This window comes from Kitasatospora sp. NPDC001159, assembly GCF_053598235.1.
Genome location: NZ_JBSFJV010000022.1, coordinates 57,672 through 100,214, shown reverse-complemented (window position 1 = coordinate 100,214; position 42,543 = coordinate 57,672). Strand labels below are relative to the sequence as shown.

The window sequence follows — 42,543 nt, the reverse complement described above, 5'->3', positions numbered from 1 at the left end:
CGCGGTACGGCCGTCAACCAGGACGGTGCCTCCAACGGGCTCACCGCGCCGAACGGGCCGTCGCAGGAGCGGGCCTGCCGACGACCGGGGAGTCGGCCCAGGGGTGCCGACCACGGGGGAGGAGCAGCCGCCGACCGCTGTCCGCATCGTGCCGCGCCGACGCCTTCGCCAGAGCGTCCCGCGTACCAACCGCATCTGCCCGCGCTTCAGCGATGCCGAGTGGACCCTCCTCCAGCGCGCCGCCGACCGGGCCGAACTCGCCCCCGGCGGCTACACCGCTGCCGCCGCCGTGGCCGCCGCCGCGAGCACCGACCCCAGCGCCGCGGTCGCCGACTACCGGCGCGGCATTCAGGAGCTCATGGAGTCCAACCGCCAGCTCGGCGCCGTCGGCAACAACCTCAACCAGCTCACCCACTACGTCAATGCCGGTGGCCAGCCGGGCGCCGAGCTTCGGCAGCTCCTGGCCCGCGTCGAAGCCTCCATTGACGCGGTCGACGAGGCCGTCGACTGGCTGGTCCGCCGGTGATCCCCAAGATCCGCACCGGCACCGACCGCAGCTTCCCCCTCATCGACTACCTCTTCGGCCCCGGCAAGCACGAGGAACACACCGACCAGCACCTGGTCGCCTCCTGGAACGGCTTCGCGCCCGACCCGGGCCCCAACCCGGAGCGGCACCAGGTCGCCAAGCTCGCCAACCAGCTCGACCAGCCGGTCAAAGCCCTCGGCAAGCAGGCACCGGCCACCAGGATCTGGCACTGCTCGGTCCGCACCGCCCCCGGCGACCGCCACCTCGACGACGCCGAGTGGGCCGCCATCGCCCGCCGCATCGTCCACGCCACCGGCATCGCCCCCGACGGCGACACCGCCGCCTGCCGCTGGGTCGCCGTCCGCCACGCCCCCGACCACATTCACATCGCCGCCACCCTGGTCCGCCAGGACGGCCGTCTGGCCGGCCTCAGCTACGACAAGCGCAAGGCCCAGGCCGAGGCCCGCCTCATAGAGAAGGAGTACGGCCTGCGCCAACTCACCCCCGGCGACGGCACCGCCGCCAAGACCCCCACCAGCCAGGAGCACTTCAAGGCCGAGCGCACCGGCCGCATCGAGCCCCCGCGCAACACCCTGCACCAGGCCGTCCGGCAAGCCCTCGCCGGAGCCGCCACCGAGCAGGAGTTCTTCACCCGCCTGCGCGACGAGGGCCTGCGGGTGAAGCTGCGGCACGCCCCCTCCGGCGACGTGCTCGGCTACAGCGTCGCCCTGCCCGGCGACCGAAACCGCGACAGCGAGCCCATCTGGTTCGCCGGGAACACTCTTGCCCCCGACCTCTCCCTCCCACGGATCCGCCGCCGCCTCGAAGCCGGACCCGCAACCGACACCCCGCAACCCAGCGCCACGTCGACCCGCGCCGACCGGTCCGCACCCGCATACCGCCGACGCGAGGCCGCTGGAACCGCCGAGCGCGCTGCCGCCCTCCTCGACCATGACGACGACCAGGCCGCCGCCCAGCTCGTCGGTGCCGGGGAGATCCTCGACGCCATCGCCCAGACCTCCCCGGCCGCCACCCGCGCCGAACTCCGAGAAGCAGCACGCTCCTTCGAACGTGCCACCCGCAGCCACGTCCGCGCCGAGAACGCCGACGTCCGCGCCCTGCGCTCGGCCGCCCGCGGAATCGTCCACGCCGGCAGCGCGCTCGGCCGAGGGGAGGACGGCGGCGCCACCGCCTTGGTCCTGTCCACCCTCGTCCTCGTCGCCCTGGCCGCCGCCCGCTGGCACTCCGCCCGGGGCCACGCCCAGCAGGCCGCAGCCTCCCGCCAGGCCGCCGAGCACCTGCGTGCCGCCTACCAGCAGGCCGGCGCCACCCCGATGCGGACGATGCGCGAGATCGGCCGTACGCTGCCCGAGCCCGAGCGCCGCCGCCACCAGGCCACCATCCGCGCCGCCCTCGGCGAGACGGACACCCCGGCAGGCCCGGTCCGCGAGTACGATGCCCTGGCCGCCGTGCTCGCCGAAGCCGAGCAGGCCGGCCACGACCCGCAGGCGCTGCTCGCGCAGGCCACCTCCCGTCGGGAACTCGAAACCGCCCGCGACACCACCGACGTCCTCGTCTGGCGCATCCGCCGCATCGCAGACCTGCCCGCCAACCCCCAACGGCCGGGCACCGGAACGACCACCGGCACCCGGACCGCGACCGAGCTGGCGCAGACCCGCACCGCAAAGCCGGCACCGGCCCGGCCCGCGACCGACCCGCGCCGCCCGGCACCCCGCCGCTGACGGGTGGTCCGGCGGACATACCACCGTCCGTCGGACCACCCCGAAATCCTCTCGACACCCGGTCCCACCAGGTGTTACGCAAGAACCCGAGCACCGCGAACGGAGAGCCTGTGCCCAGAACCACCGAGCAGACCACCACTCCAGCCCCGATCACCGCTCCGACCCCGGCTGGCACCGACCCGCTCCTGCAACTGGAGTACGAGACCCAGCCTCCGAGCGGCCCGGAGGCCGTCCGCCTCGTGCAGTGCCCCACCGAACTGGCCCTGCGCGGAATCCCAGTGACCTGCTCCGGCTGCCGGGCCCGGCGCGACTGGCTGCTGATCAACCATCGCCGCCACGTCTGGATCCGCTGTCGCTGCGGAGCGGAATGGCTGGAGCCGGAGATCACCCGCCGGGACTTCGACGCCATGCTCGCCGACAACCCGAGCTGGACGAACTACCGCACCCTCGACGAGGCCCGAATCGCTCTGGGGTTCGACGGGGTCTTCGCCGGGCTGTACCTGCAGTAGTGCCAGCAACAGAAAGGACCGCCACCGGTGTCGGTGGCGGTCCGTTTCGTTCTGTCAGCGGGCTGGGTCTGGCGGAGTGGCTGGTGAGGGGAGTCGGCCGGAGGCGGTGAGCCGATGGAGGCTGAGCTTGACGGCCACGGGACGGGAGGCCAAGGTCGGCGGCCAGTGCAGCGGGTTCGGGCACGGCGGAGTGCTGCAGCCGTTCGAGGACGGTTCGGTCGGTCCGCTCTTCGGTTGCTTTCACGGTGCGGTAGGCACCGAGAGCTCCGCCCCCCGATGGCCAACAGGCCCACGGTGCACAACGTGTGCGTCGTTCAGAGCGGCGGAGATCGCGGTAGCCGCCCCGAGCGCTGCGGTGGTGACCCAGGCGATCAGCACGCCGGTGCGAAGGATCGGGTGGTCAGGCATCGGACAGTCCTTCCTGCGGCTGTCCGGGCCGCTGGTGGTGCTACTTGGCGCCGCGGAAGTCGCAGCCGGGGCAGGCGTCTTCGCCTTCGAAGTGCCCTTCGTACCAGCCGTGGACGGCGGTGTGCAGGATCTCCTGCTCGACGGTGGCCTCGCCGGTGCGCACGGAGTTGACGGCGTTGGCGACGATCAGCTGGAGCGCGGCGGAGTCCGGGGCGGGGAACGGCGGCGAGGGCATGGGGGAGTTGGTCACGGCAGAAGGGCCCCTGTCTGGTCAGTCGTCGGCTGGAGGGCTGGTGCGCAGGTCGCTGCGGTAGCCCTGGCCGAGGGGTTTCCAGTTGCGGAGGGTTGCGGGTTTCCAGCGTGGGCGGTCCGGGATGCTCTCGTCGTCGGGGGCGGGCAGGGCACCCCGGCTCTTGCGGCTGCGGGCGGCGCCGACGCTGATGCCCAGGTGCGCGGCGACCTCGGCGTAGCCCCAGAGCTGCTGGTCGTCGGCCATGTGCTGTCCTTCCTCGGTCCTTCGGTGACGAGCGTACGCGGCGCCGGGTGGGTGGGCGTACGGCAAGGCCGCCCCTGCCGGGAGCGGCGTGGGGCGGCCTTCTTGCGGTGGTGGTCAGGATTCGGCGAGCTGGTTGGCGAGTTCGAGCGCGGCGATGGCCACACGGAGGGAGGAACACAGGCCGGTGACCTCGTGGAGGGTGGGGCGGACCTGCCGAGGCCAGTCGTCGCTGGCGGCGGGCCAGCTGGCGAGGAGGACGTCGGTGGTTGCGAGGCCGAGGCGGGCGGTGACGTCCCAGCCGGAGCCGGTGGCGTTCTCCCACCGCAGGAGGATGCGGCCGAAGGGGATTCTGGGGGCGGTGTTCGGGACCCAGAGGACCGTGATCGGGCGCTCGGGGGCGGCGGGCGCGGTGTGGACGAGCGCTCCGCTGGCCCAGGCCGGAATCGGCCGCAGGGCGATCCGGTCGAGCGGGCGGGGCGTGCTGGGCCGATAGCGGGTCGGGATGGGTGGCTCCTTCGGTTCAGGTCCAGGCGAGTTCGTCGCTGACGGCGGGCGGCAGGTAGCCCTCCTGGCCGTCCTCGGCGAGGTAGGCGTGGCCGTCGTGGACGACGACGTTCGTGGCGAGCAGATGGGTGAACGGCCAGTCGGGGTTCACGGCGAGGCGGACCCGGAGGTTCGGGTCGAGGTTCTGGAGCTGGGTGAGCAGATGGCCGACGGTCAGGTACTGGGGCATGGCGGAGCCTCCTGGGGGTTGGGCACGGTGGGCGGTTGAGGGCGGGGCGGTCAGGGGAGGTCGAGCAGGGTGTGACCCGCTCGGCTTCGGCGGGGCAGGACGAGGACGAGCTCGTCGGCTGGCCAGGGGTCGCAGCTCTCCCAGGGGTAGCCCGTGGTGAGGACGACGGTGCTGTGGGGGCCCTGGACATCGGGCAGGCCGTAGACGCCGCAGCCGCAATCCGGGTTGTAGGGCCCGGGGTTGGCCGGGTAGGGGCCGGAGGCGAAGTAGTCGGTGGTGCGCAGGCGGCCGGGGGCTGCGGGTTGGAAGCCGGAGACGATCAGGTCGCCGGAGAGGACCTCGTCGGCCCGGACGATCCGAAGGGCGGGGCTGGTGAGGAAACGGCGGGAAGCGCGGTGTTCGGTGACGGCGGTGACGATGACCGGGCTGAAGTCGACGCGATGGGCGTTCGTGGCGGTGTCCCTCTTGGTGGACGGGCGCCCCGGGTCGGACCGGGGCAGCTGGCGGTGGTTCAGTCGGCGAGGCGGTACGAGCGCAGGGGCAGGGATTCGCCTTCGGTGTCGAGGATCACCAGGCCGTCGTCGGCCAGACGGTCGAGGGATCTGGCGACGGCGCGGTCGCGCAGGCTGAGAGCGGTGCCGATCTGGCGAACGCGTGCGCCATTGGGCGACTTGGCGAGCTGGGCGACGATGCGGGCGTCCCGGCGCAGGCCGCTCTCGTGGACGTCGTCGAAGGCCAGCAGCAGGCCGCTGGCGCTGAGGGCGAGGCCGAGGACGAACGCGGCGGACTCCGGCGGGACGGAGAAGGCGTTGGCCAGGCCGAGCGCGGCGATGGCCGGGCCGGGGATACGGGTGAGGTCGATGGTGATCGTCAGTGCGGTCTCCTTTGTCGAAGTCGGTTGCGGCGATGGGTCGTCAGGAGCGCTGGCGCGGAATGGGCGGGGCTTCGCCACCGTGGGACTCGATCAGGTCCCGCACCAGGGCGACGGGGACGTGCAGGTAGATGCCTTCGGTGGGGGCATCCTCGTCCGAGCCGGGTTCGAGGTAGTCGCGCCAGTCGGCCCAGGGTTCTGGGCGCCGGGTGGGGAAGCCGACCTCCAGCGTTCGGGCGGGCAGCAGGACCACCTCGGTGGGGTCGGGGGCCAGCACCGAGAGGCAGAAGCCGTCGGCACACGCGATGTGCGTGTCCCGTACGGCGAGGCCGAGGGCGTTGCGCGGTGTGCCGTTGGTGATCGCGTGATCGAGTCGGGGGGTGGTCAACCGGTCCTCCAGGTAGGGGTGTCGGGGTCAGCGGGTGGGGTTGGCGATGAGCGCGGCGAGGAATCCGGCGACCGCCTCGGAGGGGGTGTGGATGCCGAACTCCTGGGTCCACGCCTCGGCGTCGGCGGGCTGGACCCGGACGCGCCAGACGATGCCGCGCTGCCAGGCGCCGGGGTCCTCGGGCAGCCAGCCGACGTAGACGCGCCCGTCCGGGCTGGTGCAGTGCACGTTGGCCTCGGGGGTGTCGACCATCGGCCAGCCGAGGGCGTCGAGCAGGGCGAGGACCGGCTCCGCGCTGTGGTCGGACGCGAGCCAGGTGTGCTCCTCGGCGGCGGGGCGGATGGGGGCGGGCAGAAGGCTGTTGGGCGTGTTCATTCGGTCGGTCCCTTCGTTGACCTGCGGTTTTCCCGACACGAGAACTTTGACATGCGCCATGCCGAAGTACGTAGTCGTTTCCAGTGGCCGACGGTCTGCCGTGGGCGAACTGGGCGGGGAATGGATCGGGCCCCCCGGGTGCTGAACCAGGGTTACGGCGTGGGGCCGTGCAAAAGCTGAAGGGGGACGAAGGGTTTGGTGCCGAGCAGAGGCCGGGACATGGCGGCGCTGGAGCGCAAGGTCAGGGCGGCGGGGCGGCCGTGGACGATGGGCGACGTCGTGATGATCGCCGAGGGGCAGTGGGCCGTCGCCACGACGAGCCGTGCCGAGCGGGAGCAGATCGAGGTGGTGGAGGCACGGCTGGCGGACGGTCAGCGGATGGAGCTGACCGTCGAGGAGCTGGCGCGTGTGGTGGGCGCCGTAGACCCGGGCGCCCACCACGACCAGGCCGCGGACTGACCAGGGGCTACCGCCGGTTCGCCACAGGCTGGGCCGCAGCGGCAGTGGCCGGTAGGGCGGGCTGGCCGGCGGGCAGCCCCAGGGGGCGGGGAGCCTGCGAGGTGCGGGCGGTGGCGGCCCGGACGCGTTCAGCGCCCGGGCCGTCTTCGGCCTTGAGCGCGTGCTCTCGGGCGTCGATGACGTTGCGGATCGCGTGCAGCGCGGTGTTGCTCTCGGCGTAGGCGGTCCGCAGCGCGCTCGCCGATTCGGTGATCCGGTCGAGGTCGTAGAAGGCGGGGACCTGGCCGGGCCGGGTGAGGGCGTGCAGGCGGTCCTGGTGCACGGCGGCGGAGTTGGACACGACCACGAGGTGGGACCGGGTGTGCATCGCCGCGCGCAGCATGGGGTCCTCGACGGGCAGGCGGGGCGCGGCTTTCTCCAGTTCGGCGATGGGCTGGCCCCAGGCGCGTTCGATCATCGCGTCCGCGTGGTCGAGGGCGGTGGCGTCGGGCACGGCGTTCTCCAGGGTGCTGGTGGGGGGCGGTCAGTGGGAGCGCCCGGCGAGGGCGGGCTGCCGGGGTGCCGCCGGCGGGGTCGCGGTGGTGTACGCCAGGGCGGAAGCGGGCCAGCGAGACCCTGCGGGCGAGCGGGCGGTTGCGGCCTGGATGCGGGAGACCTCCAGCGGGGTCGGCGCTGCCGGGACGGCGATGGCTTGCCTCGGTAGGCGGTTGAGGGCCGAGGGCCGCAGGTAGCGCTCGACCGGTGCGGGGTTGGCGACGGCCGTGGCGAGCGCGCCGAGCACCTCGTCGGGGACGCCTGAGGAGGCGGTGGCGTACCAGCGGTGCTCGGGTGGGCCGACTTCGAACAGCCACCGTTCCGTGTCGCCGGCCATCTCGGCCTCGTGGCGCAGGTGGCCGCGCCGCCGGTGCAGCGTGACGAGCTGATCGGGCGTCCGGAGGGCGGTGGCGGGGGATTGGGGGTCGATACGCCAGCCGCTGCGCAGGAGGTCGTTGGTGGTGTCGAGCCCGATCCTGGCGCTGCCGCCCAGGACGGTGCCGGGGTCGTTGGCGTGGACGGTGGCGAGAGCGGTGGTGAACTCGCCGACGATCTCCGGCGGGGCCTGAAGGTCGAAGGTGACCAGCCACTGCGGCGGCGCGAACGCGTGGGTGTGGGCGCTGATCACCCACAGCTCACCGTAACTCGCCCTCGGGCAGGAAACCGCAGCGGACGGTGTGATCAGGGGTGGTCACGAAGACGTTGCCCAGGTCGTCCCGGCTGAAGTTCCAGCCCGCGTTGATCAGCGGCTTGAGTCCGGGGTCGCCGGTGTGGGTGAGGCCAGCGAGGAAGCGGGGCGAGATGCGGTACTCGCGCGGACGCTCGAGCCAGGGGAAGTCCGGCATGGGGGGCTCTCCTTCGGTCAGCGGCGGCGCGGGCCGACGGCCCCGGTCGAGTTCGGTGCGCTGGCAGGTGCGGGTGGTTCCTCGGGGCTCAGGGAGAAGGCAGCCGGTGCTGCGCGTCCGGTGGTCACGTGGGGGCGGTTCGCGCGCGGGATGTCTGTCCGGAGCCGCCTGGCCGGATGCACGGCGAGGGCGATGGCGGCGTTACAGAGGAGGTAGAAGGGGACGCCGATGGTGAAGTCCGCCTGCCAGAGGGGACGGTGGGGACTGCCGGCGATCCTGCTCCAGGACGCCGGGACCTGGCCCTCCAGCTCGGCCTCCGGCGGCTGGTAGCCCACGCGGTGGCGGTAGTAGGCGCGGCCGTCCGGGGCTATCTGGTCGTGGAAGCCCTTCGGGCTGTTCGGGTTCGGCCACCAGCCACGCTCGGCCAGCAGGGAGGCCGGGCTGCCCGGTCGATACTGCGGACCGCCTTCGAGGTAGTCGCGGTGGTTGCTGCGCAGGCCGTCGATGAGGGGGGTGGTGAACGCGGCGGTGAGCTCGGCCGGGGTGCCGGGGCCGAACCTGGCGCCCCAGAGCGGCTCACCGCCGGGGGCAAGATAGCCCTGGACTGTCCAGGATCCCTGCCCGGCCGCCGGCTCATGGGAGACGGTGGCGCGCTGGCAAGGGCTGGTGTAGCGGAGCAGGTCGGCGGTTTCGGTCCTGGACCAGCCGGGGGCGGTGTCCAGCGGGAAGGTGACCGTGAAGGGGTCGCCGGGGCCGACGAGGTAGAGCGGGGTGACGAGCAGAAGGGGGGAGGCGGAGGGCACGGAATGCTCCTGGTGGCGGGGAGCGGGCCCGTGCGCCGTCGGTGGTGACCTGACGACGCACGAGCCCGTAGGGACGGCAACGGTCGGGTCTGGCTGGGGTGTTCATGGCGGTCACCTGCTGCGGGAGGGAGTGGAGGCGGCGGTGACGGCAGCCGGAATGCGCGGCTGCGGCAGCGGTGCGTGGCTGAACAGCGTGGAGGGGGCGGAGCTTCGCCGCAGGGCCGCCGCGGTTCGGGCAGCGTTCGCTCCGGTGACCGGGGCGCCGAGGGTGCGGGTCGCGGTCGGCACCTGGACCTTGGGCACGGACGAGTGCCGGTCCTCCCACTGCTGCACCGCTGCGAAGACGGAGCCCAAGGCCCGTCCGGCGTCGGTCAGGGTGTAGGGGTCGCCGTGCCGGTGGCCGGTCCGGGTGACCAGCCCGTCCGCCTGCATACGGTTGAGGCGGGTGGCGATGAGCTGCTCGTAGACGCCGACCTGCTCGGCGAGATGGCTGACACGCATGCTGCCGCTTGCCGAGAGCAGCCGGACCACCTCGGTGGTGTCCACCAACTGCAGGCGGTGCAGCGCGTCCTCGATCCGGCCGGACCGTCCCTGGGGAGTGTGGTCAAGATGGTCCGAGGACCACTGGGCGAGGGCCCGGTAGACCGGGCCGAGCGTGCGCGCCCGGTCGGTGAGCCGGTAGGGAGCCGTTCGGTCGAACTGTGCATTGCGGGTCACCAGACCGGCGGTGGACATCGTGGTCAGCCGCTTGCTGGTGTACGTCTGGCTGAGCGTCGGGAAGTACTGGCCGAAGTCGCGAACGCGTAGCTCCGGTCCGTACTTGGCGATCGTGTGGACGAAGGCGGTGGTCCACTTCGGGGCGAGCTGGCGCAGGGTCGTCTGGACGGTCTGCGCGTCGGCGCGGGTGAACTCGGTGGTGAGGGTCTGGGACATGGCGGTGGTTCCTGGTCAGCGTGAGTGGGTCGGCTGGGCGGATACGGAGGGTGCCGAGGGCGCAGGCCCGGTGGCAGGTGGTGCAGTGGCGCCGGTGGCACTGCGGGAAAGTGCGGCGGATACGCGCTGGTCTGCGGCGCGTGAGGCGTCGAGGAGGGCCTGGCCGGCGGGCGTCAGTGAGAGCAGGTGGCCGGGCCGGTAGGACGAGGTGCTGGTGTCGGCGACGACGAGGTCTTCGGCCATCAGCGCCTCGACGGTGTGCGGCCAGACCGATGGGCGCTCGCCACTGCCGTCGGACATGAACTTGTAGCCGTAGACGGCGCTTTCGCACAGCCGTAGATCACCGCGGTCGATCGCCGCCAGGGCCTCGAACTCCCGGATGTGGGGGTCGTACCTGGACGGCGTGCTGGGCAGGTTGGGCTCGGCGGGCGGCGCCTGCGAGGCGGTGGCGGTTGCGTGCTTGAGAGCGAGTGGACTCTCGGGGGCCGGCAGGCCGGCCTCGGTGCACCGCTCGTAGGCGCTGACGGCGCCGGTGAGCTGCTCGAAGGCCGCGCCCCGGCGAGCGCTGAGCAGTTCGACCTGGAGGCCGGCGGATTGCATGATGCCGTTGACGCCGCGCATCGAGGCGTGGTCTCCCCGGGCGATCGGTGCCAGGCGTTCGATCACCTGCTGCGCCTTGGCGGTGAGGTCCTGGTGGAGCCGGTCGACCTCGCGGGCGGAGGTGGCGACCATGAAGGCGAGGCGCGTGAGGGGGCTTTCGCCGGGGTGGCGCGCGTACAGCTCCCAGGGGTTCTCGGCGCCGAGCTGGTCGAACACCAGGTGGGCGCCGGGGTTCGTCAGTGGGTCGTGGGGGTTCACTCGGCCGTTTCCATCCGGGCCAGGAGGGAGCGGACCAGGGTGGGCAGGCTGCCGGGGCCCTCCCCGCCGAGCGGGACGGCGCTGACCGATTCGTCCATGAGTTCACGGGCGTCCTCGAACAGGCCGCCCGTGATCTCCGTGCACGCCTCCGCGAAGGCGGCGCAGGCGATCAGGGCCCGGCCGAGAATCCGGAGGTAGAGGCCGGGCGGCAGGCCGGCCTCGGCGGCGAGGGCGGTGACGGCCTCCCGGTCCTGCGGGGAGTAGGCGGACAGGTCGAAGCCCTTTACCTCATCGGGGGTGGTAGCTGCAGTGCCGGTGGCGGGGATGCCGGCGTGGGTGCACAGGAGGTCGACGATCTGGGTGAGTTCGGAGAGGGACTCGGTCAGCCAGCCCAGGGCGGAGGCGTAGGAGGCGACGGTGAACAGGACGGCGGGGGTGGCCGGGTACTCCTCGGCCAGCAGGTCCTCCAGGCGGAAGGCCAGCTCACCGACCACATCGGGCCCGGCGGCCAGCGGACCGAGGACCGGCTGGAGGTAGGAGCGCGACGGGGTGGAGTGCTGGGCGGTGACGATGCCGGCGACGGCCTCGGCCGCCTCGACGAGCCACGTGGCGAGGTCGGCGTGGGTGGGAGCGGTGGTCATCAGCGGGCCTTTCGGGCAGCGGCGGTGGCGGCGTAGCCGGGAGAGGCGGTGGTGTAGGCAGCGCCGGTGCCGCGGTCGGGTGCCGGGGCGGTGGAGCGGGCGCGGGCGGCGCGGACGCGGGCCTCCTCGGCGGGGCCGAGGCCGGAGGGGAGGTTGAGTCCGGTGCGGCCCAGGCGGTTCTGGGCGGAGCGGTAGACCTGGTAGTCGAGCCGGGGACCGGCGGCGACGAGGTACACCTCGCGTCGGTGCCGGGAGCCGGTGGGGGCGTCGCGGAACTGGACGACCAGGCGGTGGCTGGCCCACTGCTCGCCGACGCCGAGGTAGATCTTGTGGCAGCCCTCCAGCCGGCCTTCGAGGCGCTTGGCGACGCGCTCGCCGTGCACGAGGTCCTGCAGGTGCAGTAGGGCCTGGTCGCGGACGGCGTCGGGGAGTTGGCGCAGATCGGCGATGGCGTCGGGGTGGGCGGCGAATCCGTACTTGGCGCGGCTCACAGGGACCGCCCCCGATCCGGCTGCGCGACGGCGGCTGCCGCGGGTGCGGACGCCACGACGGCGGCGGTGATCGGGGCGGTGCTGCGGGCGAGTGCGGCGCGGGTGCGCAGGGCGTCGGCGTCGCGGCGGTACTCGGGCGGCTGCGGGAGCGGAATGCTCTGTGCGTCCAGCCAGTTCTCGGCGGCGGCGTAGTCGGGGAACGCGCCTTCGCGGACCGTGTAGGTGCCCTGGTCCGGCTGGGACTGTTCGATGAAGACCCGGACCGGCAGCTCGGTGGCGTTCTTGTCCATGGCCATGGTCCACGCCTGGGTCGGGTCCTCATCGGCGGCCTTGACCTCGAGGAGGTCGTAGCGCTCGCCGGAACGGTGGATCTGGTCCTCGATCCGGGTGGTGAGTTCATCGGCCGGGGCGAAGGGGGTGCGCAGTTCAATCGCCTCGGGCGGACAGCCGCGATCGGCGAGCCACTTGCGCGCGAACGCCACGTTGGCGTGCGTGAAGCTGTCCATCGCGAACGTGCCCTGGGCCCGGTCGCGTTGGACATCGAAGGTGGCGATGTTCGGCAGGTTCCGCTCGACGTCCCACGTGGCGGCAGTGTCGAAGGTGAGGAAGAAGCTGCGCTCGCCGATGTCGTGCCGGGCCAGGAGGTCGTAGTCGCTCTCCCAGGTGTACCGCCACAGGTGGTCGGAGTGGTCGTCGGCGGGGGACAGGCCGTCGAGGCCGAAGTCGAGATCGGTGCTCATGCGGCGCGTCCCAGCTGGTCGGGGGTGGACAGGAGGCGATGGGCAGGCCGGGAGGGGCTGACGGTGCACGCGGCGAACGGTCCGTCGGGGGAGCGGAGTTGGAGGAGGGCGTGGTCGAGGTGGTCGCGGTGCCACGTGGAGGGCCCGGTACGGCCGGCCTCGGCGGCGGTCAGCTGCTGCCACGCGAGCCACAGGGCGTGCAGGCGGGCGACAGCCTCGGGGTGCTCGTACCAGTGCGCGCACCAGGGGCGGGTGGAACTGATCTCCCGGCCGTAGGCAGGCAGCAGGAGGTGGGTGACCCAGTTCGCCAGCCCGGCCAGCTCGGCGGCGTACTGCGCGCCGCCCATCGCCAGGATGAACAGCGGAGCAGGCGTGTCGGGTTCGCCCTCGGTAGCGGGGCCCGGCTGCTCGGAGCCGGGCCCCGCGTCGGGCTCGGTGTCGGCTTCGGAGCCGAGGCGGTCCAGGAGCACGCCGTGCTGGCGGACCTCGGCCATGGTGCGGTTGAGCGCGCTGACGAGGTCGTCGAGGTCCTCGTCGGGGATGCGGATCGGCTCGGGCTCGGAGGCGCCCGGCAGCGGGTCGGACATGGCACATCCAGGGGGTTCGGACGGACGGGGGACGGGGCGATGGGTCTTCTTCGGCGGGTCATGGCAGGGCTCCGGTGGTGCGGGTGAGGAAGAGGATCCGCAGGATCAGCGGTTTGGTACGGCCGCCAACTCGTGCTAGACGCAAGCGGGGTGAACGCGCCGGGCGCTGGCCAGACGAAGGCCGAGGACGACGGCGTCGGCGAGGGTGTCGGTGAGCGGGTGGCCGGCGGCGACGAGCTTGGCAGGGTGGTGGAGACCGCCGGTGTGCAGCACTGCGAGCGCGCCGTTGGCGTGGGCGGCGTCCGCGTCGTCGATGGCGTCGCCGACCAGCAGCACCCGGTGTGCCTGGTCGTCGAGGCCGAGCGCGGTGAGGTGGGCGGTCAGCGGTGCGGCCTTGGTGCCGCCGGAGGGGCCGGTTCGGCCGTCGATCCGCTGGAAGAAGTGCCCGATGCCGGCCTGTTCGACCTCGCGCTCCAGGGTGTCGTGCGGGCACAGCGACAGCAGCGACTGGGTGTGCCCGGCCTCGCGCAGTGCGGCCATCAGCTCGACGGCGCCCTCGCGCACGCGCACCGGCTGGGCGCGCAGATAGGCCAGGAAGGCGTTGTCGCTGGAGATCCACTCCTGCTCGGTGATCTCGCGGCCGAGCAGGCGGGCATAGAAGTTCGGGATCGGCACGGTGTGCTTGGCCCGGTGTGCGCCGTGAGGCCCTTGTTGTTCGAGTGGAGGTGAAAGACCATCACCGCCGTCCTGTCGCAGCAGGGCGGTTGAAGCTGGGGGCAGCCTGAACCGGGAGGTGCCGGGGAGGGCGAGAGCGGCCCCGACAAAGCCGGGACGTGCCAGCACTGCCAGATGGTGCGGGTCCGGCGAGCGAGACGGAGAGGAGTACGCGAGGAACCGGCGTCTACGCCTCCTTAAGGCACGCCAGCTCGAACCTGGTGGATACGGGCTGGATGCGGTGCGTCCCTGCTGGATATTGGGCTGGCGGGGAACTTCCTGCGCGGTCTACTTCGGCTGCGTGGGGAGGCCACGGTGAAGTGCTGCGGGGTAGCCGTGGCGATGCCGCGGGGGCATAGTCGGGCTCCTCCTTCGTCGATCGAACAGCGAGTGAACACGGGAACCGTTCCGGTCCCGCCCTCGCCCGCGCTTCCAGTGCGGATCGGGGGCTGGGTCCACCGTCGGCCGACCGGGCCGGAACGGGGCGGAGCCGCCGTAGTACTCCGAGCCGGGGAGAGCCCGGCACATGGGGAAGGGCGGCAGCGGTATCGAGAAGGGAAGGAGACTGCAATGCCGAAAGACGCGCTGCTGAACAGCAGTGCCCCGCTGGCCGAAGCTCAACTCGGGCCCCGGCAGCGGGTATCGGGGATGCAGGCCAAGCTTCACCGTTGGGCGGCGGCCGATGGTGGCCGCAGGTTCGACGATCTGTTCAACCTCGTGTGCGACCCGGCGACGCTGCTTGCGGCGTTCGAACGGGTCGCGGGCAACAAGGGGGCCCAGACCCCTGGCGTCGACGGCCTGACCGTCGTCAACGTCGAGCGGGAACTCGGCCTCCCGGGCTACCTGGAGGAGCTTCGCCGCGTACTGAAAACGGGTGAATTCCGCCCGCTGCCAGTGCGCGAACGCAAGATCCCCAAGCCCGGCGGGAGCGGGAGGGTGCGCAAGCTCGGCATCCCGACCGTGACCGACCGGGTGGTCCAGGCCGCGCTCAAACTGGTGCTGGAGCCGATCTTCGAGGCCGACTTCAAGCCGGTCTCCTACGGTTTCCGGCCCCTGCGGCGGGCACACGACGCGATCGCTGAGATCCACTTCTACGGCACCAACGGCTACCGCTGGGTGCTGGACGCGGATATCGAGGCATGCTTCGACTCGATCGACCACACGGTCCTGATGGACCGGGTGAGACGACGGGTGAAGGACAAGCGCGTGCTGCTGCTGATCAAGGCGTTCCTCAAGGCCGGCGTCCTCACCGAGGCCGGCACCAACGAGGAAACCCTGACCGGCACCCCGCAGGGCGGCATTCTCTCCCCGCTGCTGGCGAACATTGCCCTGACGGCGCTCGACGAGCACCTGATGGGACCGTGGGAGCCGGGCGGGACGATGTCGACCAGGGGCAGGCGGGCGCATCGCCGCCACTGCGGTCGGCCGAACTGGCGCATCGTCCGCTACGCGGACGATTTCGTCGTTCTGACCGACGGCACGCGCGATGACGTTGCCCACCTCCACGAGGAAATCACCGACGCGCTGCACCCGATGGGCCTGCGGCTCTCGCCGTCCAAGACCCGGATCGTGCACATGTCGGAAGGGTTCGACTTCCTGGGGTTCCGCATCCAGTGGCGCCGCAAGCGAGGCTCGAACCGGTGGTACGTCTACACCTTCATCGCCGAGAGGCCTCTCCGGCAGCTGAAGGACAAGATCCGTGCCCTGACGAACAGAACGTCGCAGCAGGACCCGGGGACCGTGCTGAGAAGGATCAATCAGATCCTTCGAGGCTGGGTCAACTACTTCAAGCACGCGGTATGCAAGACCACGCTCAAGGTCCTGGACCACTTCGTGTGGCACCGGGTGACGAGCTGGTGGATGGTGCTGCACCGCTGGAGGTGGAAGGACATCCGCCGACGCTTCACCGACCATAACGGCCGGTGGAAGCCGCTTTCGGCGGACGGGATCGAGCTGTTCGCCCCGCAGTCGGCAGCGGTCACCCGCTATCGCTACCGGGGCAACACGATCCCCAATCCCTGGGCCCTTAACCACGCTTGACGGCAGAGACCGTGGAGAGCCCGGTGCGGTGAGAGTCGCACGCCGGGTTCGGCGAGCGGCACGGAGAAACGGGCCAGTGGCAACACCGGCACCGCGCTCCGTGCCGACTCAACAGGTCTCCCGGTCGACCGCTTTGCCGCCGAGAGCGGGCAGGGTCGCGTTCAGCGCGGAGACGTGGTCGTCGAGGTCGTCCTTGACCGTCCCGTTCCAGTCCCAGACAACATGCATGCGGGTGGCGGGAGTTGCGGCGGCGAAGAAGACGGTGTTCACGGTGGGGTCCTTCGGAATGAGCTTGGTGATCAGGCGGACAGGCGGTCGTTGAAGCGGTGCAGCAGCCACAGCGCGGTGGCGGCCCCGGCGAGCGGGACGGCGGCGACGAGCAGCGGGCCGGCAGCGTCGGCGAAGGAGGCGAGGGCGGTGCCGGCGGCCTGGCCGACGCCAATGCAGGCGATGAGCCACGCGAACGCCTCGGTCGCTTCGCCTTCGGGGGCGAGACGGTCGACGGTGAGGAAGGCGGCGGTCAGCAGCGGCGCGAGGAAGGTGCCGGGCAGGACGGCGCCGAGGACGGCGACGGCGGGCGCGGGGTCGGGCAGCAGGGGCAGCCATCCGGCCGCGAAGCCTATGGACGCGGCGACCAGGTGCTTGGCGGGGGCGCCGGGCCAGGCTCGGCGGCCGTAGACCAGCCCGCCGAGCATGCTCCCCAGGGACAGCGCCGCCGGCATCACCCCGGCCAGCCAACCCGCGTGGTGGCGCTCGGCCGTGCTGATCGCCAAGACGTTGACCGCGCCGAGCGCAACACCGGTGCCGATCAGCGCGACGAACAGAACCCGAAGTCCCGGCACCCGCAGCGGACCCGTCCAGTGCACCGCTTCGGTGAACTCGGCCGGCGTCCAGGCCCGGGAGGGTCCAGCGGTGACGACCAGGCCGGTGCCGAACAGGCCGAGCGCCGCGGTCGCCACCAGCGCGGTGGTCGCTCCCGCGCCGACGGCGAAGCCGGAGACCAGCAGGGGACCGGCGACGAACACCAGGCCCTGGGTGCTGCTGTCCAAGGAGAGAACGGCGCGCTGATGTTCGGGATCGGGCAGAAGGTGCGGCCACAGCGCCCGAAGCCCCGCCTCAAGCGGCGGCGTCGCCAGCCCCGCGACCAGGACGGTCAGCGCGGCGAGTACCGGGTGGCGCCCCAGGGCGGTGCACGGCAGCAGCAGGAACGCCGTGCTGGCTGCGATCGTGGCGGGGATGAGGACCTGGGTCTGGCCGTGGCGGTCGACCAGGCGCCCGAGCAGAGGCTGCCCGACGGCGGCGGCGAGGCCGTAGAGGGCGCCGAGCAGTCCGGCCAGCGCGAGTGGGCCGTGCTCGGCGCGCACCAGCAGCAGGATCGCGATCGGCGCCATGCCGGTGGGAAGGCGGCCGATCAGGGTGCCGCCCAGCAGCCGGGCGACGTGCGGCGAGCCCAGGACGGCGCGGTAGCCGCTGCCCTGGGCTGGGCCGGTGGCGGTGGTGGTGCTCAAGGAGGATGTCCTTCGGTTCTACGGTCGGCGGCGCGCGGGCGCGCCGGGCCGGGGCATGCGCAGGCATGACAGCCCCCTCGGTTGGTGCGGCTGCGGAGAGAAGAGTCCGCGGATTCCGGGATTTGGTACGGCCGGGAAAAAGAGGTAGAAGCCCCTCACCCGGCATGGCAGCTCGGGCGGCGCGAGAACGGAAGCGCCAGCAACTTCAAGGCTCGGGAGGCCTGTTGGTCCCGATCAGCGGGGCGGGTCGGAGCAGGTTCTCGTTCACCTCACCGGCTCCGGCTAGACCGCGGGTGAGTGGAGACCGGCGCCAGCGCGGGTGCGGGCAGCTTCGACTCGTACGCTTCCAGCCGGATGCCGGATGCCGGATGCCGGATGCCGGATGCCGGATGCCAGATGCCGGAGGACTGCAGGGCGAGGGGTTCGCTGGCGGGGGCGTGCACGGCGGCTCCGTTCGTGGAGGCTCGCGTGGTGGGTGGTTCAGCGGAAGCGCGCGGCGGAGAGCGCGGGCGACGCAGGGGGCGGCGCCGGGTTCGGTGCGGGCCCTGCCGCCACGGCGGCGGCCGAGCGGCTGCGGGCGGCCTGCACCCGGTTGTCGTCCGGCGCGATGACAGATGCCGCCTGTCGGAGGGTTCGGGCGGCCTGCTGGAGCTCGCCGCGGGCACCCTCCGAGGCGAAGCCGATGACCTGCCTGGCATTCTGGCGAAGCCCCTGGGCCCTTAGATCGTGGCGCTTCTCGTCCGTGCGTCGCAGGTAGGTGAGTTGTTCGGCAGCCTCCCCGAGGTCGGAGACGGCCCGACCGAGATGCCCGATCGCTTCGGCGTACGCCCCGGCGGCACGGAGCGCATGGTCGGGTGCGGACTGATCGGTGATGCGGGTGGTGAACTCGGTGCCCATGGCCGTGATGAGGGAGCCGAGTTGGGCGATCTGTCGGCTCAGGGCGACAGGGTCCGACACCTGGACGGGGAAGCCGGCAGCGGGCAGCAGGTCCCTCTGCTGCTCCAGGGCGGTCGCATGCTCGTGGAGGGCGAGGGACTCGCCGTCGGGGGTGTTCACAAGAGGCTCCGGGAGGGCTGGTGCGGGGTGGCGCGGTCGTGACCCCGGCTCGGTGCCGGGCCGACGGGATGGACACGATCCGGTGCTGGGGTGTTGCGGGCGGGCGACGGTGTGGGGCTGCGGGCGAGCGCCGCCTGGACGCGGGCCGCTTCGCCGACATCGGGTCGTTGCTGCGGATCGGACGGGGACGTCGCTGTGCGCCACCGGGCTCGCACCTCGTCGAGCGGGCCGAGGGCGTGCAGCGCATGGCCGATCAGCTGCCCGGGAGCGAGGCGCCGGTTGTCGGCGTGGGCGGCGATCTGCAGCGCGGCGCCGGCAGCGGCGCGGGTGACGGAGGAGCGCAGGAGCTGCTCGCCCAGCCACTCGGCCGAACCCGCCGCTCCGTCGCGCAGCACGGGCCCGAGCCGCTCCTCGGTGAGCGTGCCGTCCGCCAGCAGGCCGCGCCGCTGCACCTCCCACAGGGCGGTGACCGGGTCGATCGGCTCACCCCGGTGGTGGAGCGCGCCCAGGCAGCGGTAGAGCTGGCCGTGGCCGGGATCGGCGAAGTCCTGGGGACGCAGCCAGTCGAAGACCTCCTCGATCGCTCCGTCCTGGTTCACGAGCAGCGCCAGCAGGAACTGCTCGTCTTCCAGCTGGGCCGCCCGCGGTTCGGCACCGGCAGCGGTGATCGGCAGTACCCCGGGAGCGACGGCGCGGGGCTGGCTCCCCCACCGTGTGGCGAGTTCCTCCAGCACGCCCACGAGGACGTCGGCCTGGGCGACGGCGCCCTGGACCTCGGCTTGGCCTGCGTCCTCCTGGGCGACGGCGAGCAGGCGGGCAGCATGCTCGGCGACGGTGCGGTGGATCGAGCCCTCCAGCACCATGCGCCCGTAGACCGGAGCATGGGCCGGACGGGGACAGGCGGCGATCAAGGTGTGCGGGTACGAGGCGGTGAGCCCGCGCACGTGCTTGCCGGCCTGGGCGAGCGTGTCGGTCAACCACGCCAGCGGCACCCCGCCCTCGGCGGTGAGCGCCGGGTGGCCGTCGGAGCGGAGCCGGCGCAGCGCCGTGAACAGCGCCTGATGCGCGGGCCGGTAGAAGTCGCGGGCCTCCAGCCAGTCGAGGTTGCCGAGCTGGCGCGGGTCGAGCAGGACCGCGCCGAGCACGGCCTGCTCTCCCCGAAGCAGCGGGTCCATCTACCGCTCCCGCTGCTGGGCGCGGAGCTGTTCGACCGCGCGGTCGGCGGCGGCTTTCGCGGCGGCGAAGCGGTCCAGCTCACCGGTGAACGTGGGGTCGGTGGCCAGGATCGAGCCGTCGCCAGCAATCAGCCACCACTGGTTGCCCCGGCGGACGACCGGCGCACCGGTGAGCGGCTGCGGACGGCCACGTCGGGTAGGCGAGTTGTTGTCGGACATAAAGAGCTCCTCGGGGAGTTGGGCGGATTCAGCGGCGAGGACGGGCCGGGGTCGTAGCGGCTGGCGCGGTGACCGGCGTCTCGGCCGGGAGGCCCCTGGGCAGGGCAGACGAGGCGGCGGTGGCCGCGCGGACCCTGGCCTCGTCCGGTACGCGGCGGCCGCGGGCGCGTACGGCCTCGGCGGCTGCGGTGAAGCGGCGCCGGGAGGCATCAAGGCCGGACGGCGGTGCCCACCAGGCGGCGCTGGCGGTGAGCACCGGGGCGAGGGCGGCGACCTCGCTGGCAGGAGCCGAACCGCAGGCGAGCAGCCGGGACTGCGCCGACCACAAGTCCAGGAACCAGTTCCCGTCATCCAGCAGGACCGCCTGCACGTGGGCGGCTCCCGGGGCGTCCTGGTAGACCCATGTGCCGCTGCGCGGTTGACGCCAGCCTGGCCCGGTGAACGGCGGATCGGGCACTGCGACTTGGGAGCCGAACCCCGCGCGCTTGAGGGCGGAGGCGTTCGAGATGGTCATGCCGCCAGCCCGAAGCCGTCGTGGTCACGGGACTTGGCGAGGGCCCGTTGGGTGATGGCCTTGGTGGCGCGGGCGGAGGCCGGGCCGATCTCCTTGGCGGAGCGCTCCTTGTACCAGGGCTTGAGGTCGAGCATCGCGACCCGCATGCCGGTGGCGAACAGCAGCACCTTGCCCTTGGGGAGCGCGCGGATCTCGTCCGGCGGCAGAATCCGCTCGGTGCGCATCGACACCGAAGTCGACTTGCCGCCATCGGAGTTCGAGACGGACGCGGTCTGCACGTCGTGCTCGCCGATCTGCCGGGACAGGCGGTCCGCGAAGTCCGCGTCGTCGATACCCGAGCCGATGACCTTCGTGGTGGCGGCGCTCCAGAGGGCGTCCATGCCGGCCTCGCCCCAGCAGCGCTGCCCCTGCCGGTAGGACTGCAGGATGGTGATCGGGATGACGCCCCGACTGCCCAAGTGGGAGTACAGGTCCGGCAAGTCCGAGATCTTGCAGACGTTCGCTGCCTCGTCGAGGACGCACAGCGCGGGCGGGTCGAGCCGGCCGCCGTTGCGCTCGGCGACGATGACGGCCGCGCGCATCACCGCGTCCGCAGCAGCGGCGATGATCGCCGAGGCGGAGCCGCCGCCGTCCTTGCTGAGCAGGAACAACGTGTCCCGGGAGGAGGCGAAGCCGAACGGCTTGAACTCGGGCAGGCCGGGCGCGGGGGTGACCCACGCGGCGATCTCCGGGTCCAGCAGACAGCTCGCGTACTGGCGCGCCGTCTCGTAGATGCCGTCGCGCGTCTCCGTGGCACCCGTGACGGTGCCCTGGAGCTGGGCGGCGACGGCATGGTGGCCGGCGTCGCCGAGCAGGTCGACGGGGGTGCGGTCGGCCGGGGAGGCGAGCCAGGCCAGCACGTCGGTGATCGGACGGCGGTGGCTCGCGGCGGCCAAGAACAGCGCGCCCAGCGTGTTGGCGGCGGCGGTGGACCAGAAGTCGGAGCCACTGGACTCGTCCACGCTCGCGGTCACGAAGTGCCCGGCGAGCCGCTTGGCACCGGCGAGGTCGCGGGCGTCGGCGAGGATGTCCCACCACATCTCGCGCGGGTGGTACGCGATCTGCTGCGGGTCCAGCGTCCAGACCTTCCCGACCTTCGCACGGGCGTCGACGCACGCCGTGTACGCGTCGTTCGCGGCCTTGTTCGAGGTCAGCAGGACGGGCCCGGGGGCAGCGAGGATCGCGGGGATCGCGATCCCGGACGTCTTGCCGGAGCGGGGCGCCATGATGGCGACCATCACGTCCTCCCACGAGGCCCGGACCTCGGCCCGGCCGGGGGAGAGCGTGCCGACCAGGACGCCGCGGTCGGCCGGGGCGATCTCCTTCTGGTCCTTCAGGCTCGGGCGAAGGCTCCTGGCCTTCTGCGTGATCTCCTTGTCGAGCAGCGGCGCGATGTCCGTCTTGCGAGCCAGGCCGCTCTTCGCCCCGGCGCGCCGGCGCAGCACGATGACGAGCGCAGTGCCGCCGAGGAGAGCGGTGACCAGACCGGGGACGATGCGCGCCCCGACCAGTACTGCGGTCGGGGTGAGGTGCGGCCACAGCCGTTCGGGGTGGAGCAGCGCGTCGGTGACGCGGAACGGAGTCCAACCGCCGCCGACGACGAGGTAGTTGGTGAGGTTGCCGGTCAGCCAGGCGAGGCTGCCGAAGGCGAGGGCGGCGCCGAGGACGCCGAACAGGAGGTAGAGGAGCGCGTCGGTGCCGGTACTGGTCGACGGCGCGTTGGTGCGCGGGGCAGGCAAGGGAGGTTCCAGGTGGGTGCGAGCGGGCGGTGGGCGGGGCGCGCTCGGCTCTGGTACGGCTCACGGAACTTGCTCTCCTTCGGGGGGGGAGGTGGAGGAACGTTTCAGCGGGTGCGGCTGGCGCCGGAGACCGCTGCGGCCGACACCGGCACCGGTGCGGCAGGGCCAGCGGTTGTCCGCAGGCTGGCTGCGGCGGCGGCAGGGGAGACGGCGAGCGCCGCGCTGGTGACGGCGGGCGAGGGGTAGACGGCCGCGGTCGGCTCTTGGCGGGCGAGTTCGCGCGCGTCGGGCGGAGCGCCGAGGGAGCGCAGATCGCCGACGGCGTCCACGAGTTCTGCCTCCGCGGTGCCGACCCGCTCGGCAGCGGTGGAGAAGCGGTCGGACAGCTCGTACTCGTTGGGGTCCAGGTTGGTGACCTGCTCCGCCGCAGCCTCCAGCGCTTCCCGGACTCGGGCGAGGATGCCGTCGTCGGGGTCGAGGAGCTGGTCGATCACCTCGGCCGCCTGGGCGGGTGTGGCGGCGCCGCGGATGCGGTCGCTGAGTTGGAGGACCTGCTGGCCGGTGACCTTGAGACCGTTTGGGTCGGTGGGCGTGGTCAGCCGGTTGAGGTCGAGCTTCGGGTCGAGGTCGACGCTGTAGCGGGCGGCGCGCAGCATCTCGGTGGCGTGGGTGGCGATGGCGGCCCGGTCGGCGGGGGCGGTGGTGGTGGGCAGCCGGTGTCGGCGGCCGTACCAGTCCTCGGTCTGCCGGAATCCGGCTGTTCGGAGCAGGGTGGCGGAGAGGTCGTCGCTGGAGCCCTTGGCGGTGACGCTGCCGCTTGGCTCGATGCTGATGGTGATGAGGGGGCGGGCATCCGGTAGTCCTTGGCGGTGGTGATGGAGGGGGCGGACCGGGTGAGGCCGAGTTCGGTGGCGATGCGGTTGCACTCGGCCTGCACGTGGAAGGCGTCCCGGTACGTGCTGTGGATGCGGCCGTCTTCTCGGACGACGGTGGCGACGATGTGCACTGAGCGGTCGAGGTTGCGGATCGCGGCCCACCGGCAGCCGTCCGGGTCGCCGTCGGGGGCGAGACCGGCTGCGGTAACCAGGCGGCGGGCGACGTCGGCCCACTGGGCGTCGGTCAGGTCCGGCTGACGGGGGTCGGAGCGCACCGAGCACAGCCAGACCGGCCGTTCGGGCGCGCGGGCGCCGATCCGCGTGGCCGGGGCGTCCAGCACGCCGCCGCCCAGGACTTCCTGCGGGTCGCCGAAGAGGGGCAGCTGCTTGTCGGCACCGCGGTAGTCGGCGGCGATCAGCCGGGGCCGCAGCCGGTGGCGAGGATCCCCCGGCCCGTAGAGGGCGGGAATCAGCGCGGCCGTGGTGGCGGCGCGTTGAAGGTGGGCGATCACGGCGTCCCCTCTCGGACGATCGGTCGGCGGCGCCCGACGGCGAGGGCTGACGGGGACGAGAATCCACAGGATTCGCGGTTTGGTCCGGCCGCCGACCGGTGATAGAAGTCCGCCGCCGGGCACCGCCCGAAGGTCACACGAAGGGGTTCTCCGTTGGCCGGTCGGCGTCGGTGGCGGCGTCCAGCAGCTCGGGCAGGTCACCGGGTTCGGATCCGCGCTGGTCGATCCACCAGCCGGCACGGGTGATGGTGCGGGCCTGGTCCTCGATCCGCTCCCACGCGGACTCTGGCATCCCGCTGTCCAGGACCAGCGCGGCGTAGGCGGTGGCGAGGACCTGGTGGCGGCAGCGGGTGCCCCAGGCCGTGCCCTTCTGGGTGCCCTCCAGCGGCGGCATCCGGTACTGCTCGGACCAGGCTTCCGATTCGGCCTGCTCGGCCGCCCGCTTGGCCTCCAGCCACGCCGCCCTCTCCGCCTCGTCGCCGGCCTTCGCCGAGCGCCAGCAGTCCGTGCACTCCTGCTTGGCCAGCCACTCGGCGAACCCGGCCCGCCGGTCGGCCGGGCGGTCGCCGAGGTTCCGTTCCACCTCGTGCCCGCACGAGTGGGTGATCTGCCAGACCTTCTTCACCATGTCTGCTCTGCTCCTTGGGTATCGGGGTGGTGGTCAGCGAGCACGCGCAAAGGCGATGCGCGGATCGACGGCCGCCGGCGGCGGGACGGCAGGCGCCGCGGCGGCGCGCGGCCGGGAGGGCGCGGCGGCGAGGACGGCCTCGTCGACGCGGAACTTGCGCGTGGTGAACGCCTGGTGGATCGTGGCGCGGTGGGCGGCGACGTCTGCGGCGAGCTGCGGTTGCACGGCCACGCGCAGGTTGCCGGCCCGGTGCATGGCCGTGGTTGCGGAAGCCAGACGTTCCAGTGAGTCGCCCCGTCCGACGGTGGAAGGGAGGGTGTAGACGTCGAGAGGGTGGTTGAAGTGCCAGCCGTGGGCTTCGAGGATCTCTCCGCCGCGCTCGACCGCGTTGACCGTGTCGGCGGTGGCGGCGACGATCCCGAGCCGGGGGTGTTCGGCGAAGGCGATGTCCGGCTCCGGAGCGGGCTGTCGGTTGCTCTCGGGCTCGTCAACGCCAGGGTGTGCAAAGACCCGTGGCGCCTCGATGGTGTTCGCAGGGACCAGGGACATGTCGGTGTCGACGCGGTAGCCGGCGCCGGTGAGGAGCTTGGCGGCCCAAGCGGCGCGCTCATCAGCCTCGCGCTGCTGGTTGGTGAGCGTGAAGAGATTCGGGTGGCCGGGAATCCGCTGGAAGTCGAGGCGTTCCAGCATCCACTCGGCGGCGGCCGATTGGGTGGGGAGAGCGGCGACGATGCCGTGTTCGGGGTGGCGCCCGATGGCAACTTCGGGCAGCTGGCTGGGATCGGGGGAAGACACGGTGGATCTCCGCTTCGCGGGTATGGACGGTAAGGGGCGCGGGGACGGAGGGGTCTGGTTGGGCGAGACATGGCGGGCGCCTTTCTCAGGCGGCGAGGCGGAAGTCGGTGTCGTAGAGCTGGCGTTCGCGCGGGTGGAGGAGGTGCTGCACGATGAAGCTCAGGCCGGCGACCTTCCACAGGCCTCGGCCGCGGGTGAGTGCGGCGATGGCCTGGGCTTCGACGCCGGTGAGGCCGAGCAGGCTCATGGCAGCGGGGATCTGGTCAGGCTCCTGCCGGTAGATGATTCGGGTGGAGCAGTCGGCGAGCAGACCCTCGGCGAGGACGCGCCCGCGCGATCCGGCGTCGCCTGCGGACAGCAGGTCGGAAAGCCGGTGCAGGATCAGGAGGTTGGCGATACCGAGGCCGCGGCTGAGCTTCCACTGCTGCTGCATGCGCTCCAGGAGGCCGAGATGGCGCATGATTCGCCACGCCTCGTCGTAAATCACCCATCGCCTGCCGCCGGCGGGGTCGGCGAGCGCTGCCTCCATCCACGCCGAGGCGCAGGTCATCGCGAGGACGAGGGCGGTGTCGTCGCCGCTGCTGCCCAGGCGGGACAGGTCGATGGAGAGCATCGGGGCGTCCGCGTCGAAGGTCACCGTGGACGGCGCGTCGAACATCCCGGACAGGTCACCGCTGACCAGGCGGCGCAGGGCGTGGGCGAGGTCGTCGGCGGCGTGGCCGATCCGCCCCTCGTTGCCGAGGGTGGCGTCCAGGCGCTCGCGGGTACCGAGGAGGCGGGCGATGTCACCGAGCAGCGGCACGGTGCCGTTCGCGGTGGCGTCGGTGACGGCCAGGTCCAGGGCGGCGGACAGCCCGGTGTGCTCCATGGGCAGCAGATCGCGCTTGAGCACGGTGGCCGCGAGGCTCGCCAGGAGGAGCAGGCGGCGCTTGCGGACCTCGCCGGTCCAGTCTTCCTCGCTCACTCCGTCCGGTCGCTGCGGCGTGTCCAGCGGGTTCAGCCGTCCCGGCAGGCCAGGGCCGAGCGCGATGGTCTGACCGCCGAGTGCCTCGGCCAGGCCGGACCACTCACCCTTCGGATCCGATGGCACGTAGATCTTGTATCCGTGGGCGATGGCGCGGGTCGCGATCGACTTGGCGAGCGCGCTCTTGCCCATGCCGATGACGCCGCACAGGATCGCGTTCGGGTTCGTGAACCCCTCTATTCGGCCGGAGTTGTAGAGGGCGAAGGGGTCGTAGCAGAACGAGCCTTCGGCGTGGAGGTCGCGGCCGACGAAGATGCCCTCGGCGCCGAGGCCGGCCTCGGCGAGGAAGGGGTAGGCGCCGCCTGCGACGGCGGTGGTCATGCGGTGTTTGGGCAGGCTGAACTTGGAGCCGCGGGCGGAGGCGGGGCCCGGCCGGCCAGAGACCGGGTAGGTGGGCTGGAGTTCGGGGTCGGCTCCCTCGTGCTCGCGGCGCTTGGCCGGGGCCTGGGCGGAGCGGGCCTTGGTGCGGGCTGCGGCGAACTCGGCGCGGGCGGCGCGCTGCTGGGCGCGGGTGGTTTTGCGCGGGACGAAGAGGTGGGAGGCGGTGGCGCGGTTCCTGGGCATGATCACGAATCCGGGGTGGTCGGGGTTCAGTGGCGGACGAGGCCGGTGAACGGGGAGTGCAGGTCGGCGGGGGTGGTGCGGCGGCGGACCAGCTGGGCTGTCTCCTGGTGGCGGTGGCAGATGGTCAGCTCGGGTGCGCCTTCGGGCAGACGGGCGCGGCACGCGTCCGGGCTGGGAACTTCGCCGGTGCCGGGCCGGGGAGCTGCGTGGTAGGCGGCGTGGAGGTGGTCGGCGGCCTGCCACAGGCGGGTGCGGGCGGCCTTGAGGTGGCTGCCCTCCCCGGGCAGCAGCGGGGAGGTGCGCTGGGCGTGGGCGTCAAGCAGGCCGTGCAGCGAGACCAAGTGCTCGTGGAGCGCGTCGAGTTCGGCGCGGGAGGCGACCAGGGGGCCGGTGGGGATGTTGAGCGCGCGGTGGAAGTCGATCGCGGCGGTCGCGTAGGGGACGAAGTCCTGCGCGGTGGCGGTGGTGGCCGGCATCAGGGGTGCTCTTTCGGATTCGGGACGGGCTGGCATCAGGCGGCGAGGGCGAAGGGCAGGGCGGAGGCGGTGAACGCCTCGGCCTGCTGCCAGGTGAGCGGGCGCAGGTCGAGCTGGGCGCCGACGGCCGCGGTCTCCACGACGGCGCAGGCGGAGCGCAGTTCGTCTTCGGTGTCGGCTGAGACGGTCAGCAGGCCGGTGAGGGCGACGTCGGCGTGTCCGGCGATTAGCTGGCGCTCGCGGTCCTGGATGTCCTGGTACTCCACCGAGTCGGCCTCGGATGCGACTTGGCCCTTGCGGGCGCGCTCGGCGGAGTCGGCGATCACGCTGGCCTTCTTGCGACGTACGTCGCGCATCGCGGAGTCGATGTCCTTGGGCTCGTAGGCCAGGGAGATGGTGCGGCGCACGCCGGAGGCGAAGAGCACCTGGTGCAGGAAGCCCGGGTTGACCTGGGTGCGGGGCCAGTTCTCCACCCAGTAGGTGGTGTGGTGGGCGGAGTCGGTTGAGATGTGGTCGGCCTTCTCCAGGACGACCACGGGGCCGACGGCGGCCGGGTCGGCGGCCGGGCGCCCGTCCTTCGACCAGCGGTCCAGTGCGGCACGGGACTTGGGGTCGTAGGCGGTGCGGGCGACGGCGGCGATCTCGCCGGAGTTCAGCCAGCCGGTCGGGTTGAGGCCGGCGGTGCGCGCGGACTGCTCGAAGGAGCTGGTCAGCTGGGCGAGGACCGCGAAGCTGCCGGTCAGGCCGCCGCCGGCCTGCGTGATCAGGCGCTTGGCGGCCTTGAAGTCGAGGGCGATGGCCACGTATGCCTCGTGTGGGGCGCTGGCCGGTCCCGCGTTCTGGATCAGCTCGCCGTAGAGGGCTCCCGCGAGCGGCGCATCAGGCTTCCCGTGCTCCTCCCAGTGGCGGCGCAGCGCGTCGCCGGAGTCGGGCACGGTCCGCTCGATCACCTGGATCCGGGCGACCTGTCCGGTCCGGGCGAGCGCCGCCAGCGCGCGCCCCCACCCGTTCACGTTGGCGTTCTGGGTGCCGGGGTCCAGGAGGGCGTAGGCGCGACTGCTGACCTTCACGATCGCGGTGAGGGTGCCGGCGTGCGGGTCGTGGACGGCACCGTACCGGCGGTCGGGGGCGGTGACCACGCGCAGGCTGGCCGCGCTGCCGGGCAAGTGGAGCAGGCCCTCGCGCACCGGCCGGGAGGAGGGGCGGACGAGCCAGATGAGCTGTCCGCGGAACCGGCGCAGCGCGTAGCGGGCGGCGATCGGAGCCCAGTCGGCGAGGATACGGCCCCGGTAGCGGACGAACACGAACGGGGCTATCACGCCCCAGACGGGGAGGAACTCGAGGGCGCCGGTGACGCCCCGGGTGGTGAGGACGGCGAGCAGGAGCAGGCCGGCGGCTGCGGTGGTGATCAGCTGCGGTGCGCTCAGGCCGAGCAGGATGCCGCGCTTGGAGCGGTGGGGGAACTTGACGGACGCAGGCGTGGCGTCGGGCGTCGAGGGGGACATCGGGGTTCCAAAGGGGGGTGAGCGTGCGGGCGGCGGGCGGGGGCGCGGCACTCTTCTGGACGTCATCGCAGGGACTCCTTGCTGGTCGTGGGGCCCGGGGCGGGCGGCGGGCCGCCGCCCGCCCCGGGGAGGGGGTGCCGGTCAGGAACCGGGGTTGCTCGGCCGGTTCGGGTAGACGAACCGGACCGGATCGGGAACAGAGGCTCCGCTCGGCGCAGGTGCGCTCCTCGCGGGCGGTGCTGGGGGAGCGCCGGGTGCGGGCGGCGCGGCCGAGCCCTCCGCAGCGTTCCGAATGCTCGGGGCGACCGGTGCCTTCTGGTTGCCGGACGTCGGCGGGCCCTCACTGCCGCCGGAGGAGGCCCGGGTGATCAGAGCCGGAATGCCGGGGCGGGTGACCAGGGCGCGTCCGCGGTCGCCGGGCGCGCTCGGGTCCTCGCCGAAGCGGAACTTCGCCGGCTGCTGCGCGGGCCCGGCGTCGATGCCTTCCTTGCTGACCCGTCCGGTCGGGTCGATGCCGGAGGAGACGCCGCCGCCGTCCATCCCCGGGACCTGGCTGGGGCCCTGCGGGGCCGGGACACCGGTACCCATCTGCATCGCGAGGCTGGCGGCGGTCTTCGCGGCCCCGGCGGCAACCGCCATGCCGGCGACACCGGTGCGGTGCATGTCGTCGTGACCGGAGCCGTCGGTCGCCCAGTGGATGAACTTGTAGACGGCGTAGGGGCACAGCAGGACGAGCACCATGATCACGACACCGGCCATGACGTCCGAGAGGGCGGCCATCCCGTCCTTGGCGTCGGAGTTGCCGATCGCGGAGACGCCGGTGATGAACACGACGGTCATCAGGAGCTTTGAGACCACCAGGGTGGCGGTGGCCTCGATCCAGCCGCGCCGCCAGCGCTGGGCCACCTCCCAGCCGCCGCCGGCCCCGGCGAAGCTGGCGAGCACGACCATGATCAGGACGCCGACCTTGCGGGCCACCATCACGCCCCAGTACAGGAACGCGCCGATCGCGCATCCGACGGCGACCAGGGCTGGGATCGCCCAGCCGAGCCCGTACATGAAGCCGAGTTCGGACACCTTGATGATCCGCCGGATCGCGTCCTCCAACGACGTGCCCGCTGCCTTGAACAGCCCGGCGGACAGGGCATCGACCACGGTTACCGCCACGGCGGTGAAGGAGATCGCGCAGAAGGAGAACAGGACACCGGTCATGGTGCCCCAGGCCGCACGGGCCAGGGCCCGGTCGTCCCTGCGCCAGGCGGCCAGGATCAGCTGCGCGCAGAACGTACCGACGGTCAGGACCAGGCCGATCGGCAGGATGAGCTGGTAATTGTTACTGAACCAGGGGGCGTTCAGGTCGATGGCCGTGGTCTGGTCGACCGCTCGCGAGGCGAGGTTGACGGCGCTGGTCGCCAGCTCCGTCATCGACTTTGTGATCCACGCGCCGATGCCGTCGGTGATGCTCTTGCCCGGGTCGGAGACGAAGTTGATCGCGTCGACCGCGTCGCAGACCTGGTTGATCATCGGGATGTTGCAGACATCCATGAGGGGAACCTCCTTCCGCGGGTCAGGGCGAGACGGTCGGCAGCACGCCGACCAGAGCGCAGGGACGGTCGGGGCGGCACTGGACGGCGAGGGTGGACGAGCGGTCCTCGGCCCCGCCCTGCGGGGCACCGTTCCAGGAGATCGACTGCTTGCCGGTGACGGTGACGGCGTAGATGTATGCCTGCTTGATCGCTCCCGGATCGGCCTGCAGCGCCCTGGTGAACGTGTCCGGGAAGTGCGCCTCGTCCGCGCTCGCGGTGGCGAACTGGCCGGAGTCGGCCATCCGCCCCCACAACAGCGGCGAGGGCACCAGGCGGTCCACCGAGTCGGCGTCGGCGTAACTTCCTTCGGGCGTCAGCCACCGGTGGAGGGAGGCCACCAGCTCCGGCTGCGAGTACGAGCGGGTGTCGTAAGACCACAGCGCCACCGCCGCCGCCTTCGCGTAAGCGATCGGATCGTGCGTCGACGGCGGACCAGGCAGCGAAGCGGCACCGTCCTTCGGGCCCGCCGACGCGGACACGGTCGGAGCGGGAGCTGTTGGCGAACTCGGCACGTGTGAAGCAGGGTTGGTCGCGGCGCGGGTGCCGCGGGTGAAGTAGGCGAGTGCGCCGGCCAGGACCATGAGGGTCACCAGGACCACGAGGCCGAGCAGCGCCCGGCGGCGCACGCGCGATGCGCCGCCGGACACGCCTTCACGGGTGAAGGAACGTTTCTGCATCAGTGGACCTGGCCGCCCAGTCCGGAGAAGAACGCGACGATACCGTTCGCGGCACCGATCAACAGCGCGGCGCCCGCGCTGACCAGCACGCCCTTCTTGCCGTTGGCCTCGGCCTGGTGGCCGCCGGAGTGGTGGCCCCAGGCCCATACCCCGGCGCTCACCGCGAGCGCCCCGACGATCGCGATGATCCCGAACAGGTTGATCGAGCCCATCACCTGCTTGAGGATCGAAAGTCCGGGCAGGCCGCCCTCGTTGGGGGTGATGCCGGGGTCGTACGCGAGCTGCGTGACCGCGTCCGCGAGGTACATGAAGAACTCCAATTCGAATGTGGGCGCGCAAGGCAGCCCGGGGAGGGGAGGAAAGGAGGGGGAGAGACGCCGGTCAGACGACGCGGCGGGCCGCGAGGATCTCCGGCCGCCATTCGGCGAGGGTCGAGATCTTGACCACGTCACCGGTCTTGGGGGCCTGCACGACGAGCCCCGAGCCGATGTACATCCCGACGTGCTCCGGCACAGCGGCGGTACCCCGGGTGAACAGCAGGTCACCGGGCTTGAGTGCGTCCGTGGAAACGGCCGTGCCTTGCTTGACCTGGGCGTACGTGGTCCGCTCCAGGGAGACGCCAGCAGCCTTGTAGGCCATCTGCATCAGCGAGGAGCAGTCGCAGCGGCCCATCGGGTCCGGCCCGTGCGCGTTCGCGCACGTGCCACCCCACTGGTACGGGGTGCCCAACTGGCCCAGCGCCCAGCGGATCGCGGTCTGGACCTGCTGCGGCGCGTCCGCCGGGATCGTGTACCCGACCGGCAGCGAGCCGGCCGGGATCGTCGCGAAGTCGGTGCCGTCGCCGCCCGTCGTCGACGTCCCGCAGCTGCCGGTGCCCGGGGAGGGGCTCGCGGTGGTGCCTGTCGAAGGGGACGGTGCTGGCGTCGGGTTACCTCCGGGCGGAGGCGAGGCCGTGCCAGCGGGAGCGAGCAGCGGCTCGATCGCCTTCTGCAACGCGGTCGCCAGCGGCTCCCACTTCGCGTAGGCGTCGGGGTAGCCGCTCCTCTGCACCGCCTGGGCTGCTTGGGTGATGGTCATCGACTGCCAGCCGCTGACCTGGTTGAGCGCCTCGTAGAACTTCGTCGAGGCGTACACCGGCTGCATGATCTGCGCCGCCGTGCCCCAGCCCTGCGATGGCCGCTGCTGGAACAGGCCCACCGAGTCCCGGTCACCCCCGTTGACGTTCCGCAGTCCGCTCTCCTGCAGAGCGGTCGCCAGAGCGACGATCTGCCCGCGGACGGGGATGTGCATGGCGACGCCGGTGGCCTGGATGGTCTTGGCGTTGGGGATCTGCTCGTCCGGTTTGTCCAGCCCGGCCACGTTCGGCGCGCTGAGCGGACTGGAGCCCTTGAGGATCGACTCCACCTGCGCCGCGACGGCGGAGCTGTCCACATCCTGTGGACCGCCGCCGGGTGGACACGAGGCGGATTTGGCCGACGCGTTGCCCGCGCCGACGATCACCACCGGCAGGGCGAGCATCAGCGGGCCGCAGGCGACGACACCGACGAGTGCGCCGAAGGTCTTCTTCACGGCCGCCGCCGATCACCCGGGCGGCGCCCGGCGGTTGGCGGAGGTGGATGAGGGCACGGGTGTGCCAGGGCGTGCTGCATCGCAGCGGCTCCTTGCGGGGTTCGTAGGAGGGCGCGGTGCCGGCCTCTCGTGCGAAGAAGTCGCCGGCACCGCGCCGGTGGTGAAACTGCCCCTGCTCAGGGCGGGCCCGGATCACGGGAGTTGGTAGCTCCCGGACGCCGGTCTCGGGTCACGCGCGGCAGCCAGCCGCGCTCGTAATCTCAGCCGGAACACAGCGACTCCTCAGGGCGGGGATAGGGGACAGCGATCCGTAGACAGCCCCGGTTGGACGAGACAGCACGGATCAACACGCGCCGAGCCGAGCCGAGTTGGCCCCCTGCTCGGTTGGCGTGGCGAGACAGTAGACGCGAAAGACGGCCGCACCAAACGACCCCCGACCAGGGCCGGTCCCAGGGGAACCGCTCGTTAGGCGCGGCCGTCGATTCCCGCTACCTTCCCCTGCATCCCCGCTCCCGGCGGCTGCCGCCGGGCGTCGCCCGGAGCGGGCCCACCCCTGCCCTGAAAGAGGAATCAGTGAGCTACAAGCTGCACCGAGGCGACGCCCTGACCGTGCTCAAGTCCCTGCCCGACGAGTCCGTCAACGCCGTCATCACCGACCCCCCGTACAACAGCGGCGGGCGAACCAGCTCCGAACGCACCAGCCGCGACGCCCGAGCCAAGTACGTACAGACCGGCTCCGCCCACGACCTCCAGACCTTCCCCGGCGAGAACCGCGACCAGCGCTCCTACCGCTCCTGGCTCACCGCACTGCTCACCGAGGCGTACCGGGCAAGCACCGAGCACTCCGTCGCGATGGTCTTCTCCGACTGGAGGCAGGAACCCACCACGAGCGACGCCCTCCAGATGGCCGGCTGGACCTGGCAGGGCACCATCCCGTGGATCAAGCCCTCCAGCCGGCCCCGCAAGGGCGGCTTCAAGCAGTCCGCCGAGTTCATCACCTGGGGCGTCAAGGGCACCCTCGACAACAGCCGGGACCTCTACCTGCCCGGCCACTTCATCGCCTCCCAGCCCCGCAAGAACCGGGTCCATATCACCCAGAAGCCGCTGGAGATCATGCAGCAGCTCGTCCAGATCTGCCCCGAAGACGGCACCGTCCTCGACCCGTTCACCGGCAGCGGCTCCACCGGCGTCGCCGCCCTACGCGAGGGCCGACGGTTCGTCGGCGTCGAACTCAGCCCGCACTACGCCGACGTTGCCGAACAGCGGCTGCGAGCGGAACTGACCCAGGACGACTTCGTCCTTGCCGGGCCGGAGGCGTGATGGTGAGAACCTCGGGCACCGAGGACCGCACGGACGGCAGATACAGAAGGGCGGCTGGAGCATGAAGCTCCAGCCGCCCCTCTGTCTTCGTCAGGCTGCCTGAACCGCTCGCCGGATCAGCGGCACCGCCTTCTCCAGATCGGCCGCCCCGCCGATCCGTACCTCCAGGTCGCCGGTGCCCAGGTGGCCGATCCCGCGCATGTCGCGAGTGAAGCCCTCCTCCAGTTCCACTGTGTCCGGGTCCAGTCGTAGGTTGAGCAGTATCACCTGGTGGCCCGGACGGAAGACGACGCTTGCCACGTTTCGCAGGCGGCGGTAGGCGATGTAGTGCTTCTTGGCGAGGACCTCCACCTCGCCCGACGCGGTGAGCACCTCGTCCAGCTCGTCGTACAGATCCCGGAGACAATCCGGGACGTCGCTGAGAACCGACAACTCGTCGGCCTCGGCAGCGGCGGTCGGCATCACGGCCGCGCTCGATCTGCGTCCGGCCGCCGGGCTGACGGCTCCGGAAACCGGCTCGACGAGCTGGAGGCTCAGCAGCCCGCCGTCGAAGATCCGGTAGCGCACCAGCTCGATCCGCCAGGACCGGCCCAGGTCGCCGACCGCGACCCGGTCGTGATGCGAGTACCCGGCCGCGATGCACAGCGCCCGCGGAGCGCGCCAGTCGATGGACTCGGCCGCCTCCGGGCCTAGCCTTTCTCTGACGAGGGCCTCGAACTCGTGTCGGCAGCTCTTCAACCAGGTGAGGTAGGAAACGGCCTGCGAGACGACACCGCTGTCGTTGCCCTTCTTGAACTCGACCACGACCGGCACGTTGTTCTCGTCCAGGCCGAGCGAGTCCACCCGCCCCCGATGCCAGGGGCCGGTCGAGTACTCAGACGCCAGGAACCGGATGCCGAGCATGCGCTCCATCCCGGCCTCCACCCGGCGCTGCAACTCCACCTCCAGCGCCACCGTCGAGCCACGCAACTCCACGTCCTGGCCGTCCGCCCCAAGCCGAAACACCTTGAGATCGCTCACCAAACCCCCCTTCGCGCGATCGTACGAAGAGACCAATCGAAAACAGCCCTCCCGTATTCCGCCTCGGGCTATGGTTCGAGTAAGAAAGATCAACTTGCAGGGGGGAACGACGACGCGGGCAACGAACAGCATCTCGGGCACGGCGCACGTGACGGGGGTGCTGATCCAGGCCGGCGACCTGCCCGGCCTGGTGATCGACAACAACGTCGTCACTCAGGTCGGCGCGGCGGGAACAGGCCAGCCGGGATGCGACCCGGCGGTCCCGCAGCCCTGGCCACGCAGTTCGGTGTAGACGGCGGCCACGTCGCCAGCCGCCCGTTGGGGCGGTAGAGGCTGCTCAAGGTGTCGGGACATGAAAGGCGCCGCCAGGCTTCGCAAAGACGGACACGGGGTCCCCGGCCGGGAGTGGGCAGCGGCGCTGCCCGGCCCGCGCAGTGCGCATCCGTGTCCTTCGGGCCAGATCCATGGACGCTTGGTCGGTGCGGACGAGTGGAGCGGGTTGCCCTGCGGGAACTCGGATCCGTGGCTTGCCCGTTGCGAGATAGTGGTGGCCCTGGTCGCCATCCCGCCGACCGCGGCTGGCCGGTGCTTCGCGGCTCGACCTGAACCAGAATGAGCGGCAGATGCTTGGCTGGTGTACCTACACCGCCATAGGGTGTAAGTAACCAGCAGAGGCAGCAGTGCAGTTCTTCTTCGAGTCCGAGGAGGCCGCGGAGCGCGGCCATGACTATGCCGAGTTCTACAAGGACGTCGTTTTCGCCTGTACCCTCTGCGCCAGCGAGAACACCGTGGAGACGGATGAGCTCGTCCCCAGCGGCGTGCACTATAAGGTCCTCTGCGAAAAAGGTCACCTGACCAACGGTATGCCGCCCCGGGGCCGTCGTTACGAAGACTTTCACCAGGTGCCCTGACATGCCGAACAAACCGGCCACGCCGTCGAAGAATGTCCGCGTTCCCAAGGATCTCTGGGAAAGCGCCAAGGCGGTGGCCAAGTCCGAAGGACGCAGTCTCTCGGAGATTATTCGGCAGATGCTCGCCGCGTACGTCGAGAAGCGGCTGGAGCGGGAGGAAAGATCGGGCTGTAGCCTGCCCGCTTCTGCGGCCCTTCTCCGCCAGCTGTCGAAGCCGGGCGAAGTCATCGGTGATAGATACAGAATGCGCGGCGGGGGCCATTCGCCAGATCATTGCCGGCCTCCCGGGCGTTTCTCAGGCGTCCGGGGGTATCCGGATTTTCGGCCATTGAGTTCCATCGAATATGGGACCGAAGAATTCCGCTTCGCCCTCTCTCGGAGCGCCGGACCCCTGGCCGATATTGACGATCTGCTCAGCGGTCGTGCTTTCTGATCACTTCGCTGCTCTCGCCTCCGTGCGCGCTGCGATAACCGCCTCGATCACGGTACGGGCAGCTTCCTCTGGAGAGGTGTGCTCCCAGAATCGCAGCACCTTCCAGCCGGATTGCTCGAGAAGTTGAACCGTTTCCAGGTCCCGAGCTTTGTTTCCCGCGATCTTCTTGGCCCAGAAGCTCTGATTCGTCCTAGGCAGCACACTTCGGTGCTCGGTACAGCCGTGCCAGTAGCAGCCGTCCACGAAGACGGCCACCTTCTCCGTCCTGAATACGATGTCCGCCGTGCGACGGAGGGACTGTACCGGCCGAGCCGAGACCCGAAATCTGAGCCCCTCGCGGTGCAAGAGCGATCGGAGTCGCAGCTCGGGTTTCGTGTTCTTCCCCCTGTTCGCGCGCATCGACTTCCGCGTCGCCGGAGATGACGCCCACGATTTTTCGGGAACCGGCTCGGTCGAGAGCAGCCCGGCTTCTTCGGCCAACCGCCAACCGGCGCGTAGGTTCTCGGCGCGGGTGGGACGGTCGACGTCCCCCAGCGGAACCCTCGACTTGCGACCGTCGACGGACCACTGGAGAACGGCCTTGACCCGTCCGGTTCGGCTGGATCCGTTCAGTACCACGGTCGCCCGCTGAAGACGGCCTCCGCCCGCGTCTACCAGCCGGTGGTCGGCGCCTCCGGCGGCACGGTCTTGTTCCCGAGACCGCTGTGTCCGGTCGAGCCCTTGGCGTGGGCGCCACGAACGGTCGGGTACGGCTTTCTTCGATGCCCTGGCCGCGCTCTTCGCTGTCACTGATCGTTCCTCGGCTGTCAATGGTGCGCTTCGATACCGACGATACGGCCGTAGATCCGGCCATAACAGCCGTTACACGGACTAGTCCGACCGGAGCGGGGAGCTGGCGCCGAAGGGTCGGATTCGCCGCGATGCGGACGTTTACGCCCATACATGGTCGGTATGGGGCAGGCGTCGACCTCTGGGGCTGGAGCAACACGCCACCGGTTCGGCAGATGTCGGAGCTTGCCGGTACCGTCTTTGCAACGCAGTGCTAGCGAAGGGGGGCCTGTGGCATCTCGAGTGGTGTCGTATGAGCTGGATTCGGACACGGTCGTCCAGTTCGAGATCGAGCCGACGGACGACTGGCAGCAAGTCCGTGCCGGTCAGGTCTTGGGGCGGGTCCAAGAGGCGGTACGGCCAGCCGTCGAGGCCGCGCGAGCCGTGCTGGATCAGGCTGTGAGGCTCAGCCCTTCCGAGGTCGAGGTGTCGTTCGGCGTCAAGGTGAACGGCTCGGCTAACTGGCTGATCGCCAAGGCTGCTACCGAGGCTAACTTCGGAGTGAAGCTCATCTGGCGACCCGGCCAGAAGCAGGACGGAGGCGAGGACGGAAGCCTGGAATGACCACGGCGTTCCCGAACGGCCCCCGACCAAGGGCGGACGGCTGGGTCGCCGCGATTCACGAGACGGAGCGAGATCGGCAGCCTCTCGGTTCGGGATTCCTGATCGACGCCTATCGAGTGCTTACGTGCGCCCACGTCGTCATCTCGAGCCGTGCGCCGCGTAACGAACTGTGGGTGGTCTTTCCGAAGGCTCTAGAGCTGATGCAGCATCGGTTCAAGGTCCGTCAAGTGATCGCGCCTGACTCGGATGCCCAGGACGAGCAGGATGTGGCGGTCCTGGTCCTTGAACAACCGGTGTCAGAGGAGTTCGCTGCGCAGCTACGTCGGCCGAACCCTAGGGATCTGGCCGGCAGTCAGTGGTGGTCTTTCGGCTTTGCGGACGGTGCTTGGGGGAGCTCGGCGACCGGCTCGATCGGTGAGGAGATCGGCTATGGCTGGGTCCACTTGGACACGGAGTCGAAATCTCATGTCCGGCCGGGCTTTAGCGGAGCTGCGCTTTGGTCGGCCGACTATCAGGCCGTCGTCGGGCTGGTGGGCCAGGCGCAGGAAAGTAGCGGGCACGCCCGCGCGCTGACGATGCGGGCGGTCGACCTGTTCCTGCCGGACGAGAAGCTGCACCTACTCACCGACTGGTCCGTCGAAGCTGCCGGCGATGCCGCGCTGTCCGCGTGGGGTTGGACCCTTGCGGACGATCCCGAATCCGGGCGGCACTGGCGTCCTCGCGCCCGAGGGGTGAGTACGGACGCCGAGCGGGGTTTCCGCTTCCGTGGCCGAACAGCGGCGCTGAGCGCGATCGTTGCCTGGATCACGGGCCAAACCGGTGATCGCCGGCAGGTTTTGCTGGTAACCGGCTCGCCTGGCGTCGGTAAGTCCGCAGTGCTGGGACGCATCGTCACCACCGCCGATCGGGGAATCGCGGAGACTTTGCCACCTGAGGACGACGCGGTGCGCGCCCCGGAGGGATCCGTAGCGTGTGCGGTGCACGCCCGGGGCAAGACGGCGTTAGAGGTCGCACAGGAGATCGCCGCCGCTGCTTCCGCTCCTTTGCCCGACCGGGCAGACGACCTGCCCTTGATGCTGCGAAGCGTGCTCAGAGAGCGACCTCAGCGTGGTTTCGCCGTCGTGATCGACGCTCTGGACGAAGCCATCACGCCTGAGCAAGCGCGGACGATCATGCGGAGCATCGCGATCCCTCTCGCAGAGACGTGCGTGGACCTCGGTGTGCGAGTGGTGGTCGGAAGCCGACGTATGGACGACGCCGGTGACCTCTTGGCCCCCTTCCGCAACGCCATCGAACCCGTGGACCTCGACAGCCCCGAATTCTTCGCGCAGGAGGACCTGGCTGCCTACACACAGGCGACCCTGCAGTTGCTCGGCGACGAGCGCCCGGACAGCCCGTATGCGGAGCAGACCGCAGCCGTCACCGTGGCCGAGCGAATCGCGCTCCTAGCGCACGGCAACTTCCTGATCGCCGGGCTGGTTGCCCGTTCCCATGGCATGCACGACCGGCATGCGATCGACCCGGCACGTGTCTCCTTCACACCGACCGTTGACGCTGCGCTACGCGACTATCTCGCTCTGCTACCGACCGTGGACGGAATCCCGGCCGTCGAGTTGCTCACTGTCCTGGCATACGCGGAGTCCCCCGGGCTGACGATCGACCTATGGCTTACGGCTGTCCAGTCCATAAGCGGCCGGGCTCCCAGTGCGAATGGATTGTTGACCTTTGCCCGATCCTCAGCAGCCAACTTCCTGATCGAGTCAAGTGATTCCTCTACCTCCTCGGGCGCTTTCCGGCTGTTCCACCAGGCGCTGAACGAGTCCCTTCTCAGGGCTCGTGACGCGGCCGGCGCGACCGAGAGCGACGAGCGAGCCATCACTCGCGCCTTCAAGTACCTGGGCCGCACCGACCACTGGAAGGGCGCCCCGAGTTACCTGCTTAGTTCACTACCTCGGCATGCCGTCCGCGGTGGTGTCATCAACGATCTGCTGGACGAGGACTCGTATCCCCTATATGCCGACTTGCGCCGCTTGGTTCCAGCCGCGAAAGCGGCATCCTCAGCCACAGCGCTGGCCCGCGGCCGTCTGCTTCGCAAGACACCCCAGGCGCTCGACGCGGCACCGGCAGATCGAGTCGCCCTTTTCAGCGTGACGGAGGCACGGGAGCATCTGGGCAACACCTATCGCAAGGTCCCGTTTAACGCTCCGTATCGAGCGGTCTGGGCGGTTGGGTCGACTCATGCCGAGGAAATCGTTCTCGAAGGCCACACCGACTGGGTCAACACCGTGTGCTCGGTTTCGGTGGGTGATCAAGTGCTCCTCGCCACCGCCAGCAGCGATACGAAGGTTCGAGTGTGGGACCCCGAGACCGGTGATCTGCTTCGTGTCCTCGAAGGGCACACCGGCGCGGTGCTGGCTCTGTGCTCGGTCCGGGTGGGTGACCGTACTTTCCTCGTTTCCGGTGGCAACGACAACACGGTACGGCTCTGGGACCCCGAAACCGGTAAACCGCTGCACGTCCTCGAAGGACACACCGGAGCAGTCAGAGCGACGTACGCGGTCCCGGTGGGTGACCGTACCTTCCTCGTCTCGGGTGGCAACGACAACACGGTTCGGCTCTGGGACCCCGAGACCGGTAAACCGCTGCGTGTGCTCGAGGGGCACACCAAGTGGGTCAACACCGTGTCCGCGGTCCCGGTAGGCGACCGAACGCTCCTCGCCACCGCCAGCAGCGATACAACGGTTCGGCTCTGGGACCCCGAGACCGGTAGACCGCTGCGTGTGCTCGAAGGACACACCGAATGGGTCAACACCGTGTGCTCGGTCCCGGTGGGTGACCGTACCTTCCTCGTCTCGGGGGGCAACGACAACACGGTTCGGCTCTGGGACCCCGAGACCGGTAAACCGCTGCGTGTGCTCGAGGGGCACACCAAGTGGGTCAACACCGTGTCCGCGGTCCCGGTAGGCGACCGAACGCTCCTCGCCACCGCGGGCGACGACCGAACGGTTCGGCTCTGGGACCCCGTTACCGGTGATACGCCCGGTACCCTCGAAGGCCACATCGGCGCCGTACTGGCCTTGTGCGCAGTTTCGGTGGGTGGCCGAAGTCTCCTTGCCACGGCAGGCGACGACAACACGGTTCGCCTTTGGGACCCCAGGACCGGCGATGCGCCCGGCACCCTCGAAGGCCACATCGGCGCCGTAGCTGCTCTGTGTACTGTCTCGGTAGGCGGCCGGAGTCTCCTCGCGACTGCGGGTGGTGACGACACTGTTCGCCTTTGGGACCCGAAGACCGGTCACGTGCTGCGTACCCTCGAAGGACATAACGACTGGATCAGGGCCGTGTGCGTCCTCCCGATGGGCGGCCGAAGTTTTCTCGCGACCGCTGGCGATGACGACACGGTTCGCCTCTGGAACCCGGAAACCGGTGTCATGCTGCGTGTCCTTGGGCATTCCGGCGGGGTCAACACCGTATGCGCGGTTCCTGTGGGCGGCCGAAGTCTCCTCGCCGCCGGCGACGATCGAACAGTTCGCCTTTGGGACCCCGAAACCGGCGACATCGTGCGTACCATCGAGCGTACGAAATGGGTTAACACCGTGTGCTCGGTCGTGGCGGGCGACCGGAGTCTCCTCGCCACCGCGGCAGGTGACGAGCTGGTGCGTCTTTGGGATCCCGACACCGGCGACATGGTGCGCACTTTCGAAGGACATACGAGCAGGGTTAACGCCGTGTGCGCGGTTCCGTTGGGAGACCGAACGCTCCTCGCCACCGCAGGCGACGATCGAACGGTTCGGCTTTGGGACCCCGCCACCGGCGACACACTGCACATCTTCGACGGGCACACCGGACCGGTGAGGGCCGCGTGCGCCATTACGTCGGGCGACCGAACGCTCCTCGCCACCGCAGGCGACGACCGTACGGTCCGCTTCTGGGACCCCCGCACGCCGTACTCGGTCATGGCGATTCCGGTCCACTCACGAGCCTTGTCCATCACCGAAACCGAGGGACTCGTCGTGATCGGTCTGGACGACGGGATCTTGGCACTGTCCATCACGCAACCGACGGCACCGTCGACACATACACCGCCTTCCGGAGAGTCGCACGCCGCTACGCGTCGGAGAACGCCTTGGCCTCAACAGGAAGAGGTCCGACGAGATGAAGACTGATCGTGACCTTGATTCCGTCTCTGAGACCCCAACGCGACCACTAGCGTGTACCTGCTATATGACGAGGATTCGCCGGCGCAGGTTTTACCTTGCGCCGGCAGTGTCTGCGGAACGCGCCGCCGGAGCCCCGGGCACCCGAGGGCACAATCAGCTGTATCGAACGAGAACGGGGAGCGGTCGACTCGCATGACCGATGAATTCGACGGGATGTACGACACTTTCAGGGCACTCCTCGACTCCTTCACACCTGCCGAGTCGGTCAAGCGACTGCAGCAGTTCGGCGTCGCCCCTGAGATCGTTCAGCAGATCCGCGAGCGGCACGAGCAGCAGACGTTCCGCATCAAGGAACTTGAAGAACCGCACTCAGTGGTCGACGGCGACCGCTACAGCTGGTACACGGGCCCGCGGCCGAGTGACAAGTGCTGGCCCGCGATCGTGAATCTGCTCCGAGAGGACCGCTGGCCACAGGACCCGGCGATTAACAGCCTGGACGACTCCTCGACACGGATCGTCTCGCTGCTTAACCACCCGCGGGAGCAGGAGTTCTCCACGCGTGGCCTGGTCGTCGGTCACGTGCAGTCGGGAAAGACCACCAACTTCACGGCAGTGATGGCCAAAGCCGCGGATCGCGGCTACAAGCTGTTCATCGTCCTCGCCGGCATCCACAACGGTCTGCGCAGGCAGACGCAGGCGCGCCTCGTGCAGCAACTGGTGGAGCCCAACCCGACCATGTGGTCGCAGCTCACCGGTCTGGACAAGGACTTCACACCGCGGGAGAACCCGGCCTCCTACTTCGGAAAGGCCAATCGGACACATGTTCTATGTGTCGTCAAGAAGAACGCGGCCGTGCTGCGCAAGCTCGCCCGTTGGCTCGACAAGGCATCGACCTACCTCCAGGACTGTCCAGCGCTGATCATCGACGACGAGGCCGATCAGGCGACCGTCGCCACCAAATCGATCAATCCGCTGATCCTCGACATCATGCGCAGCCTGCCGAAGGCCGCGTACCTCGGCTACACGGCCACGCCGTTCGCCAACTTGCTGATCGACCCGGCGGCCGAGGACTTGTACCCCAAGGACTTCATCGTCAACCTGCCCAAGCCTCAAGGGCACTTCGGGACCGAAGTCCTCTTCGGCCGTGATGCAC

48 protein-coding genes (1 of these 48 cut by a window edge) are annotated in these 42,543 nt (G+C 70.7%); 12 read left to right on the top strand and 36 right to left on the bottom strand.

All coding sequences use genetic code 11. The features are described from left to right. The first annotated feature begins 103 nt into the window (after nucleotides 1–103). The 3 genes from ACWC9T_RS14620 (at nucleotide 104) to ACWC9T_RS14610 (ending at nucleotide 2,777) form a co-directional block, all read left to right on the top strand. Nucleotides 104–526, top strand: a complete 423-nt coding sequence (locus ACWC9T_RS14620) for a MobC family plasmid mobilization relaxosome protein (protein WP_449821395.1) — start codon at nucleotides 104–106, stop codon at nucleotides 524–526. After that, on the top strand, nucleotides 523–2,268 hold the full coding sequence (locus ACWC9T_RS14615; RefSeq protein WP_449821394.1) for a relaxase/mobilization nuclease domain-containing protein: 1,746 nt from the start codon (nucleotides 523–525) through the stop codon (nucleotides 2,266–2,268). Before ACWC9T_RS14620 ends, ACWC9T_RS14615 begins: the two co-directional genes overlap by 4 nt. 110 nt (nucleotides 2,269–2,378) lie before the next feature. After that, entirely contained in the window at nucleotides 2,379–2,777 is a 399-nt protein-coding gene (locus tag ACWC9T_RS14610; RefSeq protein ID WP_449821393.1) for a hypothetical protein, read from the top strand. Between the two features lie 448 nt (nucleotides 2,778–3,225). Here the strand turns inward: ACWC9T_RS14610 and ACWC9T_RS14605 are convergent, their stop codons facing one another. From ACWC9T_RS14605 to ACWC9T_RS14580, 6 genes are all read right to left on the bottom strand, one after another. Continuing rightward, complete coding sequence (locus ACWC9T_RS14605) at nucleotides 3,226–3,435, bottom strand: hypothetical protein (protein WP_449821392.1); 210 nt, start codon at nucleotides 3,433–3,435, stop codon at nucleotides 3,226–3,228. A gap of 21 nt (nucleotides 3,436–3,456) precedes the next feature. Next, the gene (locus ACWC9T_RS14600; protein WP_449821391.1) at nucleotides 3,457–3,681 is read right to left on the bottom strand and encodes a MarR family transcriptional regulator; all 225 of its coding nucleotides are present in this window, start codon (nucleotides 3,679–3,681) and stop codon (nucleotides 3,457–3,459) included. 520 nt (nucleotides 3,682–4,201) lie between these two features. Further along, the gene (locus tag ACWC9T_RS14595) at nucleotides 4,202–4,414 is read right to left on the bottom strand and encodes a hypothetical protein (protein WP_449821390.1); all 213 of its coding nucleotides are present in this window, start codon (nucleotides 4,412–4,414) and stop codon (nucleotides 4,202–4,204) included. 511 nt (nucleotides 4,415–4,925) lie between these two features. After that, nucleotides 4,926–5,366 (bottom strand): hypothetical protein, encoded by a 441-nt coding sequence (locus tag ACWC9T_RS14590; RefSeq protein WP_449821389.1) that lies wholly within the window; start codon nucleotides 5,364–5,366, stop codon nucleotides 4,926–4,928. Then, a complete protein-coding gene (locus ACWC9T_RS14585) occupies nucleotides 5,329–5,673 on the bottom strand; it encodes a hypothetical protein (RefSeq protein WP_449821388.1) in 345 nt (114 codons plus the stop codon). Before ACWC9T_RS14585 ends, ACWC9T_RS14590 begins: the two co-directional genes overlap by 38 nt. Nucleotides 5,674–5,700: 27 nt before the next feature. Further along, a complete protein-coding gene (locus ACWC9T_RS14580; RefSeq protein ID WP_449821387.1) occupies nucleotides 5,701–6,048 on the bottom strand; it encodes a DUF317 domain-containing protein in 348 nt (115 codons plus the stop codon). Between the two features lie 198 nt (nucleotides 6,049–6,246). On the opposite strand from ACWC9T_RS14580, the gene ACWC9T_RS14575 reads away from it, so the two are divergent. Continuing rightward, nucleotides 6,247–6,507 carry a hypothetical protein gene (locus tag ACWC9T_RS14575; RefSeq protein ID WP_449821386.1) on the top strand — a complete coding sequence of 87 codons (261 nt, stop codon included), beginning with the start codon at nucleotides 6,247–6,249 and terminating at the stop codon, nucleotides 6,505–6,507. Between the two features lie 7 nt (nucleotides 6,508–6,514). On the opposite strand, the gene ACWC9T_RS14570 is transcribed toward ACWC9T_RS14575, so the two are convergent. The 11 genes from ACWC9T_RS14570 to ACWC9T_RS14520 form a co-directional block, all read right to left on the bottom strand. Continuing rightward, nucleotides 6,515–7,000, bottom strand: coding sequence for a hypothetical protein (locus ACWC9T_RS14570; RefSeq protein ID WP_449821385.1), 486 nt, complete (start codon nucleotides 6,998–7,000; stop codon nucleotides 6,515–6,517). Nucleotides 7,001–7,030: 30 nt separating this feature from the next. Next, a complete protein-coding gene (locus tag ACWC9T_RS14565) occupies nucleotides 7,031–7,669 on the bottom strand; it encodes a DUF317 domain-containing protein (protein WP_449821384.1) in 639 nt (212 codons plus the stop codon). A gap of 7 nt (nucleotides 7,670–7,676) precedes the next feature. After that, nucleotides 7,677–7,886, bottom strand: coding sequence for a hypothetical protein (locus ACWC9T_RS14560; RefSeq protein ID WP_449821383.1), 210 nt, complete (start codon nucleotides 7,884–7,886; stop codon nucleotides 7,677–7,679). A 17-nt stretch (nucleotides 7,887–7,903) separates the two neighbouring features. Further along, entirely contained in the window at nucleotides 7,904–8,689 is a 786-nt protein-coding gene (locus ACWC9T_RS14555) for a DUF317 domain-containing protein (protein WP_449821382.1), read from the bottom strand. A 111-nt stretch (nucleotides 8,690–8,800) separates the two neighbouring features. Further along, nucleotides 8,801–9,622, bottom strand: a complete 822-nt coding sequence (locus tag ACWC9T_RS14550; protein WP_449821381.1) for a winged helix-turn-helix transcriptional regulator — start codon at nucleotides 9,620–9,622, stop codon at nucleotides 8,801–8,803. A 15-nt stretch (nucleotides 9,623–9,637) separates the two neighbouring features. Then, complete coding sequence (locus ACWC9T_RS14545) at nucleotides 9,638–10,480, bottom strand: hypothetical protein (protein WP_449821380.1); 843 nt, start codon at nucleotides 10,478–10,480, stop codon at nucleotides 9,638–9,640. After that, the gene (locus ACWC9T_RS14540) at nucleotides 10,477–11,121 is read right to left on the bottom strand and encodes a hypothetical protein (protein ID WP_449821379.1); all 645 of its coding nucleotides are present in this window, start codon (nucleotides 11,119–11,121) and stop codon (nucleotides 10,477–10,479) included. The genes ACWC9T_RS14545 and ACWC9T_RS14540 overlap by 4 nt, the downstream gene beginning before the upstream one ends. Then, a complete protein-coding gene (locus tag ACWC9T_RS14535) occupies nucleotides 11,121–11,612 on the bottom strand; it encodes a hypothetical protein (protein WP_449821378.1) in 492 nt (163 codons plus the stop codon). The genes ACWC9T_RS14540 and ACWC9T_RS14535 overlap by 1 nt, the downstream gene beginning before the upstream one ends. Next, nucleotides 11,609–12,352 carry a glycosyl hydrolase gene (locus ACWC9T_RS14530; protein ID WP_449821377.1) on the bottom strand — a complete coding sequence of 248 codons (744 nt, stop codon included), beginning with the start codon at nucleotides 12,350–12,352 and terminating at the stop codon, nucleotides 11,609–11,611. Before ACWC9T_RS14530 ends, ACWC9T_RS14535 begins: the two co-directional genes overlap by 4 nt. Next, nucleotides 12,349–12,939 (bottom strand): DUF4913 domain-containing protein, encoded by a 591-nt coding sequence (locus ACWC9T_RS14525; protein ID WP_449821376.1) that lies wholly within the window; start codon nucleotides 12,937–12,939, stop codon nucleotides 12,349–12,351. Before ACWC9T_RS14525 ends, ACWC9T_RS14530 begins: the two co-directional genes overlap by 4 nt. Nucleotides 12,940–13,074: 135 nt before the next feature. After that, nucleotides 13,075–13,614 (bottom strand): HAD family hydrolase, encoded by a 540-nt coding sequence (locus ACWC9T_RS14520; protein WP_449821375.1) that lies wholly within the window; start codon nucleotides 13,612–13,614, stop codon nucleotides 13,075–13,077. Nucleotides 13,615–14,223: 609 nt separating this feature from the next. On the opposite strand from ACWC9T_RS14520, the gene ltrA reads away from it, so the two are divergent. Further along, on the top strand, nucleotides 14,224–15,693 hold the full coding sequence (gene ltrA / locus ACWC9T_RS14515) for a group II intron reverse transcriptase/maturase (RefSeq protein WP_449821374.1): 1,470 nt from the start codon (nucleotides 14,224–14,226) through the stop codon (nucleotides 15,691–15,693). A gap of 108 nt (nucleotides 15,694–15,801) precedes the next feature. Here ltrA and ACWC9T_RS14510 read toward each other — a convergent pair whose 3' ends face one another. From ACWC9T_RS14510 to ACWC9T_RS14430, 17 genes are all read right to left on the bottom strand, one after another. Further along, on the bottom strand, nucleotides 15,802–15,963 hold the full coding sequence (locus ACWC9T_RS14510) for a hypothetical protein (protein WP_449821373.1): 162 nt from the start codon (nucleotides 15,961–15,963) through the stop codon (nucleotides 15,802–15,804). A 29-nt stretch (nucleotides 15,964–15,992) separates the two neighbouring features. After that, on the bottom strand, nucleotides 15,993–17,201 hold the full coding sequence (locus tag ACWC9T_RS14505) for an MFS transporter (RefSeq protein ID WP_449821372.1): 1,209 nt from the start codon (nucleotides 17,199–17,201) through the stop codon (nucleotides 15,993–15,995). A 480-nt stretch (nucleotides 17,202–17,681) separates the two neighbouring features. Then, nucleotides 17,682–18,257 (bottom strand): hypothetical protein, encoded by a 576-nt coding sequence (locus ACWC9T_RS14500; protein ID WP_449821371.1) that lies wholly within the window; start codon nucleotides 18,255–18,257, stop codon nucleotides 17,682–17,684. Next, nucleotides 18,254–19,432: a DnaB-like helicase N-terminal domain-containing protein gene (locus ACWC9T_RS14495; protein WP_449821370.1), complete on the bottom strand. Its 1,179-nt coding sequence runs from the start codon at nucleotides 19,430–19,432 to the stop codon at nucleotides 18,254–18,256. The genes ACWC9T_RS14500 and ACWC9T_RS14495 overlap by 4 nt, the downstream gene beginning before the upstream one ends. Beyond that, on the bottom strand, nucleotides 19,433–19,651 hold the full coding sequence (locus tag ACWC9T_RS14490; RefSeq protein ID WP_449821369.1) for a hypothetical protein: 219 nt from the start codon (nucleotides 19,649–19,651) through the stop codon (nucleotides 19,433–19,435). Nucleotides 19,652–19,679: 28 nt separating this feature from the next. Further along, nucleotides 19,680–20,165, bottom strand: coding sequence for a hypothetical protein (locus tag ACWC9T_RS14485; RefSeq protein WP_449821368.1), 486 nt, complete (start codon nucleotides 20,163–20,165; stop codon nucleotides 19,680–19,682). Beyond that, nucleotides 20,162–21,943 carry a type IV secretory system conjugative DNA transfer family protein gene (locus ACWC9T_RS14480; RefSeq protein WP_449821367.1) on the bottom strand — a complete coding sequence of 594 codons (1,782 nt, stop codon included), beginning with the start codon at nucleotides 21,941–21,943 and terminating at the stop codon, nucleotides 20,162–20,164. The genes ACWC9T_RS14485 and ACWC9T_RS14480 overlap by 4 nt, the downstream gene beginning before the upstream one ends. A gap of 104 nt (nucleotides 21,944–22,047) precedes the next feature. After that, nucleotides 22,048–22,869 (bottom strand): hypothetical protein, encoded by an 822-nt coding sequence (locus ACWC9T_RS14475; protein WP_449821366.1) that lies wholly within the window; start codon nucleotides 22,867–22,869, stop codon nucleotides 22,048–22,050. A gap of 594 nt (nucleotides 22,870–23,463) precedes the next feature. Beyond that, the gene (locus tag ACWC9T_RS14470; protein WP_449821365.1) at nucleotides 23,464–23,958 is read right to left on the bottom strand and encodes a hypothetical protein; all 495 of its coding nucleotides are present in this window, start codon (nucleotides 23,956–23,958) and stop codon (nucleotides 23,464–23,466) included. Between the two features lie 33 nt (nucleotides 23,959–23,991). Beyond that, nucleotides 23,992–24,648, bottom strand: a complete 657-nt coding sequence (locus tag ACWC9T_RS14465) for a hypothetical protein (RefSeq protein ID WP_449821364.1) — start codon at nucleotides 24,646–24,648, stop codon at nucleotides 23,992–23,994. A gap of 190 nt (nucleotides 24,649–24,838) precedes the next feature. Further along, complete coding sequence (locus tag ACWC9T_RS14460; protein ID WP_449821363.1) at nucleotides 24,839–26,341, bottom strand: ATP-binding protein; 1,503 nt, start codon at nucleotides 26,339–26,341, stop codon at nucleotides 24,839–24,841. A gap of 26 nt (nucleotides 26,342–26,367) precedes the next feature. Next, nucleotides 26,368–26,817 (bottom strand): DUF6238 family protein, encoded by a 450-nt coding sequence (locus tag ACWC9T_RS14455; protein WP_449821362.1) that lies wholly within the window; start codon nucleotides 26,815–26,817, stop codon nucleotides 26,368–26,370. A 35-nt stretch (nucleotides 26,818–26,852) separates the two neighbouring features. Beyond that, nucleotides 26,853–28,322, bottom strand: a complete 1,470-nt coding sequence (locus ACWC9T_RS14450) for an SCO6880 family protein (protein ID WP_449821361.1) — start codon at nucleotides 28,320–28,322, stop codon at nucleotides 26,853–26,855. Between the two features lie 141 nt (nucleotides 28,323–28,463). Beyond that, nucleotides 28,464–29,867: an SCO6881 family protein gene (locus tag ACWC9T_RS14445; RefSeq protein ID WP_449821360.1), complete on the bottom strand. Its 1,404-nt coding sequence runs from the start codon at nucleotides 29,865–29,867 to the stop codon at nucleotides 28,464–28,466. 22 nt (nucleotides 29,868–29,889) lie between these two features. Then, on the bottom strand, nucleotides 29,890–30,585 hold the full coding sequence (locus ACWC9T_RS14440; RefSeq protein ID WP_449821359.1) for a hypothetical protein: 696 nt from the start codon (nucleotides 30,583–30,585) through the stop codon (nucleotides 29,890–29,892). Further along, entirely contained in the window at nucleotides 30,585–30,893 is a 309-nt protein-coding gene (locus ACWC9T_RS14435) for a DUF6112 family protein (protein WP_449821358.1), read from the bottom strand. Before ACWC9T_RS14435 ends, ACWC9T_RS14440 begins: the two co-directional genes overlap by 1 nt. Before the next feature lie 73 nt (nucleotides 30,894–30,966). Then, nucleotides 30,967–32,154, bottom strand: coding sequence for a C40 family peptidase (locus tag ACWC9T_RS14430; RefSeq protein WP_449821357.1), 1,188 nt, complete (start codon nucleotides 32,152–32,154; stop codon nucleotides 30,967–30,969). Between the two features lie 573 nt (nucleotides 32,155–32,727). Here ACWC9T_RS14430 and ACWC9T_RS14425 point away from each other — a divergent pair. Continuing rightward, nucleotides 32,728–33,474, top strand: a complete 747-nt coding sequence (locus tag ACWC9T_RS14425) for a DNA-methyltransferase (protein WP_449821356.1) — start codon at nucleotides 32,728–32,730, stop codon at nucleotides 33,472–33,474. Between the two features lie 90 nt (nucleotides 33,475–33,564). On the opposite strand, the gene ACWC9T_RS14420 is transcribed toward ACWC9T_RS14425, so the two are convergent. Further along, entirely contained in the window at nucleotides 33,565–34,494 is a 930-nt protein-coding gene (locus ACWC9T_RS14420) for a DUF5655 domain-containing protein (RefSeq protein ID WP_449821355.1), read from the bottom strand. Nucleotides 34,495–34,588: 94 nt separating this feature from the next. On the opposite strand from ACWC9T_RS14420, the gene ACWC9T_RS14415 reads away from it, so the two are divergent. From ACWC9T_RS14415 to ACWC9T_RS14405, 3 genes are all read left to right on the top strand, one after another. After that, nucleotides 34,589–34,786: a hypothetical protein gene (locus ACWC9T_RS14415; RefSeq protein ID WP_449821354.1), complete on the top strand. Its 198-nt coding sequence runs from the start codon at nucleotides 34,589–34,591 to the stop codon at nucleotides 34,784–34,786. A 388-nt stretch (nucleotides 34,787–35,174) separates the two neighbouring features. Further along, a complete protein-coding gene (locus tag ACWC9T_RS14410) occupies nucleotides 35,175–35,405 on the top strand; it encodes a hypothetical protein (RefSeq protein WP_449821353.1) in 231 nt (76 codons plus the stop codon). Between the two features lies 1 nt (nucleotide 35,406). Next, a complete protein-coding gene (locus tag ACWC9T_RS14405) occupies nucleotides 35,407–35,838 on the top strand; it encodes a CopG family ribbon-helix-helix protein (RefSeq protein WP_449821352.1) in 432 nt (143 codons plus the stop codon). On the opposite strand, the gene ACWC9T_RS14400 is transcribed toward ACWC9T_RS14405, so the two are convergent. After that, the gene (locus tag ACWC9T_RS14400; protein WP_449821351.1) at nucleotides 35,839–36,456 is read right to left on the bottom strand and encodes a very short patch repair endonuclease; all 618 of its coding nucleotides are present in this window, start codon (nucleotides 36,454–36,456) and stop codon (nucleotides 35,839–35,841) included. A gap of 441 nt (nucleotides 36,457–36,897) precedes the next feature. Between ACWC9T_RS14400 and ACWC9T_RS14395 the strand changes: the two genes are divergently transcribed. The 3 genes from ACWC9T_RS14395 to ACWC9T_RS14385 form a co-directional block, all read left to right on the top strand. After that, complete coding sequence (locus ACWC9T_RS14395) at nucleotides 36,898–37,230, top strand: CU044_2847 family protein (RefSeq protein WP_449821350.1); 333 nt, start codon at nucleotides 36,898–36,900, stop codon at nucleotides 37,228–37,230. After that, nucleotides 37,227–41,396 carry a trypsin-like peptidase domain-containing protein gene (locus ACWC9T_RS14390; RefSeq protein WP_449821349.1) on the top strand — a complete coding sequence of 1,390 codons (4,170 nt, stop codon included), beginning with the start codon at nucleotides 37,227–37,229 and terminating at the stop codon, nucleotides 41,394–41,396. The genes ACWC9T_RS14395 and ACWC9T_RS14390 overlap by 4 nt, the downstream gene beginning before the upstream one ends. Before the next feature lie 186 nt (nucleotides 41,397–41,582). Further along, a protein-coding gene (locus ACWC9T_RS14385; RefSeq protein WP_449821348.1) for a Z1 domain-containing protein crosses the window boundary here: on the top strand, nucleotides 41,583–42,543 show its 5' end (the start). The gene runs 1,610 nt beyond the window's last position; 961 of the gene's 2,571 nt are visible here — the first part of the coding sequence; it begins with the start codon at nucleotides 41,583–41,585; the stop codon falls past the right edge of the window.

Bases quoted from the DNA above. Each gene is read 5' to 3' on its own strand.
- ACWC9T_RS14600 (WP_449821391.1), bottom strand. From the start codon at position 3,681: ATGGCCGACGACCAGCAGCTCTGGGGCTACGCCGAGGTCGCCGCGCAC.
- ACWC9T_RS14595 (WP_449821390.1), bottom strand. From the start codon at position 4,414: ATGCCCCAGTACCTGACCGTCGGCCATCTGCTCACCCAGCTCCAGAAC.
- ACWC9T_RS14580 (WP_449821387.1), bottom strand. From the start codon at position 6,048: ATGAACACGCCCAACAGCCTTCTGCCCGCCCCCATCCGCCCCGCCGCC.
- ACWC9T_RS14560 (WP_449821383.1), bottom strand. From the start codon at position 7,886: ATGCCGGACTTCCCCTGGCTCGAGCGTCCGCGCGAGTACCGCATCTCG.
- ACWC9T_RS14550 (WP_449821381.1), bottom strand. From the start codon at position 9,622: ATGTCCCAGACCCTCACCACCGAGTTCACCCGCGCCGACGCGCAGACC.
- ACWC9T_RS14540 (WP_449821379.1), bottom strand. From the start codon at position 11,121: ATGACCACCGCTCCCACCCACGCCGACCTCGCCACGTGGCTCGTCGAG.
- ACWC9T_RS14530 (WP_449821377.1), bottom strand. From the start codon at position 12,352: ATGAGCACCGATCTCGACTTCGGCCTCGACGGCCTGTCCCCCGCCGAC.
- ACWC9T_RS14525 (WP_449821376.1), bottom strand. From the start codon at position 12,939: ATGTCCGACCCGCTGCCGGGCGCCTCCGAGCCCGAGCCGATCCGCATC.
- ltrA (WP_449821374.1), top strand. From the start codon at position 14,224: ATGCCGAAAGACGCGCTGCTGAACAGCAGTGCCCCGCTGGCCGAAGCT.
- ACWC9T_RS14495 (WP_449821370.1), bottom strand. From the start codon at position 19,432: ATGGACCCGCTGCTTCGGGGAGAGCAGGCCGTGCTCGGCGCGGTCCTG.
- ACWC9T_RS14490 (WP_449821369.1), bottom strand. From the start codon at position 19,651: ATGTCCGACAACAACTCGCCTACCCGACGTGGCCGTCCGCAGCCGCTC.
- ACWC9T_RS14485 (WP_449821368.1), bottom strand. From the start codon at position 20,165: ATGACCATCTCGAACGCCTCCGCCCTCAAGCGCGCGGGGTTCGGCTCC.
- ACWC9T_RS14470 (WP_449821365.1), bottom strand. From the start codon at position 23,958: ATGGTGAAGAAGGTCTGGCAGATCACCCACTCGTGCGGGCACGAGGTG.
- ACWC9T_RS14465 (WP_449821364.1), bottom strand. From the start codon at position 24,648: ATGCTGGAACGCCTCGACTTCCAGCGGATTCCCGGCCACCCGAATCTC.
- ACWC9T_RS14460 (WP_449821363.1), bottom strand. From the start codon at position 26,341: ATGCCCAGGAACCGCGCCACCGCCTCCCACCTCTTCGTCCCGCGCAAA.
- ACWC9T_RS14455 (WP_449821362.1), bottom strand. From the start codon at position 26,817: ATGCCGGCCACCACCGCCACCGCGCAGGACTTCGTCCCCTACGCGACC.
- ACWC9T_RS14450 (WP_449821361.1), bottom strand. From the start codon at position 28,322: ATGTCCCCCTCGACGCCCGACGCCACGCCTGCGTCCGTCAAGTTCCCC.
- ACWC9T_RS14445 (WP_449821360.1), bottom strand. From the start codon at position 29,867: ATGGATGTCTGCAACATCCCGATGATCAACCAGGTCTGCGACGCGGTC.
- ACWC9T_RS14440 (WP_449821359.1), bottom strand. From the start codon at position 30,585: ATGCAGAAACGTTCCTTCACCCGTGAAGGCGTGTCCGGCGGCGCATCG.
- ACWC9T_RS14435 (WP_449821358.1), bottom strand. From the start codon at position 30,893: ATGTACCTCGCGGACGCGGTCACGCAGCTCGCGTACGACCCCGGCATC.
- ACWC9T_RS14405 (WP_449821352.1), top strand. From the start codon at position 35,407: ATGCCGAACAAACCGGCCACGCCGTCGAAGAATGTCCGCGTTCCCAAG.
- ACWC9T_RS14390 (WP_449821349.1), top strand. From the start codon at position 37,227: ATGACCACGGCGTTCCCGAACGGCCCCCGACCAAGGGCGGACGGCTGG.